This is a genomic window from Pandoraea sp. E26 (assembly GCF_000681415.1).
Taxonomy (GTDB): domain Bacteria; phylum Pseudomonadota; class Gammaproteobacteria; order Burkholderiales; family Burkholderiaceae; genus Pandoraea; species Pandoraea pnomenusa.
On record NZ_AYXJ01000032.1, the window covers coordinates 57672 to 113838 of the forward strand.

Consider the following 56167-nt stretch of genomic DNA (forward strand, 5'->3'; position numbering starts at 1 on the left):
GGGCATGGCGACCGACTTCCTGACGCAGATCGGCGAGCTGGCCGGCGCGGCGCTGGGCAAGCTGCGCGCGCACGACTGATGTCAGCCCGGCAGGCCGCGTCCGGCAAGGCGAAAGCCCGCACGCCGGCCGGCGCCGGCGACGGTGGACCCGACGGCAACACGCCACCGCTGGAACCCGGCATTCGCGCCTATCTCACCTCGCTGGCCAGCGAGCGCAAGCTCGCCGGCCTCACCCTGGAAAACTACACGCGCGACCTGCGTCAGTTGCAGCGTCTGGCGGGCGGACGTGCGCTCGAGTCACTGCAGCACGGCGATATTCGACGGTTCGTGATGCAACTGCACGGCGAGGGCCTCGTCGGCCGCTCCATCGCACGCAAGCTCTCGGCGTGGCGCGGATACTTCGCATGGCTCGCGCAGCGCACCGCGCTCGTGGCCAATCCCGTCGAAGGCGTGCGTGCGCCGAAGCAGCCCAAGCCCTTGCCCAAGGCGCTCTCACCCGATCAGGCTTCGGCGCTCGTCGAGTTCGAATCCGGCACGTCGGCCGAGGCCGTGCGCAACCGCGCGATGTTCGAGTTGCTGTATTCGTCGGGGCTGCGGCTCTCCGAGCTCACGAGCCTGGACCATCGCTACGTCGACGCCGATGGATACCGCTCGATCAGTTGGCTCGACCTGCCGGAGCGCGAAGTGGTTGTCACCGGCAAGGGGAACAAGCGTCGACGGGTGCCCGTGGGCGAGAAAGCCGCGCAGGCGCTGGCCCAGTGGCTCGACAAGCGTGCACCGCTTGCCACCGCCGAGCCGCATGCGCTGTTCCTGTCGGCACGCGGCAAACGCATCGGGTCGCGCGCGGTGCAGCAGGGGCTCGCGCATCACGCGCAGGCGGCCGGACTGCCCACGCACGTGCATCCGCACATGCTGCGCCACTCGTTCGCCACGCATGTGTTGCAGTCCTCGGGCGATCTGCGCGCAGTGCAGGAAATGCTCGGCCACAGCAACATTTCCACGACACAGATCTACACGAAGCTCGACTTCCAGCATCTCGCCAAGGTCTACGATCAGGCGCATCCGCGCTCGCGCAAGAAGCCCTGAGGCTTTCCGGCCGACGGCGCGACTCGGTGTAGAATCGCGTCCTTCCCCAGCAAGTCCGGCAGGTGACCCGCGTCGTGCGCGTCGGCATCGTTCCGTTGGTCGATTCACGCGCGCGAGACCGCCCAGCCATGCCCCGCGACTTGCCGCCACTCCGAATGCAACCGTTGGTCCGTCCCGCATGAATACCTTGACCCTCAAGCCCGGCAAAGAAAAGTCCTTGCTGCGCCGTCACCCCTGGATTTACGCCACCGCCGTGGCGCGCGTGGACGGCAAGCCGACTTCCGGCGCAACGGTCGTGGTGCGCGCGGCGGACGGCCGCTTCCTCGCCCGCGCCGCCTTCAGTCCGGTCTCGGCCATTCGCGCCCGCGTGTGGACGTTCGACGAGGGCGAGCCGGTCGACCACGCATTCTTCAAGCGTCGTGTGAGTGCCGCGCTCGCCTATCGGCAGCAGATGGTGCGCGACACGGGCGCCACGCGCCTGATCTTCGGCGAGGCCGACGGGCTCCCCGGACTGATCGTCGACCGCTACCAATCGGCGCCCGGCGCTCCGGTGTCCGATCAGCTCGTGTGCCAGTTCATGGCCGCGGGCGTGGAAGCCTGGAAGGACGCCATCGTGAACGCCCTCGTCGGCGCAACCGGCTGCCCCAATGTCTATGAGCGCTCCGACGCCGCCGTGCGCGAGCGCGAAGGCCTGCCGAGCCTCACCGGCGTGCTGGCCGGCGCCGAGCCGCCGCAGGCGCCTGACCTGCTCACCACCCACGAGTGCGGCGTGAAGTATTACGTCGACGTGCGCAACGGCCACAAGACCGGCTTCTACGTCGACCAGCGCGACAACCGTCTGCTCGTGCAGCAACAGGCCAGGGGCCGCGACGTACTGAACTGCTTCTGCTACACGGGCGGGTTTTCGCTGGCGGCGCTGGCCGGCGGCGCCCAAAGCGTGCTGTCGATCGATTCGTCGGGCGAAGCGCTGGCGATCGGCGCGCGCAACGTCGAACTCAACGGCTTCGACGCCGCTCGCGCCGAGTGGCGCGATGCCGATGTGTTCAAGACGTTGCGCGCGTTGCGCGACGAGGGCCGCACGTTCGACATGATCGTGCTCGATCCGCCCAAATTCGCGCCGTCGGCGCATCACGTGGAGCGTGCCGCACGCGCGTACAAGGACATCAACATGGCCGGCTTCAGGCTGCTGCGCCAGGGCGGCCAGTTGCTCACGTACTCATGCTCGGGCGCCATCGACGCCGACCTGTTCCAGAAGATCGTGGCCGGCGCGGCCGTCGATGCCGGTGTCGACGCGCGCATTCTGCGCCGTCTCTCAGCCGGCATGGATCACCCGATGCTGACCCAGTTTCCCGAAGGTGAATACCTCAAGGGACTTTGGTTGCAGCGCATGTAAGCAATCACTTCGTGGTCGATGGTGGGTCGTCAGCCGAGCGTCAGCGCCACCACACCGAGCGCAATGAGGACGGCGCCGCCGATACGGCGGTGCACTTCGCCCTCTCGCAGCACGCGCACCCCGAGCAGCGCGGCGATCATCATCGACATCTCCCGGGCCGGGGCCACGTGCGAGACCGGGGCGTACTTCAGCGCCGTGAGGATCAGAAAGTACGACATGGGCGAGATCAGGGAGATCAGCACGATCTTGCGCCAGTTCGCCCGCCATAGCATGACCATGCGGGCCGGCCGCGCGCAGGCCGCCGGCGCGGAGAGCGCGACGCGCAGCACGTTTTCCAGGTAGTAATAGACGAGCGGAGCCAGCAGCAGGGAGCGCATGGCGTAGGCGTCGGCGAGCGTGTAGGCCGCGATGAAACCGCCCGTCAGCACGCCCCAGCCGGCGCCCGCGTGCATGCTGCCGCGCCGGAACAGGCGCTCGCCGCCCGCAATGATCAGCACGCCGCCCACCACCAGGGCGATGCCGCTCAGCGCGAGCCAGCCCGGACGCTCCCCGAGCAGCACGATGGCCCCCAGCGACGACAGCAGCGGGCCGGTGCCGCGCGCAAGCGGATACACCACCGACAGGTCGCCCACCCGGTAACCTCGCTGGAGCACCAGCGTGTAGCCGTAGTGCAGAAAGGCGCTCAGCGCGATGACGCCCCAGCCGAGTGCGTTCGGCCAGTCGGCATGCGAGCCGATCAGGAAATACAGGGCGAGCGGCGTATAGAGCACGACCGTGGACAGCGCGTACATGAAGACGAGCTGCGGGCCACCTCCTTCACGCGTGTCGATGCGCTTGGCGAGGAAATTCCAGGTGGCGTGCAGGAATGCGGCGGTGACGACGAGGGCGAGAGCGGTGGGCGACATGGTGGCGGGTATTTTTGTGTCAATTGTATGACGCGTCGCGCACCCGCTTTCGGTCAAGTTGGCGCCTTTTTCCTCGCGACTGCCCCGGCATCGACAGTTTTTGCAACTCGGTTGCAGCGCTCACGGGGGTGTGCTTAAATCGATTCATGAGCCTTACTCAACTACAACCGTATCTGGAAGCCGCCCGCGCGAGCTTGCAGGAGCAATCGGGCCGCGTGACTTCGGGGCGTGTACGTGTGCTGGCGCTGCTGCTCAAGGCAGGCCGCCCGCTCACCCATCAGGAAGTGCTGGCCGACCTGGCGACCGACGCCGATCCGCTCGACCGCGTGACGGCCTATCGCGTGCTCGACTGGCTGGTCGCGCAGGGCTGGGCCATCAAGCAGGCCGGCGACGACCGCATTTTCCGCTTCGTCATGGCGGAGCACGTCGACCCCCAGCGCGGGGCTTCGCCCCGGCCGCATACGCAGCACGGTCATTTCCGCTGTGTACGCTGCCATCGCACTTTCTGCCTTGACGATTGGCCCCAGCATCCCCAATTGAGTGAGCGCGAACTCAAGCGCCTGCCCAGGGGGTTCGTGGGCGAACAGGTCGAGCTGCTGATTCACGGCACCTGCGCGCAGTGCGCGGGCGCCCCCAACTGACGCGTCCCATGCCGCTTTTCGTCACCTCGGGTACAGTAAGTGACATTCCGGCGGCACCGGGTACGCCGCTTCACAACAGGACATTGCATTCATGACCCCCGTCACCATCCTGACCGGTTTTCTCGGCAGTGGGAAAACCACGCTGCTCAAGCGCATCCTGACCGAAGCGCACGGCATGAAGATCGCCGTCATCGAAAATGAGTTCGGCGAAGAGAACATCGACAATGACATCCTCGTGCAGGACAACGCCGAGCAAATCGTGCAAATGAGCAACGGCTGCATCTGCTGCACGATCCGGGGCGACCTGGTGCAGGCGCTGTCGGACCTGAACAGCCAGCGCGACGCCGGCACGATCCAGTTCGACCGGGTTGTGATCGAGACCACGGGATTGGCCAACCCGGGCCCGGTGGCCCAGACGTTCTTCATCGACGACGAGGTGGCCGACACCTACCGGCTCGACGCGATCATCACGCTGGTCGACGCCAAGCACGGCCAGCAGCAACTCGACCAGCACGAAGTGGTGCAGCGTCAGGTCGGCTTCGCCGACCGGTTGTTCATCACCAAGGCCGATCTGGTCACGCCCGAGGCGCTCGACGACCTGAAGCACCGCCTCGCGCACATGAACCCACGGGCGCCGCAGCAGGTGGTCGATTTCGGGCAGGCCGACCTCAAGGAAATCTTCGATATCCACGGCTTCAACCTGAACGACAAGCTCGACATCGATCCCGAATTCCTCGCAGCCGACGAGCATTCGCACGACCACGATCACCACGACCATGACCATGACCACGATCACGCGAATTGCGATCACGATCATGGCCAGTGCGCCCACGAAGGGCACGACCACGGGCACCACCACCATCACCACGCCCACCACGACGACGCCATCAAGTCGTTCGTGTTCCGTAGCGACAAGGCATTCGATCCGGCCAAGCTCGAGGATTTCCTCGGGAGCATCCTGCAGGTGTACGGCGAACGCTTATTGCGTTATAAAGGCGTATTAAACATGCGTGGCATCGACCGCCGGGTCGTGTTCCAGGGCGTGCACCAGATGATGGGCAGCGACGTGGGCGCGAAATGGCAACCCGGTGAGACGCCGAACACCAAGATGGTGTTCATTGGTGCCGAGCTGCCGAAAGACATCATCCTGCAAGGGCTGGAGCGCTGTCTGGTCTGAACGGGACTGCCGAGCCGTGCAACGGGAAACCCCTTAACCGGGGCCGTCGAACGATTCGGTTACAATACCTGCCCACTGGGCTGCCGCCAGCGAGTTGACGCGGCATTCCGGAGGGTAGGCAGGGGAGCACCGCCATGGCCACCGCCTCTCGCAAGACTGCCACCGCACGCCCCACGCGCCGGTCAGAACCGGCGCCGGACGCGGGCGCCAAGCGTGCTCCAGCAGGCAATTCGAAGACGGGCGAAAAGGCCGCCGCCAAAAAGGGGGCGCCCAAATCGTCCGGCAGGAACGTAACCCAAGAAGCCGCCCGCGGCATCGCCGGTAAGCAAGACGTCCCACCCGCTGCAGGGGCGTCGCCGGACTATCCGAAAGAGACGCCACAAAAACCCATGAGCAAGAAAAGACTTTTGACCGAGGCCGAAATTCTGAAGATGGGCGAGAAGGACTACATGAATGAAGAACAACTCGCCTTCTTCAAGGATCGTCTGGAAAATCTGCAAGCTGAAATTCTGCGCAACGCCGGTCAGACGACCGAAAACCTTCGCGAAACCGTCGTCGTGCCGGATCCCGCCGATCGCGCCACGATCGAGGAAGAGCACGCTCTGGAGCTTCGCACCCGCGATCGCGAACGCAAGCTGCTGAAGAAGGTCCAGCAGTCGCTCGCCCGCATCGAGTCCGGCGAATACGGCTGGTGCGAGGAAACCGGCGAGCCGATCGGCGTGCCGCGTCTGCTTGCCCGTCCGACGGCCACGCTGTCGCTCGAAGCGCAGGAGCGCCGCGAACTGCGCCAGAAGCTGTTCGGCGACTGATCCGCACGCGCTATCCGGTCCGATGCCGCGCGGTGGCGGCTGCCGCAAGGTCGTCGGACCCCTCGGTTTGCCAAAGGCATGTCTGCACGACATGCCTTTTTTATTTCGCCATCGCCGCCGACCGGCCGTCGGCCCGCCCGCGACTGTGGCTTGCGTGCAACGCGCAGTAAGCCTCCCGGGACGTCCCACTTTATGGCAGAATTGCAACTCAGTTGCAAATTCATCCTCCCATGCTGTCCATCGATCCCGCCTCCCGACGCCGGCGCGCTTGTCTTCGCGCGGCGCGCGGCCGTGCCTGCGGCGGCTGGACGGCGTGGCTCATCGTTGCGCTGGTTTGCGTGCAGATTTGGGGGCTGCAACACGAGATCGTGCATGCGCGGGGGCTGACGCAGGTCGTCGCGCACGGCTCCGGGGCGGCAGCCCAGGCGACGTCTCGTGCGCTCACCCAACGCGCCGTGCCGGGCGCCGATGTGCCGCCTGGCGCGCCGGACACCGTGGCGGCCATCGCTGCCGACGACGATGACGACGATGCGGCGATCCTGCCGGAGCAATCCTCGTACGCCAGCCGGATTGGCTTGGGCGGCCACCAACATCATTGCCATCTGTTCGAGGGCGCCACGCTCGCCGTGGCCTTCGCCGTCGCGATACTCGTGTGGAAGCACGCGGGCGCCGATGCGACGGTGCCGACCCGCACCACTGGCCGGCGGCACGTCAGTGCGTCACAACGACCATTCGATTCCCGCGCGCCGCCGGCCGCAGTCTGATTTCACGCGCACGTTCCGCGCGAATCCCTGCCGACTTCCCGACTGACCGTCGTGGCCTCCGGAGCCGCGAGGCAGGCGTGCGACCGCGCGATCTGCGCGGGGCAGGCGTTCGTTCGCGTCGATTCACGGGGTATTCGGACGCCGCACGACAGCGTCCCGACCCAACTCGAAGAAAACAGACCGACATGGCCAACCTAGTTTCCAACGCCGCGGAAGCCTCCGCGGTGTCTTCGCTCGCCTCTGCCTTCGCGGCCGTTTCCCTGGCCGTTCCTTTCGTTGCCGGCCACCCGCCCGCGCGCCGCGCACGCCGTCGGGTGAAGCCGCTACCGCTGGCCGCCGCGCTGAGCGTCGGTGCGCTCGCGCTGGCGAGCCCGTCCACCCGCGCCGCCGATGCCACGCCCGCGCCGAGCGCCGTACCGGAAGCCGTACTGCCCGCCACTTTCGTGACCGGGAACCCGCTCGGGCGCGCGGTCGCGGAGCTGACCGTGCCGGTGACCGAGCTCGACGGCAAATCGCTGGCGCTGCGTCGCGCCGGCACGCTCGGCGAGACACTGGACGGCCTGCCGGGCATCTCGGCCACATCCTACGGCCCGAACGTCAGCCGTCCGATCATCCGCGGCCTCGACGGCGATCGCATTCGCGTGCTGCAAAACGGCACCGCCTCGCTCGATGCCTCGTCGCTGTCCTACGACCATGCCGTGGCGCAGGATCCGCTGTCGATCGAGCGCGTCGAAATCGTGCGCGGCCCCGCCGCGCTGCTTTACGGAGGCAATGCGGTCGGTGGTGTGGTCAACACCATCGACAACCGAATTCCTCGCGAGTCGCTCACAGGGATTTCCGGTGCAACGGACTTCAGCTACGGCGGGGCCAACCGCGAGCGCGCGGGCGCTGCGCAACTCGAATTCGGCAACGGCCAGTTCGCCTTCCATGTCGACGGCTTCGCGCGCAAGAGCGCCGACCTGCGCATTCCCGGCTTCGCCCACTCGACACAGCGTCGCGCACTCGACGGCGAGGAGGCACCGCAAGCGTCCGGCACGCTGCCCAACAGCGACGGGCAGGTCAGCGGGGCGGCTGCCGGGGCGTCGTGGACGTGGGCCGACGGCTACGCCGGGCTGTCGTACTCCGGTTACGACTCCGACTACGGCACCGTTGCCGAGGAAGACACGCGCATTCGCCTGCGTCAGCAGCGCGTGGCGCTGGCAAGCGAGGTGCGCAATCTGAGCGGTCCGTTCACGGCGTTCAAGTTCGACTTCGGTTACACCGACTACGAGCACAAGGAAATCGAAAACGGCGAGACGGGCACGACGTTCAAGAACCATGGCTACGAGGGACGCATCGAAGCGCGTCACGCGAAGATCGGGCCGGTGGAGGGTGCCGTCGGCGTGCAGTTTTCGCAGAACACCTTCTCGGCGCTCGGGGAGGAGGCCTTCGTGCCGAAGAGCGATACGAATACCGTGGCGCTCTTCGCGCTCGAGGAGTGGGCCGTCGATCCGGCGGTGAAGCTTTCGTTCGGCGCACGCGTCGAGCATTCGAGCGTGAAACCGACCGCCGGGGGCAACGCCCGCTTCGACAACCTGCCGTCGCGCAATTTCACGCCGGGCAGCGTATCCGCCGGCGCCGTGTTCGGCCTCGCATCGGCATGGTCGTTGGCGGTGAACACGTCCTACACGGAGCGTGCGCCCACCTTTTACGAGCTCTATGCCAACGGTCCGCATCTGGCGACCGGCGTGTGGGAGATCGGCAGCCCGCAGGCGTCATTGGAAAAGGCTGTGTCGACAGACGTCTCGCTGCGCTACGCAAACGGCCCGAACAAGGGCAGCGTGGGCGTCTTCTACAGCCGCTTCTCGAACTTCATTGCGCTGAACAATACCGGCCGCACGCAGGCGCTCGACGACGACACGATTCCCGTCTACCAATATGCTGGCGTGCCCGCCGACCTCTATGGTGTGGAAGCCGAAGGCCGGGCGCGTGTCTGGCAGGGCCATGGCAACCTCGACGTCGAACTGCGCGGCGACTACACCGTGGGCCGCAATCGCGATACGGGCGAACCTCTGCCGCGCATCGCGCCGTTGCGTCTGACGGGAGCGATTGTGTACGGGTTGGGGCGTTGGGGCGCCCGGCTCGAAGTGGTGCACGCGAGCGCGCAGGGCCGTGTGCCGGCCAACGACCTCACGACGAGCGGCTACACCACGCTCGGCGCGTCGCTCACGTACCAGTTCAAGGCGGGCGGTGCGCAGTGGCTGGCCTACCTCAAGGGCGAAAACCTGACCAACCAGGAAGTGCGTCTGGCGAGTTCGGTGCTGCGCGACATTGCGCCGCAGGGCGGTCGCGCGGTGCGGGTGGGGCTGCGCACCACATTCTGAGTGGAAACCTGCCGCAAAAACGAAGCAAATTCCGAGAATTCGCTTCACCTCCATCAATTCGCGCGGTGTAACGCCGCGCGAATTTCCCGATCCATGCCGCGCTGCGCGGTGTCGGCAGGCGCCCGGCAGCGAGGCTCGCGCTTCGCCGTCGACGCCTCTTGATATTCGTTCGATTGCCCTAAACTACAGTGACGTCTCGCCCGGTCCGGGTGCGTCGTCACGGTCGTGAGACGCGCCGGTCGTCCGGGCCAATCGTTACGGGGCGCGTGTCGCCCCTCGAAAAGGAACAGGCATGGAGCAATATCACGGCACCACCATCGTCTCCGTTCGACGCGGCGATCAGGTCGCGCTTGGCGGCGACGGACAGGTCACGCTCGGCAATATCGTGATGAAGGGCACGGCGCGCAAGGTGCGCACGATTTACGACGGCAAGGTCATGGTCGGTTTCGCCGGCGCGACGGCTGACGCATTCTCGCTGCTCGACCGCTTCGAAGCGAAGCTGCAGAAACACCAGGGGCACCTGACGCGCTCGGCGGTGGAACTCGCCAAGGACTGGCGCACCGACCGTATGCTGCGCCGACTCGAAGCCATGATGATCGTCGCCGACGCCGAGACCACGCTGGTCATCACCGGCAACGGCGACGTGCTCGATCCCGAGGGCGGTGTGGCGGCGATCGGTTCGGGCGGCTCGTACGCGCAGGCCGCGGCCCGCGCGCTGGTCGAGAACACGGAGCTCACGCCCGCCGAGATCGTCAAGAAAGCGCTGACGATCGCGGGTGAAATGTGCATCTACACCAACGGCAATCACATCATCGAATCGCTGCCGCCGAAGGCAGCGAAGTAACGACGGACGACGCGCGCGCCGCAGCAGGTGGACTCCTGCGGCGCGATTGGCCGGTCGACGGCACAACGACTGTCGGCCGGCCGCGCGTCACCTTCTGAGCGAACCCCTAATCTGGCGAACGTCATGACCCATATGACCCCCTCCGAGATCGTTTCCGAACTCGACAAACACATCATCGGCCAGCACAAGGCCAAGAAGGCTGTCGCGGTGGCGTTGCGCAACCGCTGGCGCCGTCAGCAGGTGGCCGAGCCCCTGCGCCAGGAAATCACGCCGAAGAACATTCTCATGATCGGCCCGACCGGTGTCGGCAAGACCGAGATCGCCCGTCGTCTGGCCAAGCTGGCGGACGCACCGTTCATCAAGGTCGAGGCGACCAAGTTCACCGAAGTCGGCTACGTGGGCCGCGACGTGGACAGCATCGTGCGCGATCTGGCGGAAATCGCGATCAAGCAAACGCGCGAAGCCGAAATGAAGAAGGTGCGCACCAAGGCCGAGGATCGCGCCGAGGACCGCATTCTCGATCTGCTGCTGCCGACGGGGCGCGAGTCGTCGCGCGACATTCGCTTCGGTTCGGCCGCGCACGACACCGAGCCGAGCGGCGAGGATAACGCCACGCGCCAGACGTTCCGCAAGCGTCTGCGCGAAGGTGCGCTCGACGACAAGGAAATCGAGCTCGAAGTCGAGATTCCGGCGCAGGGCATGGAAATCATGGGCCCGCCCGGCATGGAAGAGATGACCGAGCAGATCAAGGGCATGTTCGCGAATCTGGGCAACCAGAAGAAAAAGCGTCAGAAGCTCAAGATCAAGGACGCGCTCAAGATCCTGACCGACGAGGAAGCGTCGAAGATGCTCAACGACGAAGAGGTCAAGCAACTGGCCCTGCGCAACGTCGAGCAGAACGGCATTGTGTTCCTCGACGAAATCGACAAGATCGCCACGCGCAGCGAAGTGGGCGGCGGCGACGTGTCGCGTCAGGGGGTGCAGCGCGACCTGCTGCCTCTGGTCGAAGGCACGACCGTGAGCACGAAGTTCGGCATGATCAAGACGGACCACATCCTGTTCATCGCGAGCGGGGCGTTCCATCTGGCCAAGCCGAGCGACCTGATTCCGGAACTGCAGGGGCGCTTCCCGATTCGCGTGGAGCTCGAATCACTGTCGGTCGAGGACTTCGAAGCCATTCTCACGCAGACGGACGCAAGCCTCGTCAAGCAGTATCAGGCCTTGCTCGCCACGGAAGACGTGACGCTCGAGTTCGCGCCGGACGGCATCAAGCGTCTCGCCGAGATCGCGTTCTCGGTCAACGAGAAGACGGAGAACATCGGCGCGCGGCGTCTGTACACCGTCATCGAGAAGCTGCTTGAAGACATTTCGTACACCGCCGGCAAGCAGGCGAACGAGGTAGTGACGATCAACGCCGAGTACGTCAACCGCTTCCTCGAGGAAGTGGCGCAGAACGAGGACCTGTCGCGCTACGTGCTGTAACCGGCGTCGCCGGCATACGCCGAACCCCAAAGGTTGGAGTGACCTCCGGCCTTTGGGGTTTTTTCATGGCCGTCGCCGTCGCCGTCGCTGGCGATGGGCGCGATGCGTGCCAGGCGTGTGATGTGGACAGGGAGCGGCGCGTCGATGTCGGAATCGCGCGCCCGCTGACGGCGAACGTTACTGTTTGACCGGCCGCTTGAGCAGCTTGCGTTGCAATGTACGCCGATGCATGTTCAGGGCGCGCGCCGTGGCGGAGATGTTGCCGTGGTGCTCGGCGAGCACGCGCTGGATGTGTTCCCACTCGAGGCGAGCCACCGACAGCGGCGACGGGTTCTCGATGGCTTCGTCGGCCTGCGCTTCGCTGGCGTCGCTGCGCAGCGAGGCGAGAATCGTGTCGGCGTTGGCGGGCTTGGCGAGGTAGTTGTCCGCGCCGTCCTTGACGGCCTGCACGGCGGTCGCAATGCTCGCGTAGCCGGTGAGAACCAGCATGCGGGCCTTGGGTTGCAAGGCGCGCAGCGGCGCGATGAGCGGCAGCCCCGAGTCATGCCCCAGATGCAGGTCGACCGAGATCAGATCGAACTGACGCGTGCGTGCCGCGAGCAGGGCGGCGGCGCTGTCGGCGGCGATCTGCACGTCGTAGCCGCGGCGCGTGAGCGCACGGGCGAGCGTCTCGGCGAAGACCACGTCGTCGTCGATAAGGAGGAAGTGGGAGGCGTTCATGTCTGACTCCGCGAGCCGAAGAAGAAGGTGGCCATCGGCAGGCGCAGCTCGGCGCGCGTGCCTTGCGGCGTGTTGGGGGTAAGGGTGATGTCGCCGCCGAGGCGCTGCGCGCTGGCGAAGGCGAGATACAGCCCCATGCCGTGCCCGCCGTGCGTGCTCATGACCGGCGAATTGCCCAGGCGCGCTCGCAGGTCGGCGCTCATGCCGGGACCTTCGTCGCAAACGGTGAAGCGCACATCTTCGGCGGTGACCGACACGTCGAGCGCGACCGATGACGGGCTGAAGTAGGCGGCGTTGTCGAGCAGGATCGTCAGGATCTGCCCGACCTGCACCGTGTCTTCGATGCGCGCCGTCAGGTTGGACGGCACGTGCAGCTGGAACTGAACCTGCGGGTGTCGCAGGCGCCACTGGGTGGTGAACGCGGGCAACCACTCGGCCATGGCCTGACGCACCGGGGCCGCCGCCCGCGTTTGCACGTGGCCGATGGCGCTCTTGCACAGCGCGATCTGTTGCTCGAGGGTCTGAAGATCGGGTTCGAACGGCTTCAAGGCGTCGTTGCCGCGGCTCTCGCTGCGCAACTCGCCGACGACCACGGCCATCGTCGAGAGCGGCGTGCCCAGCTCGTGGGCGACACTCGCGGCCTGCGCACCGAGGGCCGCCATGCGCTCGTCGCGCAGCAGGCGTTGCTCGGCGCGCGCGAGTTGGGCGTCGCGTGCGCGCAGGGCTCGCGACATGCGCGACACGAACCAGGCGATCACGAGCACGCTCACCACGAAGTTGACCCACATGCCGGCCAGATGCAGGCGCAGCAGATTGCCGGGGTCCGCCAGATCGAGCGGCACGTACTGGAAATTCAGCGCGCCGTAGGCGACCAGCGAGAGCAGTGCCAGTTGCGACGCATTGCGCCACGGCAGCACGGCCGCCGCGATGGCGAGCCCCGGCAGGAAGAGCGACACGAACGGGTTGGTTGCCCCGCCCGAGAAGAACAGCAGGGCGGTCAGCGCGGCCAGGTCGACGAGCAACTGGCTCATCAGGTCGAGATCGGTGCGGCGCTTGGCGCGCTCGACGCCGCGCCGCGCGCGCACCCACGTGAGCACGTTGAACAGGACTTCGAGCGCGATGATCGTGAGCATCGGCTCGAGCGGCAGACGTACGCCGAGCCAGAGTTGCGCCACGCCGATGGTCGCGAGCTGGCCGACGATGGCCAGGCAACGCAGCCAGAAGAGCTGCACGACGTTGGTTCGCTCGATGGGAAAATGAGTCATACAGGAAGTGTACCAAGTCCGCGTGTCCGCCCCTGTTGCCGCACCGACCGCTGCGACACTCTGCCGCACGGGCGCGTGTACCGCGTAATGCCAGACATAATGCGGCCACCATGCGCATGCTTCGGCGCGCGACTACAATGGTTCGCCACGGCTTTCGCGACACGGTGTCGCGCCGTGCGAACTGGCGGCACATCGCCAACGACGACGGGTCTCCGTCCGGTCCAGGGATCACGAAAAGGAGTTTGCATGAAGCACAAGCTATGGGCGGCTGCCGCCCTGAGCCTCGGCATGGCCTCGGCGTTCGCCCAGACGGCGTCGGTGGACGTCTCGGACGCGTGGGTGCGCGGCACCGTTCCCGGCCAGAGCGCCACGGGGCTGTTCATGACGTTGCAAGCGCATCGGGCGACCACGCTCGTCGGCGTCAGCACGCCGGCGGCCGCCAATGCGGAGGTGCACGAGATGAAGCTCGAAGGCACGCTCATGAAAATGCGGGCGCTCAAGGACGGCCTGCCGCTGCCGCCCAATCAGCCTGTGCAACTCAAGCCCGGTAGCTACCACATCATGCTCAACGACCTGAAGGCGCCGCTCAAGAAGGGCGACACCGTACCGGTGACGTTGCGCTTCGAGACGGCCGACCACAAGACGTCCGAACAGCAGGTCCAGGTGACGGTACGCGACCTGACCGCGGGCCCACCGAACGGCGGCGGCATGGCGGGTATGGCCGGCATGGCGCATGGCGCGCACAGCCAGTAATCGCGCGGCCATGGCCAACAAATCCCTGGGTACCCGGCAAAAGCTGATGTTTCGCGGCATCGCCGGAACCCGATCGGGGGGACGACCCGGCCTGGGCGGCGCTCGGCCGCCGGTGGTGCAGGGGCGGCAACAGCGCTCAGTCGGTGGCGTCGGCGGCGTCGATGGCGCTGCCCGCCAGACCGGCCACACCGGCTTCCCGCAGCGCCGCACGAAGGCAGGCGGGGCATAAGCAGGCGTTGGCGCCCAGCCGTGCGGAAGCCGGCAGGCGAGGCCAGTCCATGCACCAGCAGCGCACCGCCGCGCCGGGGGCTGCTTCGGAAGCCTCGAATGCCGCTGCCCCACAGGCGACCTCGACACCACACTTCGGGCAGCGCGATAAGGGGGCCGCGCTATGCATCCGCACCCTCTCGTGGCGCAGACGAGGGCCCCGATTTCCATGCGATGAGAGAGGCGCCCGGCCGGGCGCGAAGCCGCCGCGCGCCTGCGGGGGGTGACGAGTTGCGCAACTGCAACACTGCGCGCGCACCCGTGGCGCCGCCGCGCTCGGCCGCACGCGCGGCGCAATTCGGGCAAGAGAAGACGACAGGGGAAATTTCGGGCACTGACGGGCGTCCGTTAACAAGTGAAAGGGGTGATACGCACCCATCGCGGTGTGCCGCTCACGGGGCGAAAATCGCCGCTTTCGCGGATGCCGCGCGGTACGTGACAAAGGGTAGTCACGCGAGCTCGCCGATGCAAGCGACAGCCCCTTCCGAATCCCATCGGAGCCCCGCACGGCCGGGCTTCTTGGCTGTACAATGCGCCGTGTTTACCGGTCCACCTGCTCTATTTGCGAAAGCACTTTCCTGCCATGTCCGATCAGCAACTGTCTTCCATCGACGACATCGCTCCCGCACTCAAGGCCGAAATCCTGGCCGAGGCGATGCCGTACATCCGCAAGTATCACGGCAAGACCGTGGTGATCAAATACGGCGGCAATGCCATGACCGAAGAGCGACTGAAGCGGGGCTTCGCGCGCGACGTCATTCTGCTCAAGCTCGTGGGCATCAACCCGGTGGTGGTGCATGGCGGCGGCCCGCAGATCGATCAGGCGCTCAAGAAGATCGGCAAGCAGGGCACGTTCATCCAGGGCATGCGCGTGACCGATGAAGAGACGATGGAAGTGGTCGAATGGGTGCTCGGCGGCGAAGTCCAGCAGGACATCGTCATGCTGATCAACGAGTACGGCGGCCAGGCGGTCGGTCTCACCGGCAAGGACGGTGGTCTCATCAACGCCCGCAAGATGATGCTGCCCGATCGCGAGAACGCCGGTCAGTTCATCGACATCGGCTTCGTCGGCGAAGTCGACTCGATCAACCCGGCCGTGGTGCGCGCGTTGCAGGACGATGCCTTCATTCCCGTGATCTCGCCGATCGGCGTGGGCGAAGACGGTCAGGCCTACAACATCAATGCCGACCTCGTGGCCGGCAAGCTGGCGACGGTGCTCGGCGCCGAAAAGCTCGTGATGATGACCAACATTCCGGGCGTGATGGACAAGGACGGCAACCTGCTGACCGATCTGTCGGCGCGCGAAATCGACGATCTGTTCGCGGACGGCACGATCTCGGGCGGCATGCTGCCGAAGATCTCGTCGGCGCTCGATGCGGCAAAGAGCGGCGTGAAGTCGGTGCACATCGTCGACGGCCGTATCGAACATTCGGTGCTGCTTGAGATTCTGACCGAGCAGCCGTTCGGCACGATGATCCGCTCGCACTGAGCCTGATGCGGTGCGGGCCATGCCGATGTCGGCCGGCCCCGCAGCGAGTCGAGAAGCGGACCCCGTGGGGTCCGCTTTGCATTGGTGGCATCCATTCTGACGGTAGTGCGGGACCCCATGACCTCATTGGCCTTTTTCTCGTGGAGCGGCGGCAAGGATTCCTGCCTTGCCCTGCACCACGCGCTTTCATGCAATGCGAGTGGCGAGCCGCACTTCGAGGTGCGACGTCTGCTGGCGATGTTCGACGAGTCGGGCGACAGCTCGCGCTCGCATGGTCTGCCGCGCGATCTGATGCAGGCCCAGGCCGACGCCCTGGGCATCGCGCTCGACATCGGACATGCGGGCTGGCGCGATTACGAAGCGACGTTCATCGCGCGTTTGCACGCCATGCGCGCGCAGGGCATCACGCATGGCCTGTTCGGCGACATCGATCTTCAGGCGCATCGCGTCTGGGAGGAGAAGGTGTGTGCGGCGGCAGACATGACAGCGGTGTTGCCGCTGTGGCAGCGCGAGCGCCTGTCTCTCGCGCACGAGTTCATCGCGCTGGGGTACCGGGCGGTCCTCGTTTGCGTGGACGGGCGGCATCTGGGGCCTGAGTTCGTGGGCCGCGAGTACGACACGTCGCTGCTGGCCGATCTGCCGCCGACGGTGGATGCCTGCGGGGAAAACGGCGAATTTCACACGTTCGCCTATGACGGTCCGCGCTTTGCTCGGCCGGTTCCCTGGCGCATCGAACGCGTCGAAACAATTCATGCTCCTAAGGAATACGGCGGCACGCCCTATCATCGTGCGCACATCGTGGCCGCCGGGGATTGAATCGCCGGGACCGCACATCGGTTTCCCCACGCGACGGCCGTCGTCATTCCGGCGACGTGAGCCGGCGGAGTTCGTCGAGCAGCTTGGCGGCGGGGCTGGGCAGAATGCCCTGCCGTCGGCGAAAGGCCGTGAGCGTGCGTGTGGCGCGCACCGTCTCGATCGGTAGCGTGTCCATCACCTTCGCCTGTGCCTCGACGTCATACATTGGCTCCGGCATCCAGGTCAGGAAGCCGCAGCGCGCGACCATGCTCTTGAGCACCGGCACGGAACGTGTCTCCACCACGATGTTCGGCAGTCCGAGTCCGTGCGCGGCAAATACCCCCTGCATGTGCGCGTATGGCGCGGTGCCGCGCGGCGGAATCGCCCAGCGCTCGCCGAGCGTGTCCGCCAGTGTGAGGGGCTTGCGCCGGCGCAGCGGATGGTCGCAGCGGGCCACCACGAAACTCTCGTCCTCCCAATGGCAATCGGTGATGGCGACGATGTCGTCGGTGTCCGGGGCGACGGTCGAGAGCGCCAGATCGATTTCGTGACGCATGAGCCCCTGTGCGAGCCGGTCCCAGACGCCCTCGATGATTTCCACGCGCAGATTTGGCCAGCGGTTGAGCACTTGATCGACGGCGAGCGGCAGGACGTGGCTCGCGATGGCACCGACTGCGCCGACCTTGATCGTGCCCCTGGCCAGCCCGCGCAAGGCATCGATCTCTTCTCGCGCATGCTCCGCCTCTCGCTCGAGCAGCATCGCATGCGGCAACAGCGCATGCCCGAACGCCGTGAGTTCCATGCCCTTGCTGTGACGCTCGAACAGCGGCGCTCCCAGGTCGGTCTCCAGACGCTTGATCGTGCGACTGAGCGCGGGCTGCGTGAGATGCAGTTCCGCGGCGGCGCGCCCGAGACTTCCGGTGGCCACGATGGTCGTGAAGGCGCGCAGTTGTTGGAGATTGAGGCTCATGGAGGACGCTGGTCCCGCGAGGAGAGGGGCGGCGGTGCCGGCATGGCGCGCGCCGAAGTCATGCAAAAGCGTAATGACTTTGGCACGCAAAAGCAATTCCTGTGCATATATCGGCTGCCTATACTCAGCCCATCGCCATGGGAGCCTTCATGAAAGACAGCCGAGAAGTCCGCGCCGGTCAGCCGACCGGTGCGCCGCAGACCCTCACCGTTCGCGAAGTCGTGATCGACCTGATGCGCCGTCACGGCATGACCAAGGTCTTTGCCAATCCCGGCTCGACCGAGTTGCCGCTGTTCCGCGATTTTCCGCCCGACTTCGAATACGTGCTGGGTTTGCAGGAGGCGGTCGTCGTCGGCATGGCCGACGGCTACGCGCAAGCGAGCGGCAATGCCGCGTTCATCAACCTGCATTCGGCGGCGGGCGTCGGTAACGCGATGGGCAACATTTTCACCGCCTACAAGAATCAGACACCGCTGATCGTGACCGCAGGGCAGCAGGCGCGTGCCATTCTGCCGTTCGATCCGTTCCTCGCGTCCGTGCGTGCCACGGAGCTGCCGCAGCCCTACGTCAAGCTCAGCCTGGAGCCGGCGCGCGCCGAGGACGTGCCGCTGGCGCTTGCGCGCGCATATCACGTCGCCATGCAGGAGCCCAGAGGGCCGGTCTTTGTGTCGATTCCGGTGGACGACTGGGATCGTGCGGCCCAGCCGCTGCCGCCGCGCCAGGTGAGCACACGCGTGCAGCCGGATCCAGCGGCGCTCGTGCAGTTGGCGTCGGCGCTCGACACATGCGAGCGCCCGGCATTCGTCGTCGGTTCGTCGATCGATCGCGCGGGCGCCTTCGACGCGGTCGTCGCGCTGGCCGAGCGGCACCACGCCCGGGTGTTCACCGCGCCGATGTGCGCGCGTTGCGCTTTCCCCGAGGATCATCGCCTCTTCGCGGGCTTCCTGCCGCCGATGCGCGAGAAGATCGTCGGCCTGCTGGGTGGGCACGATCTGATTCTCGTGATCGGGGCGCCGGCATTCACCTATCACGTGGAGGGCGAGGGACCGCACGTGCCCGAGGGCGCGTCGTTGTTCCAGCTGATCGAAGACCCGGGCGTGGCCGCCTGGACGCCGGTTGGCGCCTCCGTCGTGGGCAACGTGCGCCTGGGCGTCGAAGCGTTGCTTGCGCGTGCCGTGCCGGGCGAGCGCGCCCTGCCTCCGGCGCGCGCCTTGCCGCCGGAGGCAACGCCCAATGCGCCCGGCCAACCGATGTCGACGGCCTTCGCGCTGCAAACGCTCGCGCAGGTGCGCGACCCAAGCGACATCGTGGTGGAAGAGGCACCGAGTGCGCGTCCGGTAATGCAGCAGTACCTGCCGTTCACTCGGCCGGGCACGTTCTACACCATGAACAGCGGCGGTCTCGGCTATTCGATGCCTGCCGCGGTCGGTGTGGCGATGGCCAATCCGGCGCGGCGCGTGATCGGCCTCATTGGCGACGGATCGGCCATGTACTCGATCCAGGGCTTGTGGAGCGCGGCGCAGGCGAAGCTGCCGATAACATTCGTTATCCTTAACAATCGCCGTTACGCGGCCTTGCAGGATTTCGCACCGTCGTTCGGCTTCGGCCCGACAGACCCGGTGCAGGGCACCGATCTGCCCGATCTCGATTTCGTGCGTCTGGCCGAGGGCATGGGGGTCGGTGCCGAGCGCGTCGAACGGGGGGAGGCGTTGCGCGACGTTCTGTCGCGGGCGCTGGCCAGTGGCGAGACCCGCCTGATCGAAATCGTGGTGGCATGATGCACGGCACCGCGCCATGCGCCGATGCCACGGCGTGCGGCGCGGTGCGCGCCCAACAACCGAGCAAGGAGACGAAAACCGATGCAATCGCAGCAAGACCCCCAAGCCCTCACCCTGCTGATCGCGGGCAAGCGCGTGAGCGCAGCTGACGGTGCCACGTTCGAGCGGCGCAATCCTCTCGACGGTGAAATCGCGTCGCGCGCGCCTGCCGCCACGCCCGACGACGCCCGCGCCGCCGTGCGCGCCGCATGGGCCGCATTTCCGGCATGGTCGAACACCGGCCCGGGAGAGCGCCGGGCGTTGTTGACGAAGGCCGCCGAGAGGCTCGAAGCGAAGATCGAGCAATTTCAGGCGACCATGGCCGCGGAGACGGGGGCGTCCGGACTGTGGGCCGGCTTCAACGTGCATCTGGCCGCGCAGGGGCTGCGCGAAGCGGCCGCGATGACCACGCAGATCGCAGGCGAAATCATCCCGTCGGACGTGCCGGGCAGCCTGGCGATGGGCGTGCGTCAGGCGGCGGGCGTGGTGCTGGGCATCGCGCCGTGGAACGCGCCGGTCATTCTTGGGGTGCGCGCTCTCGCCCTGCCGCTTGCGTGCGGCAATACGGTCGTATTCAAGGGCTCGGAGCTGTGCCCGGCCACGCATGGACTCATCGCCGATGCGCTCCACGAAGCGGGGCTGCCGGACGGCGTCGTGAATTTCATCACCAATGCGCCGAAGGACGCCGGCGCCATCGTCGAAGCGCTGATCGCGGAGCCCGCCGTACGCCGCGTGAACTTCACGGGTTCCACACGCGTGGGACGCATCATCGCCGGGCTGTGCGCCGAGCATCTCAAGCCCGCGGTGCTGGAGCTTGGCGGCAAGGCGCCGTGCCTCGTGCTCGACGACGCCGATCTCGACGATGCGGTCGACGGCGTGACATTCGGCGCCTTTGCCAACTCCGGCCAGATCTGCATGTCCACGGAGCGCATCGTGGTGGCGGAATCCGTTGCCGACGCCTTTGTCGCGAAGCTTGCCGCGAGGGCCAGCGCGCTGCCGCTGGGAGACCCGCGCCAGGGGCCGGTCGTGCTCGGCGCCGTGATCGACATGGCGACCGTGCAACGCTGCAACGCGCTGATCGACGATGCGCTGGCCAAGGGCGCGACGCTGCTGTGCGGCGGCCGTGCCGAGTCCACGCTCATGCCCGCGACGCTGCTCGACCACGTCACGCCGGACATGCTGATTTACCGCGAAGAGTCGTTCGGTCCGGTCAAGGGCATCGTGCGCGTGAAAGACGACGACGCGGCGGTCGCCTGTGCCAACGACAACGCTTACGGTCTGTCGTCGGCCGTGTTCAGTCGCGACATCGCGCGCGCGATGGGCGTGGCCAAACGCATCGAATCGGGCATCTGCCACATCAATGGCCCGACGGTGCATGACGAAGCGCAGATGCCGTTCGGTGGCGTGAAGTCGAGCGGCTGGGGGCGCTTCGGCGGCAAGGCCGGCGTTCACGAGTTCACCGACCTGCGCTGGATGACGGTGCAGACCACCCCGCGTCATTACCCGTTCTGAGCCAGCTTAGCGCGGCTCGGACGCCATGACGTAACGCAATACCACCATACCGCCGCAGCCGGGACACCGGAACAGACGGCCGGAGGAGACAATCGTGTCACAACAGTTCGAAACCGCTCCTGTGGGGGCGGGTGCAGCATCGGGTCATGCCGGCAATACCGGCGACGGGCATCGCAACGACGTGCCGGCCGCGGCCCGTGCGGCGGCGCCTGGCTACGGCCGCGTGGTGGCGGCCAGTTGTTTTGGCACCGCCATCGAGTGGTACGACTTCTTCGTCTACGGATTTCTTGCGCCCATCGTGTTCGACCGGCTGTTCTTTCCGCAGCTCGATCCGATGGCGGGCATGATCGCGGTGTTCGCCACCTTCGCCGTCGGCTTCATCGCACGGCCCATTGGCGGCATCGTCTTCGGTCACTATGGCGACCGCATCGGGCGCAAGTCGATCCTGCTGTTCACGCTCATCCTGATGGGCGTGGCCACGACCCTGATCGGCCTGCTGCCGACCTACGACAAGGTCGGCATGTGGGCGCCGGTCATGCTTGTCACGTTGCGTTTCATTCAGGGCTTCGCGCTGGGTGGTGAGTCGGTCGGCGGCCTGCTGATGACCGTCGAGGGCGCTCCCGCGCATCTGCGCGGCCTCTTCGGTGGTCTGATTCAGGCGGCGGGGCCGACGTCGATCGTCGGCGCGTCGCTTGCCATCGTGCTGATCACACGCCTGCCGGAAGACGACCTGCTCGCGTGGGGCTGGCGCCTGCCGTTCCTCGTGAGCCTGTTGCTCGTGGCACTCGGCACATATGTGCGTCTCAAGGTGGAGGAATCGCCGAGCTTCAAGGCGGCCGAGCAGCATCGCGACATCGCGAAGGTGCCGGTGGCGGAAGTCATCACGCAATACTGGCGCCCGACGCTCGTCACGTTTTTCATCTGTCTGGCCGAGACGAGCTTCTTTTATCTGGTGGCGATCTTCTCGCTCTCGTACGGCACCAAGACGCTCGGCCTGCCGCGCAGCGTCATGGCCGACGGCGTGCTTTACGCGAACATCCTCGCCATGCTCACCATTCCGGCGTTCGGCATGCTCTCCGACAAGCTCGGGCGTCGTCCGATGTTCCTGATGGGGCTGGCGGCCACGGCGATCTTCATTTACCCGTTCTTCCTGATGATGGGCAGCAAGGAGGCTGCACTGGTCATGCTCGCCATCGTGATCGGTGCGGGGGTGATTCACCCGATGATGTTCGGCCCCGAGGGCAGTTTCTTCTCCGAACTCTTCGACACGCGTGTGCGCTTCTCGGGCGTGTCGCTGGGCAAGCAGATCGGCACCGTGCTCGGCGGCGGTCTCGCGCCGATGATCGCGGCGAGCCTGCTCGCATGGAGTCACGGTCACATCTGGCCCGTCATCGCCTACTTCCTGGTGCTCGCCGCGATGGCGCTGATCTCGACGCTGCTGGTACGCGAGACGCGGCACAGAGCGCTGTAACCGACGCGGCAGATGCGATCCGAGCGGGCATCGACCCCGTTGCACCGCGGTCGATGCCCGCAAAAAAAGCCCCGCTTCGCGATGCGAGCGGGGCTTTTTCATGGCGAGCTCCGAGGGTTCGGTGTGCCGGTCACTCCGGCACGCCCTGCGGTGGCGTCACAGATCGAGCACCAGCATGGCCGACTTGCTGCGCGAGCAGCACGGCAGCATCTGATCGTTGGCGGCGCGCTCTTCGTCGGTCAGGTAGACGTCGCGATGATCGGGAATGCCATCGATCACGCGGGTCAGGCAGGTGCCGCACACGCCTTGCTCGCACGACATCTGCACTTCCACGCCTTGTGCCGCGAGGGCGGCGACGATGGTTTCGCCCGCCTTCACGTCGATCACCCGACCGCTCGAATGCAGCTTTACCTGGAAGGGCCGGTCGCCCTCGCCATTGGCATCGGCCTGCACCGGCGCGGCGAAGTATTCGCGATGCACATTGCCCTCGGGCCACTGTTTGGCTTCGGCGCGCGCGAGCACGGCTTCGATGAACCCGGCCGGCCCGCACACGTAGAGATGCTTGCCACCCGACGGCTGAGCGAGGATCGCATCCAGATCGGCGCGCGCGCCTTCGCTGTCGAAGTAGAAATGCGTTCTCGACGCGAGCCCTTCGCGGGAGAAGCGATCGCGAAACGCCGTGCGCGCCGGTTCGCGCGTGCAGTAGTGCACTTCGAACGAAGCGTTGCGCGCCGCGAGCGATTCGGCCATGCACAGGATCGGCGTCACACCGATGCCCCCGGCGAGCAGAATGCTGTGCTGAGCGTCGTCGGCGAGCGGGAAGTGATTGCGCGGTGCGCTGATTTCCAGCTCGGCGCCGGGCGCGAGCGCATGCATGCCGACGGAGCCGCCGCGCGACGCCGGATCGCGCAACACTCCCACGCAATAGCGATGCGTCTCGCCGGGCGGGTTGCACAGCGAGTACTGACGCACCAGACCATTGGCCACGTGCACGTCGATGTGCGCGCCGGCGGTAAAGGCCGGCAGCGCGCTGCCGTCGACACTCACCAGTTCGAATTCGCAGATGTCGGTGGCGACATCGCGTTTGTTCGCCAGCCGGACTTTCATGCCGCGTTCTCCACGCCACGCCCGGCGCGTTCGGCCTCGATCAGGCGGTCGAGCACCTTGCGCGACTGCACGCCGCCGGCGTCGATGTTGAGCTTGAGAATCTTCTTCTCCGGATACGCCGAGAGATTGCGTTGCTGGGCTTCGAGCACTTCCTGGTCTTCGGCGAAGATGCCGCCCTGGCCGCGCTTGATCTGCGCGGTCAGTTCGGCGTCCTGCGGCTTGAAGTTGCGCGCCATGCCCCAGAAGTACCAGATCGATTCGTCGGTCTCGGGCGTGATGAAATCGACCACGATGCTGCCTGCCTTCTTGTCGGCCGGGGCGTGGTAGCCGCCATGCCCCGCGTGCGCGACCCCGACTTCGATCATCACGTGGCTCGGCGGCGTGAAGCGGCAGATCTGCCAGCGGTCGCATGGCATTTGATCGTCGAGGCCGTTCGCGCGCAATGCACTTGCCCAGAACGGCGGCGCCTTGATGTTCTCCATATGGCGCGCCGTGATGACCATGTCGCCTTCGACGGTGGTCTTGGGGGGCGCTTCCTCGATCTCTTCCTGACCGATGCTCGTGGCGTGCACGTAGGTCTCGTGGGTAAGGTCCATCAGGTTGTCGATCATCAGGCGGTAGTCGCACTTGATGTGATACAGACCGCCGCCATACGCCCACTGGTCGCTCACGGCCCATTCCAGGTGCGGGATCTCGTCGGCATTGGCGAGCGCTTCGTCGCCCGGCCAGACCCACACGAAGCCATAGCGCTCGACGCAAGGGTACGAGCGCGTCTTCGGGAAGCCCCCCACGCGCTGACCGACCATCTTCGTGCACTTGCCGCCGCCGTCGACCGTCAGGCCGTGATAGCCGCACACCAGATGACCGTCCTTCACGAAGCCCAGCGACAGCGCGGCGCCGCGATGCGGACAAAAGTCCTCGAGCGCCGCGACCTTGCCGTTGCCGTCGCGAAAGAACACCATCGCTTCGTTGCAGATCTTGCGGCCCAGCGGCTTTTCGGCGAATTCGTCCGGCGTGCAGGCGACGTACCAGGTGTTTTTGAGGAACATGTTCGTTTGTCTCCTAGGCGTGCCTTCGTCCGGCGCGCTCTCGTTTCGATTGGGGGTGAAGTGGGGGATATCGGGGCCGGGCGCGAGTCAGAGCACGTGCGCCCCCATGCTGTGCTCCTGTGTGACGATGTGCTCGCGACACATGAATTCGGCGCGATCGGGCTGGCGCGCGGCAATGGCTTCGACGATCGCGTGATGCTGACGGTGCGCGTACGCGATGATGTCGGCGTACTGGCGTCGGTCCTCGTGACCGAACGCGACCGTACGCGGCGCGACGAACGGCACCAGGTTGCAGCGCGCGATGAAGCCCTCGAGCAGCGGATTGCGTGCGCCCGTGACGAGCAGATCGTGAAAGCGCGCATTGAGCGATGCGTAACCGATCTGCACTTCCGGGGTCATGGTGTGCTCGGCAAGCAGGGCGTCGCCCTCGGCAAGCAGCTCGCGCAATTGCGCGAGCAGTTCCGCGCTCGCGCCCTTTTCGGCGAGCAAGCGGGCGGCGTAGCCTTCGAGCGCGCCACGCAGATGCAGCGCCTCGACGCTCTCGTCGCGCGTATGCGCGCGCACCGCGTATCCGCGCTGTCCGGCGCGCACCACCAGACCTTCTTCCGCGAGCACCGGCAACGCCTGGCGAATCGGCATGCGCGACACGCCGAGCTGCTCCGCGAGCTTGGCCTCGGCCAGACGCTCGCCCGGGGCCAGTTCGCCCTTGAGGATCATCTCGCGCAATTGAACCGTGGTCGGCGTGGGATGCAGCATGCGTCTCCTTTCGTTTTCTGGAATGCCTGCCGGACACACGGGATACCGTCCGATCCGGCTTTTTTTCATTATGGGATCCCATAATGACGAATCGCATCAGTACATACCCTTGTTTATGCAGATATGGGATCCCGTATAGACTCGGCGCTGCATAAATGCGGGGGCCGTCATTCGCCGCCCGCGCAATACAAGACACAAGACGGAGACGAAAGCGTGGCAAAGATCATTGGCGGGATCGGGACGTCGCACGTGCCGACCATCGGTGTGGCGTACGACAAGGGCAAGCAGCAGGACCCCGCGTGGGCGCCGCTGTTCCGGGGTTACGAGCCGGTGGCGAAGTGGCTGGCCGAGAAGCAGGCCGACGTGCTGGTGTTCTTCTACAACGATCACGCCACCACCTTCTTCTTCGACATGTACCCGACGTTCGCGCTTGGCGTGGGCGAGTCGTTCCCGATCGCCGACGAGGGGGCCGGTTTGCGTCCGCTGCCGCCGATTCGCGGCGATGTGGCCTTGCAGGCGCATATTGCCGAGTCGCTCGTGAACGACGAATTCGACATCACGGTGTTCCAGGACAAGCCGATCGATCATGGCTGTGCGTCGCCGCTGCCGCTGCTCTGGCCGCACAAGCCGGACTGGCCGGGCACGGTCGTGCCGATTGCCATCAACGTGTTGCAGTATCCGCTGCCCACGGGCCGCCGCTGCTATCGGCTCGGTCAGGCGGTGCGCCGCGCGATCGAGTCGTATCCGGAAGACCTGCGTGTGGTGGTCGTCGGCACCGGCGGGTTGTCTCACCAGATTCACGGCGAGCGCACGGGCTACAACGACGAGGCGTGGGATCGCGAATTCCTGGAGCTGCTGGAGCACCAGCCGGAGAGGCTGACCGAACTCAAGCACGTCGACTACGTGGAGCGTGGCGGCGCGGAAAGCGTGGAGCAGATCATGTGGCTGTCGATGCGTGGCGCGATGGGGCCGCGCATCAAGCGCCTTCATCTGAACTACTACCTGGCGACGACCACCGCCATGACCGTGGCGCTTTACGAAGAGGAGGCCGCATGAATCCCCAACTCGAAGGGATCGAGGCGATCACCGGCACGTATGCGTTCGACCTGCGCGTGAGCAACCGCACGCTCAAGCTCAATCGGTTCTTCTGGCACATGATCCGCGCCGAGCATCGCGACACGTACCTGAGCGACCCGGTCGCCGCGATGACGGCCGCCGGGCTCACACCCGAGGAACAGACGATGGTGCAGGCACAGGACTGGCTGGGGCTCGTGCGGCATGGCGTGAACTTCTTCGTGCTGGAGAAATTCGCGCGCGTGGTGCGCAGGACCAACCTCGAAGTGTATGCCCTCATGCGGGGTGAGACGCTCGACGAGTTCATGGCCACGCGTCGCGTGCCGACCATGCGCTGAGCCGACATTTCCTCGCGTCACAAGGCACTGCGCATGTCCGTCGACACCGTCATCAGTCTGTCCAATGTGCCGGCCGGGTCGCCGCTGGCCTGTCACGAGCGTGGCACCTGGAGCCGTGCGCCGCAGAGCAGCGAGGCGACACTGCTGTGTCGCAAGCTGCGCGGCCTGCGCGCCATGGTGGCCGTGCTCGAGTGCGATTCGGTCGCGCGCGCCGCGCGCGTGCTGCATCTCTCGCAGTCGGCCGTCGCGCGCTCGATCTCCGACATCGAGGCGGAACTGGGCTTCCCGCTGTTTCATCGCAGCGGCCGTGGCCTGATTCCGAATGCGGCCGGGCAGCGCCTCGGGGTTCGCGCCACGCGCGCGCTCGCCGAGTTGGCCAACGGCTACCGCGAAGCCTTCGCGGCCACGGCCTCGCAGGCCGACGGCGGGGCCCGCGCGGCGAGCCGCTTCGCGGCGGTCGTCGCGCCGCAGCAGCTCACCAGCTTCATCGCGGTCGCCGAACTCGGCAGCGGGCCGCTCGCGGCCAGCCGGCTGCAATGTTCGCAGCCGACCATCCAGCGCAATCTCGATCAGCTCGAAGATCTCATCGGCATCAAGTTGTTCCGCCGCACGCCGCGCGGCACGCGTCTGACCGACGAGGCGCAGGCCCTGCTCGGACCGGTCAAGCGCGCGCTGGCCGAACTCGCGATTGCGGAAGACGAACTGGCGCCCTTTGGCGGTCGTCAGCAGGGGACCGTGATCGTGGCCGCGCTGCCGCTCTCGAGCGGCTTTCTGCTGCCCAAGGCAATCGACAGCCTCCTTCACAAGTCGCCGTATCTGAGCGTGACGGTCGTCGATGGCACGTATGAAGCGCTGGTTCGCCAACTGCGCCAGGCGGACGTCGACATGATCGTCGGCGCATTGCGCGCCAGCGACGTGCCGCCGGACATTCGTCAGGAAGCGCTGTTCGAGGACCATCTGTCGGTCGTCGCCCGCGCCGGCCACCCGTGTCTTGCCACCGGCGCTGCGCCGACGCTGGCCGAACTGGCCGAGTACGGCTGGGTGAGTCCGCTGCCGTGTACGCCGGCGCGCGGCGTGTTCGAGCGTGTGTTCCACGCGGCGGACCTGCCGTTGCCGAAGACGCAGGTCCATGCGAGCAGTTCGCCGGTGGTTCGCGGACTGCTCGCGGCGAGCGATCGACTGGCGCTGCTCTCTCCCGTGCAGATCACGTCCGAGCTGCGCACGGGGGAACTCTCGGTGGTGCCGGTGGCGTTGCAACACGCCAGCCGCGCCATCGGTGTGGCGACACGGCGCGACGGGTTGCTCTCGCCGGCTGCCGAACAACTGCTCGACGAACTGCGCGCGCTTGCGCCGACGATGCAGCATCCCACCTGATTCGAAGGCGTCGCCACGTCACGGCGGCCATGCGTGCGCGCGCCGCTTGTCGCGGCGTGCGCCAGCGCGGCGAAAATCGCCGGATTCACCATGAGTTGCATGTGTCCCCGTATGGGCACGCGTGCGACTTTTTCCACTCGTCCCCCGGATCGACGACGCCTCGCCGCGCCTTGCACGGCGGGCGTTCCACCGTCGGAACGTGTCGCGTCCCGCTGCGCGAAATTCGATCCGAACAAAAGGTCACATTACGTAGGGGAAAGCTCGGGGATATACGAAAAACGCAACGCTCGACGCGGGAGTTTCATTCGACGTCGCCATTTCGGTTGCCTAAGCTGTTCCGGATACCTTGAAAAGGCGCGCCAACCCCCGGCGCGCCACATCAAAAAACGGAGCGGCGCCCGACGCCGACGAGGAGACGACACCATGATGAAGCGCCATCTTTGGCTCGCTGTGGCAATGGCGAGTGTTTGCCAATTCACCGCTGTTTCGGCCCACGCGGAAGACATCAAAGTCGGCATGCTGGGCCTGTTCTCGGGCTCGGCGTCGTGGTGGGGCACGGAATATCGCCGTGGCGTGAATCTGTGGCTCGAACAGAACAAGAGCAAGGTCGGCAACGACACGATCGTGATCCTCGAGCGTGACGAAGGCGGCGTGAATCCGCAGCGTACGCGTCAGCTCGCGCAGGAACTCGTGGTGCGCGACCAGGTGCAATACCTGTTCGGCGGCTCGTTCACGCCGAACGTGCTGGCCATGGCCGACGTGGTCAACCAGACCAAGACGCCGCTGGTCATCGGCAACTCCGGTACGTCGAGCGTGACGCTGAAGTCGCCGTATTTCGTGCGCACTGGCTTCACGCAGTGGACGGTGAGCGTGCCGCTCGTCGAGTACGCCGCGAGCAAGGGCGTGAAGAATGCCGCCATCGTGGTGGCCGACTTCGCCACGGGTTACGACGCCATCGACGCCTACAGCGAGACGTTCAAGAAGGCCGGCGGCAAGATCGCCACCGAAGTGAAGGTGCCGCTGGGGACGACCGATTTCTCGAGCTACCTGCAGCGCGTGAAGGACGCCAAGCCGGACGCCGTTTTCCTGTTCATGCCGGTGGGCCCGATGTCGGCCGGTTTCGTGAAGGCCTTCAAGGAGCGCGAGCTCGACAAGGCCGGCATCCAGTTGTTCGCCACGACCGAGACGATGGAGTCCGATCTGCCCGCCATCGGCGACAGCGCGCTCGGGACCATCACCGCGCTGCACTACTCGCCGTTCCTGACGACGCCGGAGAACACGGCGTTCGTGAAGGCCTACAAGGCCAAATACGGCCCGGGCGCGCTGCCCTCGATCGCATCCGTGTCGGCTTATGACTCGATGACGCTCATCGCGCAGATGATCAAGGCGACCAAGGGCAAGAAGGACGCCGACAAGGCGATCGCCGCAGTGAAGGGCTTCGCCTGGACCAGCCCGCGCGGCCCGGTGTCGATCGATCCGAAGACGCGTGAAATCGTGCAGAACGTGTACATCCGCCGCGTGGAGACCATCGACGGCAAGCTCGGCAACAAGCCGATCGAAACGTTCAAGGCGGTGGTCGAGCCGTGGCATGTGAGCCACCCCCAGGTAGCTGCCAAGTAAGTCAGGCGACGTCGTTCAGTTCGTTCGGTTCCGGTAATTCCTCATGACGCAATCGCTTGCCACTTTCCTGTCGTTGTCGATCGACGGTGTGGCCTACGGGATGCTGCTGTTCCTCATCTCCGTGGGCCTCACGGTCACGCTCGGCGTGATGCGCGTGGTCAACCTCGCACATTCCGCTTTCGCGATGATCGGCGGTTATTTCACCCTATGGGCCATGCAGCGCGCCGGGCTCGACTTCTTCGTCGCCCTGCTCGTGGGCGTGGCCGGCACGATGGTGCTCGGCGCGGTGCTCGAGCGCACGCTGTATCGCTGGGTCTACACGGCCAATGGCCTGGGGCAGTTGCTCATGACGATCGGGCTCGCGTTCATCATCTGCGCGATCGCCAAACACCTCGCGGGCACCGAGCTGCAATCGATTCCGGTGCCGCAGGGCCTGCGCGGCACGTGGGACTTCGGCGCGTTCTCGGTCTCGGTGTACCGCATCTTCGCGCTGGTGTGCAGTGCCGTGGTCGCACTGGGCATCTGGTGGGGACTCGAGCGCACGTCGTTCGGCGCGAAGTTGCGCGCCGCCGTCGACAATCCGCGCATGGCGCGTTGCGTCGGCATCGACGTGCCGGTCGTGTTCTCGATCACGTTCGCCATCGGGTGTGGCCTGTCGGGCCTTGGCGGCGCTCTCTCCAGCCAGATCCTGCCGCTCGAACCGTACTACGGCCTGAAGTACCTGGTGCTGGTGCTGATCGTGGTGGCCGCGGGCGGATTGGGCAGCCTGCGCGGTTCGCTCTACGCCGGTCTGCTGCTTGGCCTGATCGACACGCTCGGCCGTTACTACGTGCCGGCGCTCGGCGCCTTCATGATCTACCTGGCCGTGCTGGCCATCCTGCTGATCCGCCCGCAAGGGTTGGTCGGCCGCGCCTGAGCGGAGGTAACGATGTCCCGGATGATGCCTTCCCAAATGCCGGCCGGCGCCGCGCAGGTCTCGCCGGCACTGCGCCGAAAGCGGCTCGGCCCGCTCGACGCCGTGCTGCTGCTCGCCGCGATTGCCACTTATTTCTTCGCCGATCTGTATCTCGCGCTCGCCACGAGCGTGCTGATCATGATCATCTTCGCGCTCTCGCTCGATCTCGTGCAGGGCTACGGCGGCATCGAGACGCTGGGACATGCGGCGTTCTTCGGCAGCGGCGCCTACGCGGCCGGTCTGTTCGCGCTGCACGTGTCGCCCGACCCGTTGCTCGGGCTGATCGCCGGCGCCGTGGTCGCCGCGCTGGTGGGGCTCGTCACGGGCGTTGTCGTGCTGCGCGTGAGCGGTCTCACGCAGATCATGCTCACGCTCGTCTGCGCCACGCTCCTGTATGAAGCGGGCAACGTCGCGAAGTCGATCACGATGGGCGACGACGGCCTGACCGGTTACACCATCGCGCCCCTGCTCGGTCGCTTCGAGTTCGACATCTACGGTCACACCGCGTATCTGTACACGCTGGCGGTGTTGCTGGTGGTCTACCTGTTCACGCAGTTTCTGGTGAATTCCCCGTTCGGCCTGACGGTGCAGGGCATTCGCGAGAACGCGATGCGCATGTCGCTGCTCGGCGTGCGCGTGGGACTGCGCCGCCTGATGCTGTACACGCTGGCCGCCGCGTTGGCCGGCGTGGCTGGCGCGCTCTCCGCGCAGGTCAACAATATCGTGGCGCTCGACACGCTGTCGTTCACGCTCTCGGCCAACGTGCTCGTGATGCTCGCACTCGGCGGCACCGGGCGCCTCTACGGCGCCGTGCTCGGCGCAGTCGTGTTCATGGTGCTGTCCGACCGCATCGCGGCCATCGATCCCACGAACTGGCTGGCCGCGCTTGGCGTGCTGCTGATCGTCGTCGTGCGCTTCGCTCCCGACGGCCTCATCGGTCTGGTGGACCGCCTGACGGCGCGCTTGCGCCGCCGCACGACGGTCACGCCCGACGCGTCTCACGCAAGCGGCATCCAGGGCGCGTCCGCGACGTCGAAGGAAGGGGAGGTGACGCCATGAGCGCCGCACTCGAAATTCAGGGATTGTCCAAGCGCTTCGGTCAGCTGGACGTGACCCGCAACGTCAACCTGTCGCTCCCGGTCGGCGCGCGACACGCGCTCATCGGCCCGAACGGGGCGGGCAAAAGCACCTTGATGAACCTGCTCACGGGGGTGCTCAGACCGAATGCCGGCGTGGTGCGCGTGGGCGGCACGGACGTGACGTCGATGCCTTCGCACAAGCGCGTGAAGCTCGGCCTGGCCCGCACGTTCCAGCTCAACACGCTGTTCGACTCGCTCACCGTGGCCGAGAACGTGGCGCTTGCGCTGTCCTCGCGTCGCGGGCTTGACGGGCGCATCGGCAGGCCGCTCGCGAGCCGTTCGGCGGTCGTCGACGAAGCGGCCGAACGCCTGCGCGATCTCGGCATGCTCGATCTGGCCGGCAAGCGCATCAGCGAACTGGCTTACGGGCAGCGTCGCCAGGTCGAGATCGCTCTGGGTCTCGCCCTGGACCCGAAGGTGTTGCTGCTCGACGAACCGGTGGCCGGCGTGCCGTCGGGACAGGGTCGCAAATTGTTCGAGCTGCTCGAACGCCTGCCGTCGGACGTGGCGGTGATGGTCATCGAGCACGACATGGATCTGGTCTTCCGCTTCGCGCGACGCATCACCGTGCTCGTCGAAGGCGCGGTGCTCATGGAAGGCGAAAAAGACGAAGTGCGCAGCGATCCGCGCGTGCGCGACATCTATCTGGGGCGTCGCCATCATGACTGACATGCTGCTCGAAGCCGGCGGGCTGAGCGCCGGTTACGGCGAAACCATCGTGCTCGAAGACCTGAGCCTGCGCGTGGCGGCGGGTGAGGCCGTGGCTATTCTCGGGCGCAACGGCGTGGGCAAGAGCACGCTGCTCCTCAGCCTGCTCGGACTGACGACGCGCCACGGCGGCGTGGTGCGCTATCGCGGCGACGACATTTCCTCGTGGCCCGCCTACAGGCGCGCCCGGGCCGGGCTCGCGCTGGTGCCTCAGGAGCGCGAGATCTTCAAGTCGCTCTCTGTCGAGGAGAACCTGCAAGTGTCGGCCATGGGCGGCGACACGCGCGCGACGTCCGACTGGTCGCTCGAGCGTGTGTACGACCTGTTCCCGCGTTTGCACGAGCGTCGCCGCAATCTGGGCAATCAGCTCTCGGGCGGTGAGCAACAGATGCTCGCGATCGGCCGGGCGTTGATCGGCAACCCGCGCGTGATCCTGTTCGACGAACCGTTCGAAGGCCTCGCGCCGGTGATCGTCGACCAGTTGGTCGATGCGTTCTGGAAGCTGCGCGCCGACGGCGGCATGGGCGTGGTGCTCGTGGAGCAGCACGCGGAGCTCGGGCTGGAACTCACCGATCGGGCGTTGGTGCTGGACCGCGGCCGCGAAGTCTGGTCCGGGCGCAGCAGCGAACTCGCGGCCGCGCCGGAACTGCTCGGCGCGCTGGTGGGACTGGAGAGCGTCTGATCGCACGATGCGCCGCGCGGCATGTATCGGCGCGGCGGCAATTCGGTAATTCGGTAATGCGGCGATACCGCGATACCGCGATACACGCAGCAAGCAAAGAGACAAAGGCGTCAAACACATGAGCACATCACAGAACACTCAAGCCCAGGGGCTGGCAGGCCTGGTGGTCAGCGCCCACTCGGCGGACTTCGTCTGGCGCGCGGCCGGCACGATCGCCGCGCACGTCGCGCAGGGCTATCGCATGAAGATCGTCTGCCTGTCGTTTGGCGAGCGCGGCGAATCGGCCAAGCTCTGGCGCAAAGGCGCCGAGATGACCGAGGCGAAGGTCAAGGCGGCGCGTCGCGAAGAAGCGCAGCGCGCGGCCGACATTCTCGGCGCGGAGATCGAGTTCCTCGATATCGGCGACTATCCGATGCGCGTGTCCGACGAAACGTTGTTCCGGCTCGTCGACATCTATCGCGAAGTGCAGCCGTCCTTTGTGCTGAGCCACTCCGAGAAGGACCCGTACAACTTCGATCACCCGCTGGCGATGCACGTCACGCAGGAGGCGCGCGTGATCGCGCAGGCCGAAGGGCACAACCCGGGGCAGAAGATCATCGGTGCGCCGGCCGTGCTCGCATTCGAGCCGCACCAGACCGAACAGTGCGAGTGGATTCCGAACACGTTCGTGGACATCACGCCGGTGTGGGACAAGAAGCGCGCGGCCATCGAATGCATGGCCGGCCAGGAGCATCTTTGGGACTACTACACGCGCGTGGCATTGCAGCGCGGCGTGCAGGCCAAACGCAACATCGGCATCACGGCCGCGCGCGACATCAAGTACGCGGAAGGACTCATGCGTCTTACGCCGGTCGTGACCGAGCAACTCTCCTGATACATGAAGCCATTCTCACCATTCACGGGGCAACCGTCATGATTCGCGGCGTCGTCGTTCGTCAGATTCCCCGTGTCGATGCCGCAACGCTCGACACGCTTCGCAATGCGGGCAGCGCCACGGTGCACGAGGCGCAAAGCCGTCTTGGTCTCATGGCCACCTACCTGCGTCCGATCTATCGCGGCGCGTCGGTCGCCGGCAGTGCCGTGACCGTGCTCGCGCCGCCGTCCGACAACTGGATGCTCCACGTGGCGGTGGAACAGGCCCGACCGGGAGACATCGTGGTGGTGGGCGTGACGTCGCCGTGCGACGACGGCTACTTCGGCGATCTGCTCGCCACGTCGATGAAGGCGCGCGGCGTGGCCGGGCTGATCATCGATGCCGGCTGTCGCGATATCGGCACGCTGACCGAGATGCAGTTTCCCGTGTGGTCGAAAGCCGTCTCCTCGCAGGGCACGGTCAAGGAGACGCTCGGCTCGGTGAATGTGCCGGTCGTGTGCGCGAACCAGATCGTGAACCCCGGCGACGTGATCGTGGCCGACGACGACGGCGTGGTGGTGGTGCCGTTCGCCACCGCGCGGGCGGTGGCCAGGGCGGCCGAGGCGCGCGGCGCTGACGAAGCCTACAAGCGCGGCGTGCTCGCCGGCGGCACGCTCGGACTCGACTATTACAAGATGCGTGAGCGTCTCGCGGCAAAGGGCCTGCGCTATGTCGACTCACTCGACGAGCTGCAAGGCGAGTGAGGGGCGCGACTTGGCCGACATGAAGCATTCCCAGACGCGCATTCGTGCAGCCGTCATGCGCGGCGGTACCTCGAAGGGGCTGTACTTCCTCGCCGAGGATCTGCCCGCGGATCCCGCCGCGCGCGACGCTGTGCTGCTCGCGGCGATGGGCTCGCCCGACGCACGCCAGATCGACGGTATGGGCGGCGCGCACTCGCTCACGAGCAAGGTGGCCATCGTCTCGCATGCGACGCGGTCCGATGCCGACGTCGATTATCTGTTCGCGCAGGTCGTGGTCGACGAAGCGCGGGTCGACTACGGACAAAACTGCGGCAACATCCTCGCCGGCGTGGGGCCGTTCGCGATCGAGCGCGGGCTCGTGGCCGTCGGTGGAGACGTGACGGAGGTCGGCATTCACATGGTCAATACCGGGCAGGTGGCGGTCGCCACGGTCCAGACCCCGGACGGCGTGGTGAAGTACGAGGGCGACGTGGCCATCGATGGCGTGCCGGGCACGTCCGCGCCGATTCCGCTGATGTTCCGTGACACCGCGGGCTCGTCGTGCGGTGCACTGTTTCCGACCGGCGCGCGTCAGGACACGGTCGAGGGCGTCGCGGTGACCTGCATCGACAACGGCATGCCGCTGGTGCTCATGCGCGCGGCGGACCTGGGCGCGACCGGTGCCGAGCCGTGTGAGGCGCTGGAGTCGGGGGCCGATTTCCAGACGCTGCGCGAGCGTATCGAGGCCATTCGTCTCGCGCTCGGGCCGCGCATGAACCTGGGCGACGTGCGCTCGCGCACGGTGCCGAAAATGTGTCTCGTGGCGCCGCCGCAAGCCGGTGGCGCGCTCGCGACACGCTGTTTCATTCCGCATCGCTGTCACACGTCCATCGGCGTGCTCGCGGCCGTAAGCGTGGCGACGGCCGCCGCGCTGCCGGGCACCGTCTGCCACGACATGGCGGTGGTGCCCGAGGGCGACGCGCCGTTGCTCGCCATCGAACATCCGACTGGCGAGTTCACGGTCCGTCTGGCGCTCGACCGCGACGCCGATGGCGCGCCCGAGGGTGCCGGCGCCGGACTGCTGCGCACGGCGCGCTGGCTCTTCGACGGCGAGGTGAGCATTCCGTTTCACGTCTGGGCGCAGGGAGGGAAGTCATGAGCAACGAACGTCCCCCGCTGCTCATGCTTCCCGGCTTGCTCTGCGACCAGGTGGCGTGGGCCGCGACCGCGGCACTGCTGCCGCAATACGATTGCCGCGTTCCCGCGTGGGGCATGCTCGACACCATCGCGGCGATGGCCGATCACGTGCTGGCGAGCACGGCCGAGCCGCAATTCGCGCTGGCGGGACACTCCATGGGCGGACGCGTGGCGCTCGAAGTCGTGCGCCGCGCCCCGCATCGCGTAACGCATCTCGCGTTGCTCGACACCGGCTATCAGGCCCTGCCCGAGGGCGAGGCCGGCGAGAAGGAGCGGGCCGGCCGCGGCACCTTGCTCGCGCGCGCGCGTGAGCAAGGCATGCGCGCGATGGGGCAGGTGTGGGCGACCGGTATGGTGCACCCGGACCAGATCGGCACACCGTTGTTCGCCGCGATTCTCGACATGATCGAGCGCAGCCATCCGGATCAGTTCGCGGCGCAGATTCGCGCGCTGCTCGGGCGCCCGGACGCGACATCGCTGCTTGCCGATGTGCGGTGTCCCACGCTCGTGTTGTGCGGGCGTCAGGACACATGGAGCCCGCTGGCCCGCCACGCAACCATGGCCGGCGCCATTCCCGGCGCGGTGTTGTGCGTGGTCGAGCACAGCGGGCACATGAGTCCGATGGAGCGGCCGGAGGATGTCGCCGGCGCGATGCGCGCATGGCTCTCGCAGGCGGAGGCGCGCGCCCTATGACCGAAAGCGTTTCGAACCTCGCCTCTCAATCGGCCAACGCGCTCGACGGCCCCGATGGCCTCGATGGTCTCGAGCTGTGCCTTGCGAAGCAGGCCTGTCACGACCTCGTGATGCGTTTCGCCGCGTGCAATGACCATCGCGACCCGAAGGGGCTCGGGGCCCTGTTCGCCGAGCAGGGTGTGCTCGTGCGCCCGGGCGGCGACACCCTCGTGGGGCCTGCGGCAATCGCCGAGGCGTATGCGGCGCGTCCGGCCGACCGGATCACACGGCATCTCGTAGGCAATGTCCTGATCGACGTCACTTCGCCGACGCAGGCGCGCGGCAGCAGCATGGTGCTGCTGTGGAGCGCCTCGGCGCAGGATGCGCCGGGACCGTTCGGCCGTGCGGTGCATGGCCGCCAGGTGATGGGCGAGTTCGACGATACGTTCGTGCGCACCGCGCAAGGCTGGCGCATCGCCCGGCGCGAAGCACGTTTCACTTTCGTACGCGAGGCGTGAGGAAAAAACAGCAACTCACGTCGCGCCGAAAAACGGCGGGTACCGGTGCCGAATGGTGCATCCAGGAGGCGGCACCGGTTGCCCGGCAGCGCAGGAAGGCAGTTGAGAAGGGCAGTACCCGAGACGGCCGCAGTGCCGTTCCACAAAAGGCTGGACCGGCTTCGCGCCAGTTCGGAGGTTGTAGTTGAGGGGCGACCCTCGTAGCTGTGTATTTCAAAAACAAGGGGACAGAAGTGAAAGTGAAACATGCATTGGCCGCAGGCCTGATGCTGGGTGCAGGCCTGGCGCAGGCGCAAAGCAACGTGACGCTGTACGGAATCGTCGATACCGGCGTTGCCTATTACAACAACGCCGCCAATGGCGGCAGCTTCATCGGCGAGCCGACCCTCACCGGCAAGGTGCCGTCGCGCTTCGGCCTGAAGGGCGTGGAAGATCTGGGCGGCGGTCTGAAGGCCGTCTTCACGTTGGAGAACGGCTTCCAGCCGGGTACCGGCAACCTGAACTACGGTGGACGCCTGTTCGGCCGTCAGGCCAACGTCGGTCTGTCGGGTTCATGGGGTACGTTCCTCATTGGCCGTCAGAACAACATGACGTTCTACGTCACGGGCAATGCCGATGTGATCGGGCCGTCGATCTTCTCGCTCGCGAGTATCGATCCGTACATCGCCAATGCCCGCAGCGACAGCGCGGTGGGCTACATGGGCAAGTTCGATGGCGTGACCGTCGGTGCGACCTACAGCTTCGGGCGCGACGGGTCGAGCGCGGGCGGGCCGTCGGCCACGAATTGCGCGGGTAACGTTGCCGGCAACTACCAGGCGTGCAAGCAGTTCACCGGCCTGCTCGGCTACGACTACCAGAACTTCGGCATTTCGGCGTCGTACGACCAGATGCGCGGCAACACGGGCGCCGCGGCGCCGCTGACCAGCTCGAACTACACGGACTCGCACTCGGTCATCAATGCCTACTACAAGTGGTCGACGGGACGCGTGGGCGGCGGCTGGATTCACCGCAACGTGAGCGCCGACGCGGCATCGCTGCGCTCGGACATCTACTTCCTCGGCGTGACCTACATGCCGACGATCACCTGGACGTTCGACGCACAGGCCATTCGCTATCAGCTCAAGAGCAAGGCCAACGCCACGATGCTCATCGGCCGCGCCACGTACTCGCTGTCGAAACGCACGTCGCTGTATGGCATGGCCGGCTGGGTGGCGAACAGCCAGAACGGCGCGGTGGCAATCGCGGCGGGCGGCTCGGTCGTGACGGGCGGCAACCAGTTCGGTACGATGCTGGGCATTCAGCACACGTTCTGATCGGGCGTTGCCAGTAGCGTCGGAAATCGCGGCATCGCGTGCGTCAAGCGCGTGCGGCACGTCCGGGGGGGGCGAGTCGCACGTGACGCGGTGCTGCGTCACTCCCAGTTGCGCGGCATGCGACGTGGTGGCGGTGTCGCGCACAACGAAAGAGTGATCCGGCAGACGTCGTGCGGCATGACCGTGTGCAGCCGAACATTCCCCGAGCTGCGCCATTGCGTGCGATTTTCCTGCCCGGCCTGGGCAACGGCGACTGTGTTCCCGGGCCGCATTTTTTCTCCCGTGCGTTTCACCCCGTATCCCGTATGACCCGACCCACGCCCCCTGGCACACCGCTCGCCGACGGACTGAGCGCGAACGCGCGGCGCATCGCCGTGCCGTCCATCCTGCTGGGCACCTTTCTGGGCAATCTCGATGCCTCGATCGCCAACGTGGCGCTGCCGACCATCGCGCACGATCTGGCATCCGATCCGGCCTCGACGGTCTGGGTCGTCAACGCCTATCAGCTGATCTTCGCCATGGCCGTGCTGCCGCTGGCCGCGCTCGGCGAGAAGCTCGGCTACCGGCGTGTGTTTCTCTTCGGCGTGGCGGGCTTCACGCTGGCCTCGGCGGGCTGCGCGCTCGCGCCCAGTCTCGCCTGGCTCGTCGTCGCGCGCGTTGCGCAGGGACTGTGCGGGGCGTGCATGTCGACGATCGTGCCCGCGTTGTTGCGTATGGTGTTCCCGCCGAATCTGGGCGGACGCGCCATCTCCCTGCTCGCGCTCACGGTCGCGCTGTCCACCGCCGCGGGGCCCAGTGTCGCGGCTGCGATTCTCTCGTTGGGCGACTGGCGGTGGCTGTTCGCCATCAATCTGCCGATCGGTGCGGTGGCTTTCGCGGCGTCGTTCCGGTGCCTGCCGCGCACGCCGGGCGCCGCGCGACGCATCGACGTGCCCGGCGCCCTGCTCAATGCGGCGGCGCTCGCGCTCGTCATCATCGGTGTGGGGCATCTCGGCGAGACGGGACGCCGCGGTATGGCGACGTTGCAGATCGTGTTGGGGATCGTCGTGGCCGTGATGCTCGTGCGTCATCAGCGCAGGCGCGAAACACCGCTGCTGCCACTCGACCTCATGCGCGTGCCGGTGCTGGCGCTGTCGTCGCTCACGTCGGTGGCCTGCTACATGTCGCAGACGCTGTCGTATGTCGGCATGCCGTTCCTGTTGCAGCACACACTCGCGCGCAGCGAGGCCGTGACCGGTCTGCTCATCACGCCATGGCCACTGGTCATCGTTTTCGTTGCGCCGCTTGCCGGGCGTCTGTCGGACCGCTTCGACAGCGCTCGCCTGAGCGCGCTCGGCCTCGGCGTCTTCGCACTGGGGCTGGCCTCGCTCGTGTGGCTGCCGCCGCGCGCCGGCGATTGGGACATCGCCTTGCGCATGGCGCTGTGCGGTGTGGGCTTCGGCTTCTTTCAGACACCCAACAACCGCATCATCATGATGGGCGCACCGCGTGAGCGCAGCGGGGCGGCGAGTGGGCTGATGACGATCGCGCGCACCGTCGGCATGACGCTGGGCGCCGCCGTCGTGGCGCTGCTCTTCGATGCGTACGGTGACGACGGCGCGCGTGCGGCCATGGTCGCCGCCACCGCACTCGCGATACTGGGCGGGGTCGTGAGTCTGGTGCGCACGCGCGTGAAGCCCGCCGGGGCGTAAGCGCGGCGCGCCGCGCGATCGTTGCCAGGCTGCGCGGGCGGATTTGTCAAAGCGGGCATCGCGCGCTAGCATCGTGCCTTGCCGAAGCCGCATTGTCTTGCCCGGGGATCGAGAGGCTGTCGATGCGGCGGCGTCATCTTCTTCCATCTGCTCGCATGATTGCGCTATCTCCGTGCCTTCTTCCCATGTTCTGAGCCGACGCCGGCGCGCGTCACGCGCACGCAGCGAATATGGCTCGCGCGGTCCGGTCTGGCTGTTCGATCTGGACAACACGCTGCATCGCGCGTCGCACGCGATCTTCCCGCAGATCAATCGTGCGATGACCGCCTATATCGTCGAGAAGCTGGGACTGTCGCACGACGAGGCCAACCGGCTGCGCACGGATTACACGTCGCGCTACGGTGCGGTGCTGCTCGGACTGATCCGGCATCACGCGATCGATCCGCACGAGTTCCTGGCGCGCGTGCACGCGCTGCCGCCGCTGGCGGAGGTGTTGCGCGCGGAGCGCGGCGTCGCTCGCCTGATGGCCGGGCTCCCGGGGCGCAAGATACTGCTCACGAACGCACCGGCGCACTACGCGCTGCCGATCGTCGAAGCGTTGGGCATCCGCCGCCATTTCGAGCGCTGTGTGAGCATCGAAGACATGGCCGACCGGCGTGCCTGGCGCGCCAAGCCAGACGCCATCATGCTGCGCCGTCTGTTGGCGAGAGAGGGCCTCTCGCCGCATCGCACCTGGCTGGTCGAAGACACACGCTCGCACCTCAAGCACTTGCGGCATTTCGGCATCAGGACGGTATGGATCACAGGGCATCTGCCGGCGAGAAACAGTGTGGGTGACGCAATGCCGCGCAGTGGGCGCCCACACTACGTGGATATCAAAGTACAATCTCTGCGCGAGTTACGGGCTCGCCTTGCGACCGGGGCCATGGCCCATGCCGCCCGACAATCAAATCCCTACCGATAACGACCAGACGATGCAGCAGGAAAATTCTTCGACCGGCGCCGGGTACGGCGTCGCCGATGCGCTGGAGGCCGCGCCCGCGCCGGTGAAGGCAACCCGTCCCAAACCGGGTGAGCGCCGTGTGCAGGTCTTGCAGACCCTCGCCGCCATGCTCGAGACCCCCAAGGGCGAGAAGATCACCACGGCCGCGCTTGCCGCGCGCCTCGATGTCTCCGAAGCGGCGCTCTATCGCCACTTCGCGAGTAAGGCCCAGATGTTCGAAGGCCTCATCGAGTTCATCGAACAAACCATCTTCGGCCTGATCAACCAGATCTCCGCGCAAGACCAGGACGGCGTGACGCAAGCCCGCGCCATCGTGCTGATGCTGCTCGGTTTCGCGGAAAAGAACCCGGGCATGACCCGCGTGCTGACCGGCGAAGCGCTGGTCGGCGAGCACGAGCGTTTGCAGGAGCGCATGAACCAGCTGCTCGATCGCATCGAGGCGTCGCTGCGCCAGGTCTTGCGCCTGGCAAGCGCGCAGGGCACGTTGCCCGAGACGTTCGACGCCAATTCGCGGGCCAACCTGCTCGTGTCCTACGTGCTCGGCCGCTGGCACCGCTTCGCCAAGAGCGGGTTCAAACGCTCGCCGGCCGAAGGGGCCGAACCTCAGGTCTCGGCGCTGCTGCGCTAAGGCCGCTCGTCTGCGCCCCCGGCGCGGATTACGTTATACTTTTGCAACCCGCGACGGGACTGCCGGATCATCGACTGGCCTTGTCGCGACGATTGGCGCGCCGATTTGGTGACTCGCTTGCGGGCGCGCGAATGACCTGGCCAGGGTTTCACCGGGCCGGGACATTCACTAAAAATGCGGCTAAAGAGGTCGTTCGCGTACCCCGCCGTTTTTCCGTCGACCCCTTTTCCCGCACAGAACACTTCAGGACGCCGTCCGTCGATCAATGTCGTCTCGTTGATCCGGGTGCCGGCGCCGGCATGTTTCGGACAGGGATTTATGGAATCTTCAATCGGAATCGTCACGCCGCAGCGGATGCATTTCGCTGAGCCGCTGGCCCTGCAAAACGGCAGCACGCTCGCCGGGTACGACCTCATGGTCGAGACCTACGGCGAGCTCAATGCCGATCGCAGCAACGCCGTGCTCGTGTGCCACGCGCTCAATGCGTCGCATCACGTGGCGGGTATCGCCGCCGACAATCCCAAGGATGTGGGCTGGTGGGACAACATGGTCGGCCCCGGCAAGCCGCTCGATACCGATCGCTTCTTCGTCATCGGGGTGAACAACCTCGGCTCGTGCTTCGGCTCGACCGGACCGATGAGCCTCGACGAAGCCACGGGTACGCCGTACGGCGCACGCTTTCCGGTCGTGACCGTCGAAGACTGGGTCAACGCACAGGCGCGCGTGGCCGATGTCTTCGGCATTCACAAGTTCGCGGCCGTGATGGGCGGCAGCCTGGGCGGCATGCAGGCGCTCGCGTGGAGCATCATGTACCCGGAGCGCGTGGGACATTGTCTGGTCATCGCGTCCACGCCGAAACTCTCGGCGCAGAATATTGCATTCAACGAAGTGGCCCGCTCGGCCATCCTCTCCGATCCCGACTTTCACGGCGGCGACTACTACGCCCACGGCGTGGTCCCGCGCCGCGGGCTGCGCGTGGCGCGCATGATCGGTCACATCACCTATCTGTCCGACGAGGACATGGCGACGAAGTTCGGTCGCGCGCTGCGGCGCGCCGAAGCGCTCGTCGACGGGGTGAAGGATGCGGGTAAGGGGGGCGGGAGCGCAGGCGCGAGCCCACAGGACGACGGTTACCGCTTCAGTTTCGACGTGGAGTTCGAGGTCGAGTCGTATCTTCGGTACCAGGGCGACAAGTTCGCCGAGTATTTCGATGCGAACACCTATCTGCTGATCACGCGCGCGCTCGATTACTTCGACCCCGCCAGGACGGTGGGCGGCGATCTGGCCAGGGCGCTGGCGCACACCACCGCCAAGTACCTGATCGTTTCGTTCACGACCGACTGGCGCTTCGCACCGGCGCGCTCGCGTGAAATCGTCAAGGCGCTGCTCGACACGCGCCGCACGGTGAGCTACGCGGAAATCGACGCGCCACATGGTCACGACGCCTTCCTGCTCACCGACTCGCGCTATCACAATCTGGTGCGCGCCTACTACGAACGTATCGCCCGGGAGATTGGGGTATGAGTCAGTCCACCGCACCGGTCACCAGCGCGCAGGCGGCGCAACTGGCCGCATCGCGCGGTCGCATTTCGGCCTCGCTGTCGGACCGTCCCGACTTTCGCGTCATTGCCCGATGGATCGAGCCGTCGTCGCAGGTGCTCGATCTCGGTTGCAGCGACGGCTCGCTGCTGCGCCTGCTCATGGACGAGCTCGACGTGAGCGGCTACGGCGTGGAGATCGACGACGCCGGCGTGCTTGCCTCCGCGCAGCGCGGCATCAATGTCATCCAGCAGAACATGGAAGACGGCCTGAGGCTGTTCGAAGATCAGAGCTTCGATACCGTGATCCTGTCGCAGACGTTGCAGACCATCCATCGCACGGCAGACATCCTGCGCGAGACGGTGCGCGTGGGGCGCGAGGCCATCGTCTCGTTTCCGAACTTCGGCTACTGGCCGCATCGATTGTCCGTCCTGCGGGGGCGCATGCCGGTGTCGAAGAGCCTGCCCTTCCAGTGGCACAACACGCCGAACGTGCGCGTACTGACGATCAAGGATTTCGAGGCGCTCGCGCCGGATGTCGGCGTGAAGATCCTCGATCGGGCGGTGCTGCACAACGGCCGGCTCGTATCGGTGGGCGCGAACTGGCGTGGTAGTCTTGCGGTCTATCGCGTCAAGCGTTCCTGAACCGACGGCAACCGGCGGGACAGCGAAGCGCCTGGCCCCTGACAGTGAGGACAATCAGGGCCGGGCGCCGCGCACCGTCGTCGGCCGGCCCCTATTGCCTTTCCCATGACCGATTCGCTGCCGCCCGACGACGGGCGTGTCTTCCACCCCACGCGGATGCTCATCTGCGTGATTCTCGGCTTTACCTCCGGTCTGCCGCTTTTCATCCTGCTCAATCTCGTGCAGGCGTGGCTGCGCAGCGAACATGTGGATCTCAAGGCGATCGGCCTGTTTGCACTGATCCAGTTTCCCTACACCTGGAAGTTCCTGTGGGCGCCGCTCATGGATCGCTTCGCGCCCAATATCTTCGGCTGGAAGCCGGGGCGGCGGCGCGGCTGGATGTTCGTCACGCAGTTGCTCGTGGCCGGTGCGGTGGCGCTCATGGGCACCTATTCGCCGCAGCGCGACCTGATGACGATCGCGGCGCTCGCGGCGGCGCTCGCGTTCTTCAGCGCCAGTCTCGACATTTGTCTGGACGCCTACCGACGCGAACTCCTGTCGGATCGCGAGCAGGGCCTCGGCACGGCGATGCACGTGAATGCCTACAAGGTCGCGGGGCTGGTGCCGGGCTCGCTCGCGCTCATCATGGCCGATCATCTGCCCTGGGCGCAGGTGTTCTTCGCAACGGCCGCGTTCATGCTGCCGGGTATCGTCATGACGCTCGTGGTGAAAGAGCCGGAAATTCGCGGCACGCCGCCGAAGACCCTGCGCGAGGCGGTGATCGAGCCGTTCCATGAGTTCGTCTCGCGCGGCGGCTGGTCGCAGGCGCTACTCGTGCTGGCGTTCATTTTCCTGTACAAGCTGGGCGATTCGATGGCGACGTCGCTGGCGACGTCGTTCTATCTCGACCTGGGTTTCACCAAGACGCAGATCGGCGTGGTGGCCAAGGCCACCAGCCTGTGGGCTAGCGTGGCGGGCGGCATCATCGGCGGGATCTGGCTGATCAAGCTGGGCATCAACCGCGGGTTGTGGGTGTTCGGCGTGCTGCAACTCGTCTCGGTGCTGGGCTTCGCGTGGCTGGCGGAAGCCGGCCCCGTCATCTCGGGCCTGGGCGCGGTCATCGCGTTCGAGGCATTTACCGCCGGGCTCGGCACGGCCGCGTTCACGGCCTATATCGCTCGCACGACCGATCCGCGCTACACCGCGACGCAGTTCGCACTGTTCACGAGCCTGGCGTCGGTGCCGCGGACATTCGCCAACGCCGGTACCGGCTACATCGTGGACGGCGTGGGATGGCTGACGTTCTTTCTCATCTGTACCGTGCTGGCGCTGCCCGGCATGCTGTTGCTGCCCAAGGTCGCCCCGTGGGGCGCGGACGACGGCGACGGCAACGGTGAGCTGGCGCCGAGCGCGCCGCACTGAAAGGCATCGAGCGGAATCCGGCGGCGCCAGACAGCGCGAAGCGGTGCTGAACGATGCAAAGGGGCGGTCAATCCGCCCCTTTGTCGTGACGCCGCCTCGTGGCGCACAAGGTCCACGGGTGCCGCGTCAGTCGCGGCGGAAGGCCACCTGCTGACGCTCCACCACCTGGGTGGCGAAGTCCGCGTCGGCGGGAATCGGTTCCCAGAAGAAATCCCACTGAAAGATCGGCAGGAAGTTGAACTTGCGCGACCGGAAGATGCCCCGGTTGCGTTTGAATTCGCTGTACCGATCGCCCTTAAAGCTGCGGTTCACCGACGTGAATGGCAGGATGCGCTCCGCGATGTCGGGGAAGTTCAGGTCGGGATGCGAATCGCGGAAGGCTTCCATCGCGTCGAACTGGTCCCGGCAGATCACCTGAATGGCGGTCTCCGGCATGGCGTACCGCTGCGCCCACAGGACATGCCAGCCCGAGCGCGTTTCGTTGATGAAGTCCGCGAGTGGCCGGCTCATGGTGAACGCGTCGGATTCGATGTGCACGATCTTGTCCGCGCCCATGGCCTTCGCCACCGTGAGCGAATGCAGGAAACTGCGCCACCAGCCGGGATAGGCGCTCATGCTCTGGCGTCCGAGATTGGTCTCGAAGCGCAGTATGCAGTGCTTCGCACCGAGGGCATCGAGTGCGCCGGGATCGCGCTCAGCGGACACGGTCGGCAAGACGTCCGGCTCGGGCAGCCATGGCGAGCCGTCGTCGATCATGATCATCCGGTCGGCCGCGATCGGGCCGTCGCGGTAGAAATCGAGCCAGCGTCGATATCGCGTCCGCCAGGCGTCGGCATCCTTGATATAACTGGTGCAGAACAAAAGGGTCGTCATGGGAAGTCACGTTCGGCCGCGCGGCATGCGCGCGGCGGTTTGCGCGAGTCCGCGATGGGGTAGCGACTCGGCGTGTAAAGCAGACCCGGGTGCATTCGCGCCCGGCGCCGTACTGTCTTACAAGGCGTGGTCGTAGTCGACGATCAGGGGCGCATGATCGCTGAACTTGATGTCGCGAAAGACCGAGGTGGTCTTCGCCTTGCCCGCGATGCCAGGCGTGGCGATCTGGTAATCGATGCGCCACCCCACGTTCTTCGCATACGCTTGGCCGCGGTTGCTCCACCACGTGTACTGTTCCGCGCGCGGGTCGAGCGTGCGGAACACGTCGACATAGCCATGTTCGTCAAACAACTGCGTGAGCCACGCGCGCTCTTCTGGCAGGAAACCGGAATTCTTCAGGTTGCCCTTCCAGTTCTTGATGTCGATTTCCTTGTGCGCGATGTTCACGTCGCCGCACAGCACGACTTCCCGGCCAGCGGACTTCAGTTCGAGCAGATGCGGCATGAAGTCGGCCATGAAGCGAAACTTGGCCGCCTGACGTTCCTCGCCGCTCGAACCCGACGGAATGTACACGGAGATGACCGACAACGAACCGTAGCGCACTTCGACATAACGGCCCTCGGCGTCGAACTCGGCGTTGCCCCAGCCGATGAGGATGTCGTCGGGCTCCCGGCGCACGTACACGCCAGCGCCGCTGTAGCCCTTCTTTTCGGCGAAGTGGAAGTAGCCCTGATAGTCGTGCGGCTTGAGGAAATCCGGCGTCATGTCGGGCAGTTGTGCCTTGATCTCCTGAACGCACAGGATGTCGGCCTGCTGGTTGCCGAACCACTCGAAAAAGCCCTTCTTGGCGGCCGATCGCACGCCGTTCAGATTCGCGGTAATGATGCGCATGAGTGTCGATGCGCCGCGCTCGCGCGGCTGGGGGGGAATTGGTCAGCGGCAAGGATACCGCAATCGCCGCACCGTGTCGGATGGCGAGGGCGCCGCCGACCGGGTTGGGCCGTACCTCGCGAGGGCGACGACATTGGAACGTCGTCCGCCCCGGTGGCGTCGGCAGGCGGCGACGGCGCGGCCGTATCAATTGCGGCGCGCCGCGCCGGCGATGGCGGCCTTGGCTTCGCCGTCGCCACCCGGGCCGAGGATGTCGCGCGCGAGTGCGAGCCAGCGCCGCGCGGCGTGCGACAAATAGGAATCGCGCCGCCATGCCATGGCCAGATCCCATGGAATTTCCGGATCGCGCACGTCGACGATCACGAAGCGTTTGGGATCGAGTCGCGCGCAGAACGGTTCGGGCAGCAGCGCCACCCCCACGCCGTTGTCGACCATCGAGGCGATGAAGTCCCACTGGCTCGAGCGACCCGCGATCTTTGGCGTGAACCCCGCGCGGCGGCACGCGGCAATCACCAGTTCTGAAAGGGCGAAACCCTCCCCATAGAAGACGAAGGGCTCGTCGCGCAGTTCACCTAGCCCGACGGAGGCTCGCCCGTCCCAGCGCGACTCGCGCGGCGCAACGAGGCGCAACTGGTAATGGCACACGGGCAGCACGTCGAGAATCGTCGGATCGACCGGCAGCAGCACCGCGCCCAGTTCGATGTCTCCCGCCAGCAGCGCCTGCTCGATGGCGCGCGAGCCGGTCTCGAAGAGCTTCATCTCGATGTCCGGGTAGTGCTGGTGAAACGCACCGATGACCGGGATGAACAGGTCGCCGCCCAGCGGCGGAATCCCGATCGACAACTCGCCGCGCGCCACCGTTTCGAGGTCGGCCAGCTCCTGCTGCAACCTCGCGTAGGCGGCCAGCACGTCCTGGCCCCGCTCGAACACGACGCGCCCCGCATCGGTCAACTGGAGCCGGCGGCCCATGCCACGCTCTTCGCGCAGCATCAGCGGCGTGCCCAGCTCGTCTTCCAGCGCCTTGACCATCTTGCTGACCGTGGGCTGGGTCACGAACAGGGCCTCGGCGGCCGCCGTGAAGCTCTGCTGTCGCACAACTTCCACAAATCCTCGCAACGCACGCAGTTCCATGTTGGTTCACTCGCTTGCACCGCATCGGTGCAGTTTGCCGAAGCGGCCCGTCCTGCCGGCCTCTTGCATGCACTATAAGGGTTAATACCTAAATTATTCCATATTGGAATCAATTTCATGAGACTAATTCATTATATTTATGTTGCACCGCTTCCTATACTGCTATCCATGTTGATGTAAACCCTAGGGAGTCCACCATGACCAAGATGATCGCCAGCCGTCTGTACAGCCGTAGCAAGCGCATTGTGGACGTGGTGTGGCAGGCCGCGCTCCTCACGGGCATTTACCTGGTGGCCGATGCTGCATCGCGTCATTTTCATTTGCCGCTGCCCGGCGGCGTGCTCGGCCTGCTCGCCGTGGTGGCGCTGCTCATGAGCGGCGTGCTCAAGACCGAGAAGATCAAGCGTGGCGCCGACTGGTTTCTGGCCGAGATGATCCTGTTCTTCGTGCCGATGGTCGCCGCCGTCATGCAATACACCGACCTGCTGCGTCATGAGGGACTGCAATTGCTTGCCGTGATCGGCGTGGGCACGGTGCTCGTGATGGTTTCGACTGCCCTGGCCGTCGACTTCGCATGTCGCGCCGAGCGCCATCTCAAGCGCGCGCTGGTGCGCATCCCGGCCCGCCGCGCCCACGTCCACGACGTGCGCTGAGGCATCGCGCAACCATCGCTTCCGCCGAGTCCTGCCATGAATCATACGGCGCTGCTGCTGCTCGTTCTGACCGTCGTCTTCTATTACGTGTCGAAGCGCCTCCACGCGCGTTTCGGCAAGGTGTGGCTCGGCCCGGCGATTCTCGCGCCGGTGCTGCTCATCATCGTCATGGTCGGCGGCGACATTTCCTACAAGACGTACATCTCCGACTCGCGCTGGCTCGTGTGGCTGCTCGGGCCCACGACCATCGCGTTCGCCGTGCCGATCTATGAGCATCGCGACATCATCCGCCGTCATGCCTTCGCGCTGATCGTGGGCGTGCTCGTTGCCATGGTCGTGGCCGTGGGCAGCTCGTTCGTGCTGGCGCGGCTGTTCGAACTGCCGCCGGAGATGGCGCGAAGCCTGCTCGCCCGCTCGATCTCCACGCCGTTTGCGCTGGCGGTCTCGGATCAGGTCGGTGGCTCGCGCGACCTGGTTGGCCTCTTCGTGATCATTACGGGCTTCATCGGTATGCTGCTCGGCGAGGCGCTGCTGTCGTGGCTGCCGCTGCGCACCCGCATGGCGCGCGGCGCGCCGTTCGGCGCGGGGGCTCACGGCTTCGGCACCGCCAAGGCACGCCAGATCGGCAACGAGGAGGGCGTGGTGGCCAGCCTCGTCATGATGATCAACGGCATCGTGATGGTGTTCGCCGCACCGTTGCTCACGCATCTGCCGCTCTGAACGGCGGGCGGCCCGGCCGCCATCGCCCTTGCCCTTTCCCTTTCCCTTCCCCATCGAAGACGTCAAAAATAACCCTTCGCGCGTCGCCGCGGCGCCGACGCCGTGCCTCAGTTTTGCTACAATGCCGGGGTCTTGAGGAGCGTTGCGACAGCGAATCCGCTGCCAGGCTCAAGATCCTTCCCATTGGCCCCGCCGGCCGCCGGTTTCCCCCGGATCGTTGGCGTGTGGGCCCCAAGAACGGCGCTCACGTCCCAACTATCTAGACTTTAGAGAAAGGAGGCGTGATGAACGCCGTAGTCGATTCGAAATTCTCCGATTTCCACGTTGCCGATATCAAGCTGGCCGACTGGGGCCGCAAAGAGCTGACCATCGCCGAGAGCGAAATGCCGGGTCTGATGGCCACGCGCGAAGAGTTCAAGGCCAGCCAGCCGCTCAAGGGCGCGCGCATTGCCGGCTCGCTGCACATGACGATCCAGACCGGCGTGCTCATCGAGACGCTCGTCGCGCTTGGCGCTGAAGTGCGCTGGGCCTCGTGCAACATCTTCTCGACGCAGGACCACGCCGCCGCCGCGATTGCCGCCGCCGGTATTCCCGTGTTCGCGTTCAAGGGCGAATCGCTCGACGAGTACTGGGAATACAGCCACCGCATTTTCGAATGGCCGAATGGCGAGTTCGCCAACATGATTCTCGATGACGGCGGCGACGCCACGCTGCTGCTGATTCTGGGCAGCAAGGCCGAGAAGGACATCTCGGTCGTGGGCAACCCGACCAACGAGGAAGAAGTCGCGCTGTACGCGTCGATCAAGCGTCATCTGGCCATCGATCCGCAGTGGTACAGCAAGCGCCTGTCGCAGATCAAGGGCGTGACCGAAGAGACCACCACCGGTGTGCATCGTCTGTACCAGATGGAAAAGGACGGCGTGCTGCCGTTCCCCGCCATCAACGTGAACGACTCGGTCACCAAGTCGAAGTTCGACAACCTGTACGGCTGCCGCGAGTCGCTGGTCGACGGCATCAAGCGTGCCACCGACGTGATGATCGCCGGCAAGATCGCCCTCGTGGCGGGCTACGGCGACGTGGGCAAGGGCTGTGCGCAGAGCCTGCGCGGCCTGGGCGCCACCGTGTGGGTCACGGAAATCGATCCGATCTGCGCACTGCAGGCCGCCATGGAAGGCTACCGTGTGGTGACGATGGAGTATGCCGCCGACAAGGCCGACATCTTCGTGACGGCAACGGGCAACTTCCACGTGATCGACCACGACCACATGCTCGCGATGAAGCATCAGGCCATCGTGTGCAACATCGGTCACTTCGACTCGGAAATCAACGTGGCGTCGACCCGCAAGTACCAGTGGGAAAACATCAAGCCGCAGGTCGATCACATCATCTTCCCGGACGGCAAGCGCATCATCCTGCTGGCCGAGGGGCGCCTGGTGAACCTGGGTTGCGCCACCGGCCACCCGTCGTTCGTGATGAGCAACTCGTTTACGAACCAGACGCTCGCGCAGATCGAACTGTTCGTGCACGGCGCGAAGTACAAGAACAGCGTGTACGTGCTGCCCAAGCACCTCGACGAAAAGGTCGCACGCCTGCACCTGGGCCGTATCGGCGCCGAGCTGACCGTGCTGTCCGACGATCAGGCGAAGTACATCAGCGTCGACAAGAACGGCCCGTTCAAGCCGGCGCACTATCGCTACTGATCGACACGCGCCCGGCGGCCGGCGTTGACGCGCGAGCGTCGGCGTGCGGGCCGCCCGGCGCTGTCGGACGCGGTTTCACCACTGCCGGTGCCGGGAGTCCGCTCCCGCCCCGGCCTGTTCTTCGGAGCTTGCCATGCGTTTGCTGCTGATTTGGCTCATCAATGCCATCGCGCTTCTCGTTCTGCCCTACGTCGTCTCGGGCATCCAGCTCAAGGGCATCGGTACGGCCCTGATCGTTGCGGTCGTGCTCGGCCTGATCAACGCGTTCCTGCGTCCACTGCTCGTCATCCTGACGTTGCCGGTCACGGTGCTGACGCTGGGGCTGTTCATTTTCGTGATCAACGCGTTGCTGTTCTGGCTGGCCTCGCATGTCGTGAAGGGTTTCGAAGTCTCGGGCTTCTGGGCGGCGCTCTTCGGCTCGCTGCTGTACAGCCTGATCTCGTGGATTCTGTCGGCGCTGGTGTTCGGCGGCGAGCGAGCCACCAACGTGTAATGGCGGCGCATCGCCGTCGCTCGCTTCTTGCAGGAAACCCGTAGTCATGTCGCAAGCGCTTCGGGCCGATCAGGCCCTCGTCTGCCGGGGGCTGGCCGCATCCCGCACCGCCGCTCAACGCCTCATCGATGCCGGACGCGTGTATTACGCCGGCACCGAAACGGCGTTGAAGAAGGCCAGCCAGATCGTGGCGGACGATGAGCACATCGAAGTGCGGGCGGCGCCCGACGGACTGCCCGACGAAGATCGCTACGTGTCGCGCGGCGGCCTGAAACTTGCCGGTGCGCTCGCGCAGACGGGGCTTGGCGTCGGTGGCCGTGTGGCCCTCGACGTCGGCTTGTCGACCGGCGGTTTCGCGGACTGTCTGCTGCAGGCGGGCGTGGCGCGTGTCGTCGGGGTGGATGTCGGGCATGGACAGTTGCATCCGCGTCTCGCGAGCGAGCCGAGGCTGGTGTCGCTCGAGGGCATCAACGCGCGGCACCTGTCGCGCGAGTTGCTCGACGCGCGTCTCGCAACGGCGAGCGCACCGGACGCCATGCCGGAAGCCGGGTTCGACCTGATCGTGGGCGACGTGTCGTTCATCTCGCTCACGCTGGTCCTGCCCGCGCTCGCGCCGTTGCTGGCCCCGGCCGGCGACCTGCTGATGCTGGTCAAGCCGCAATTCGAGGTCGGACGCGAGCATGTCGGCCGCGGCGGGCTTGTGAAGGACGCTGCGCAGTATGCGCAAGTGGAGACAAAAATCCGCACTGCCTGTGAATCGCTCGGACTGACGGTCGCCGCATGGCTCGACAGTCCCATCGCGGGCGGCGACGGCAACCGGGAGTTCTTCGTGCACGCCAGGCGCGCGTGATGCGGCTCTCAAGATGACAAGACGATCATGACGCAACCTTCCTTCAGTTTCGAATTCTTCCCGCCCAAGACGGCCGATGGCGCGGAGAAGCTGCGCGCCACGCGTCAGCAGCTGTTCCCGCTCGGGCCCAAGTTCGTCTCCGTGACGTTCGGCGCCGGCGGTTCGACCCAGCAGGGCACGCTCGACACCGTCGTTGAAATCCAGCGCGAAGGCGTGGAGGCCGCGCCGCACCTGTCGTGCGTGGGTTCGACCCGCGAGAACATCCGCGAGATCCTGCAGACGTATCGTCAGCACGGCATCCGCCACATCGTGGCGCTGCGCGGCGACCTGCCCTCGGGCATGGGCGAGATCGGCGAATTTCGTTATGCGTCGGAGCTCGTGGAGTTTATCCGCGCCGAGACCGGCGACTGGTTCCACGTCGAGGTGGCTGCCTACCCGGAATACCATCCGCAGGCGCGCTCGCCCCGTCTGGACCTGGAGCATTTCGCCAACAAGGTGAAAGCCGGGGCCAACGCCGCGATCACGCAGTACTTCTTCAATGCGGATGCGTATTTCCGGTTCGTCGACGACGTGGCGCGCCTGGGCGTGCAGGTGCCGATCGTGCCGGGCATCATGCCCATCACGAACTACTCGCAGATGATGCGTTTCTCGGAAATGTGCGGCGCCGAAGTGCCGCGCTGGATCGCCAAGCGCCTGGAGGGCTTCGGCGATGATCGCGAGGCGATCCGCGCCTTCGGGCTCGACGTGGTGACCGGACTTTGCGAGCGTCTGCTCGCCGGCGGGGCGCCCGGGTTGCACTTCTATACGCTCAACGCGGCATCGGCGACCAAGGCGATGTGGCAGCGTCTCGGCCTCTAAGGCGCACGCAATCGTTTGCCAACGCAGGGGTGTCCAGGAAGTCAATTCTAATCATAAATGGGTGATTTCCTATCCAAAAACACCACAAATAGGCGGTTTGCTAGGGATTTGGCGTGTTGTGACGCACGGGAAGCTTCAGTAATATCCCCGTGAACCCGGCGACGGATCGTCGTCGGGCGTCATAACAGATCAAATTTCGAGGAGCCTATGAAACAGACTCACACCCTGCGTTTGCTTTTGGCTGCGACCTTGCTTGCCGGTGCGGCCGTGATCCCGCCCGCCGCGGCGGTCGAGCTCCCGAACAAGACCCTCGTCTATTGCTCCGAGGGCAGCCCCGCCGGTTTCGATCCGGGGCAACTGACTACCGGCACCGACTTCGATCCCGCCGACGCCATCTACAACCGTCTCATCGCTTTCGTGCCCGGGGAAACCGGTGTCATGCCGTCGCTCGCGGAGAAATGGGATATCTCGCCGGACAACAAGGTCTATACGTTCCATCTGCGCAAGGGTGTCAAATTCCACAAGACGGATTACTTCACGCCCACCCGCGACTTCAACGCCGAAGACGTGAAGTTCACTTTCGACCGCATGGCCGATCGCGAGATGCCGTTCCGCAAGGCATACCCGGCGGAATTCCCGTATTTCGTTGACATGGGCCTGCAGGCGGACATCGATCGCATCGAGGTCGTCGATCCGTACACCGTGCGCTTCGTGCTCAAGAAGGTCGACGCACCGTTCATCCAGAACCTGGCCATGTCGTTCGCGTCGATCCTCTCCAAGGAATACGCGGACAAGCTGCTCGCCGCCAATAACGCGCGCGACATCGCGCTCAAGCCCGTTGGCACCGGTCCGTTCATCTTCCGCAGCTACACGAAGGACGCCACGCTGCGCCTGGACGGCAACAAGGACTACTGGAACACGAGCCTGCCGCCAAAGGTCAGCAAGCTGATCTTCGCGATCACGACCGACGCGAACGTTCGCATCCAGAAGCTCAAGCGCAACGAGTGCCAGGTGGCGACGTATCCGCGTCCGGCGGACGTCGATGCGCTCAAGGCGGAGATTCAGTCGCAAGGCAAGGCGTCGAAACTGAAGATGCCGGACCAGGTCGGCTTCAACCTCGGCTACGTGGCGTACAACGTGCAGAAGAAGCCGCTCGATCGCGTGGAAGTGCGTCAGGCGCTCGACATGGCAATCAACAAGAAGGCGATTCTCCAGTCCGTCTACGGCTCGGCCGGTCAGTTGTCGAACGGCGCCCCGATGCCGCCGACGCAGTGGTCTTACGACAAGAACATCAAGCAGGCGAGCTACGATCCCGAGAAAGCGAAGGCTCTGCTCGACAAGGCGGGCGTGAAGGGCATGGAGATCACGCTGTGGGCCATGCCGGTGCAACGGCCGTACAACCCGAACGGCAAACTCATGGCCGAGATGATCCAGGCCGACTGGGCGAAAATCGGCGTGAAGGCCAACATCGTCACGTACGAATGGGGTGAGTACATCAAACGCGCCAAGGCCGGAGAACACGATGCGCTGCTCATCGGCTGGACCGGCGACAACGGCGATCCGGACAACTGGCTCGGCGTGCTGCTCGGCTGCGATTCGATCAACGGCAACAACTTCTCGAAGTGGTGCTACAAGCCTTTCGACGACCTCATCAAGCAGGCGCGTCAGACGACCGATCAGGCCACGCGCACCAAGCTCTACACGCAGGCGCAGGAGATCTTCGCGCAGCAACTGCCGTTCTCGCCCATCGCGCACTCCACGCAGTACAAGCCGATGTCCACGAGCGTGCAGGGCTTCAAGCTGAGCCCGTTCAGCCGCAACAGCTTTGCGGGCGTCTCGTTGAACTGAGTCCGCGACACGATCGACCGGTCCCGCGCCCCGCGCGCCGACCGGCGTCGAACCGCTGCCCGGGCCGCCGCGCCCGGGGGCGGCGGTCGCACCACGTCGGCAACGCGCCGACGATTGATTAACGCGGCACAGCACCGCTCGTCCCTGCGCCGGGGGCGGGCGATGCGCCAAGCCCCCACGGAACCCTCCTATGCTGAGATTCGTCCTGAGACGACTGGGCATGGTGATCCCGACCTTCATCGGGATCACCGTGCTCGCGTTCGCGCTCATTCACCTCATCCCCGGCGATCCGATCGAAGTCCTCGTGGGCGAGCGCAATCTCGACCCCGTCATGCACGCCGAGGCGATGAAGCGGCTCGGGCTCGACCAGCCGCTCACCACCCAGTACTTCGTCTACCTGAAGCACGCCGCGCAAGGCGACCTCGGACGCTCCATCGTCACCAACGAAGGCGTGCTGCACGAGTTCTTCGCCCGCTTCCCCGCCACATTGGAGCTCGCGCTGTGCGCGATGATCTTCGCACTGGTCGTGGGCCTGCCCGCCGGCGTGGCCGCATCGCTCAGACGCGGCAAGACGCTCGACCACGCGACCATGGGCGCGGCACTCACCGGCTACTCCATGCCGA

The 56167-nt window shown here is 65.9% G+C and carries 55 protein-coding genes and 1 riboswitch (2 of these 56 only partly in view); of the genes, 44 read left to right on the top strand and 11 right to left on the bottom strand.

Annotated elements, in window-relative coordinates; translation table 11 throughout:
- The 3 genes from W930_RS0120340 to W930_RS0120350 form a co-directional block, all read left to right on the top strand.
- A protein-coding gene (locus W930_RS0120340) for a DUF484 family protein (protein ID WP_023598085.1) crosses the window boundary here: on the top strand, positions 1-79 show its end. Its footprint begins 590 nt before the window's first position; the window shows 79 of its 669 coding nt (coding positions 591-669); its start codon lies beyond the left edge, outside the window; its stop codon occupies positions 77-79.
- Positions 79-1086, top strand: coding sequence for a tyrosine recombinase XerC (gene xerC / locus W930_RS0120345; protein WP_023598084.1), 1008 nt, complete (start codon positions 79-81; stop codon positions 1084-1086). Before W930_RS0120340 ends, xerC begins: the two co-directional genes overlap by 1 nt.
- Positions 1087-1264: 178 nt before the next feature.
- Complete coding sequence (locus W930_RS0120350) at positions 1265-2479, top strand: class I SAM-dependent rRNA methyltransferase (RefSeq protein WP_023872802.1); 1215 nt, start codon at positions 1265-1267, stop codon at positions 2477-2479.
- 29 nt (positions 2480-2508) lie between these two features.
- Here W930_RS0120350 and W930_RS0120355 read toward each other — a convergent pair whose 3' ends face one another.
- Positions 2509-3384 carry a DMT family transporter gene (locus tag W930_RS0120355; RefSeq protein WP_023598082.1) on the bottom strand — a complete coding sequence of 292 codons (876 nt, stop codon included), beginning with the start codon at positions 3382-3384 and terminating at the stop codon, positions 2509-2511.
- A 146-nt stretch (positions 3385-3530) separates the two neighbouring features.
- On the opposite strand from W930_RS0120355, the gene W930_RS0120360 reads away from it, so the two are divergent.
- The 7 genes from W930_RS0120360 to hslU all read left to right on the top strand — a co-directional run bounded on the left by W930_RS0120360 (position 3531) and on the right by hslU (position 11464).
- The gene (locus W930_RS0120360; protein ID WP_023598081.1) at positions 3531-4025 is read left to right on the top strand and encodes a Fur family transcriptional regulator; all 495 of its coding nucleotides are present in this window, start codon (positions 3531-3533) and stop codon (positions 4023-4025) included.
- Positions 4026-4116: 91 nt separating this feature from the next.
- On the top strand, positions 4117-5202 hold the full coding sequence (locus W930_RS0120365; protein WP_023598080.1) for a GTP-binding protein: 1086 nt from the start codon (positions 4117-4119) through the stop codon (positions 5200-5202).
- Positions 5203-5591: 389 nt separating this feature from the next.
- The gene (gene dksA, locus W930_RS0120370; protein WP_023598079.1) at positions 5592-6011 is read left to right on the top strand and encodes an RNA polymerase-binding protein DksA; all 420 of its coding nucleotides are present in this window, start codon (positions 5592-5594) and stop codon (positions 6009-6011) included.
- Positions 6012-6241: 230 nt separating this feature from the next.
- Positions 6242-6775, top strand: coding sequence for a hypothetical protein (locus W930_RS0120375; protein ID WP_023598078.1), 534 nt, complete (start codon positions 6242-6244; stop codon positions 6773-6775).
- 185 nt (positions 6776-6960) lie between these two features.
- Positions 6961-9138, top strand: coding sequence for a TonB-dependent receptor (locus W930_RS0120380; protein ID WP_023872804.1), 2178 nt, complete (start codon positions 6961-6963; stop codon positions 9136-9138).
- A gap of 292 nt (positions 9139-9430) precedes the next feature.
- On the top strand, positions 9431-9982 hold the full coding sequence (hslV, locus tag W930_RS0120385) for an ATP-dependent protease subunit HslV (protein ID WP_023598076.1): 552 nt from the start codon (positions 9431-9433) through the stop codon (positions 9980-9982).
- Between the two features lie 123 nt (positions 9983-10105).
- Entirely contained in the window at positions 10106-11464 is a 1359-nt protein-coding gene (hslU, locus tag W930_RS0120390) for an ATP-dependent protease ATPase subunit HslU (protein ID WP_023598075.1), read from the top strand.
- 177 nt (positions 11465-11641) lie between these two features.
- Here hslU and W930_RS0120395 read toward each other — a convergent pair whose 3' ends face one another.
- Together W930_RS0120395 and W930_RS0120400 are read right to left on the bottom strand one after the other, a co-directional pair.
- Positions 11642-12184: a response regulator transcription factor gene (locus W930_RS0120395; protein ID WP_023598074.1), complete on the bottom strand. Its 543-nt coding sequence runs from the start codon at positions 12182-12184 to the stop codon at positions 11642-11644.
- A complete protein-coding gene (locus W930_RS0120400; RefSeq protein WP_023598073.1) occupies positions 12181-13449 on the bottom strand; it encodes an ATP-binding protein in 1269 nt (422 codons plus the stop codon). Before W930_RS0120400 ends, W930_RS0120395 begins: the two co-directional genes overlap by 4 nt.
- A 246-nt stretch (positions 13450-13695) precedes the next feature.
- On the opposite strand from W930_RS0120400, the gene W930_RS0120405 reads away from it, so the two are divergent.
- Positions 13696-14202, top strand: a complete 507-nt coding sequence (locus W930_RS0120405; protein ID WP_023598072.1) for a copper chaperone PCu(A)C — start codon at positions 13696-13698, stop codon at positions 14200-14202.
- 136 nt (positions 14203-14338) lie between these two features.
- Here the strand turns inward: W930_RS0120405 and W930_RS30505 are convergent, their stop codons facing one another.
- A complete protein-coding gene (locus tag W930_RS30505) occupies positions 14339-14482 on the bottom strand; it encodes a hypothetical protein (RefSeq protein ID WP_155252873.1) in 144 nt (47 codons plus the stop codon).
- Positions 14483-15052: 570 nt separating this feature from the next.
- Here W930_RS30505 and argB point away from each other — a divergent pair.
- On the top strand, positions 15053-15958 hold the full coding sequence (gene argB, locus W930_RS0120410; RefSeq protein WP_023598070.1) for an acetylglutamate kinase: 906 nt from the start codon (positions 15053-15055) through the stop codon (positions 15956-15958).
- A 117-nt stretch (positions 15959-16075) separates the two neighbouring features.
- The gene (locus W930_RS0120415; RefSeq protein ID WP_023598069.1) at positions 16076-16774 is read left to right on the top strand and encodes an ATP-binding protein; all 699 of its coding nucleotides are present in this window, start codon (positions 16076-16078) and stop codon (positions 16772-16774) included.
- Between the two features lie 43 nt (positions 16775-16817).
- Here W930_RS0120415 and W930_RS0120420 read toward each other — a convergent pair whose 3' ends face one another.
- The gene (locus W930_RS0120420; RefSeq protein WP_023872805.1) at positions 16818-17723 is read right to left on the bottom strand and encodes a LysR family transcriptional regulator; all 906 of its coding nucleotides are present in this window, start codon (positions 17721-17723) and stop codon (positions 16818-16820) included.
- Between the two features lie 149 nt (positions 17724-17872).
- Here W930_RS0120420 and mdlC point away from each other — a divergent pair, with 149 nt between their 5' ends.
- The 3 genes from mdlC (at position 17873) to W930_RS0120435 (ending at position 22523) form a co-directional block, all read left to right on the top strand.
- A complete protein-coding gene (gene mdlC, locus W930_RS0120425) occupies positions 17873-19501 on the top strand; it encodes a benzoylformate decarboxylase (protein ID WP_023598067.1) in 1629 nt (542 codons plus the stop codon).
- 81 nt (positions 19502-19582) lie between these two features.
- Positions 19583-21052 (top strand): aldehyde dehydrogenase, encoded by a 1470-nt coding sequence (locus W930_RS0120430; RefSeq protein ID WP_023598066.1) that lies wholly within the window; start codon positions 19583-19585, stop codon positions 21050-21052.
- A 94-nt stretch (positions 21053-21146) separates the two neighbouring features.
- A complete protein-coding gene (locus W930_RS0120435; protein ID WP_028731266.1) occupies positions 21147-22523 on the top strand; it encodes an MFS transporter in 1377 nt (458 codons plus the stop codon).
- 156 nt (positions 22524-22679) lie between these two features.
- Here W930_RS0120435 and W930_RS0120440 read toward each other — a convergent pair whose 3' ends face one another.
- The 3 genes from W930_RS0120440 to W930_RS0120450 all read right to left on the bottom strand — a co-directional run bounded on the left by W930_RS0120440 (position 22680) and on the right by W930_RS0120450 (position 25435).
- On the bottom strand, positions 22680-23630 hold the full coding sequence (locus W930_RS0120440) for a PDR/VanB family oxidoreductase (RefSeq protein ID WP_023598064.1): 951 nt from the start codon (positions 23628-23630) through the stop codon (positions 22680-22682).
- Positions 23627-24679: an aromatic ring-hydroxylating dioxygenase subunit alpha gene (locus W930_RS0120445; protein WP_023872807.1), complete on the bottom strand. Its 1053-nt coding sequence runs from the start codon at positions 24677-24679 to the stop codon at positions 23627-23629. The genes W930_RS0120440 and W930_RS0120445 overlap by 4 nt, the downstream gene beginning before the upstream one ends.
- Positions 24680-24766: 87 nt before the next feature.
- Entirely contained in the window at positions 24767-25435 is a 669-nt protein-coding gene (locus W930_RS0120450) for a GntR family transcriptional regulator (protein ID WP_023598062.1), read from the bottom strand.
- 213 nt (positions 25436-25648) lie between these two features.
- Between W930_RS0120450 and W930_RS0120455 the strand changes: the two genes are divergently transcribed.
- The 20 genes from W930_RS0120455 (at position 25649) to W930_RS0120550 (ending at position 45527) form a co-directional block, all read left to right on the top strand.
- Positions 25649-26491: a gallate dioxygenase gene (locus W930_RS0120455; protein ID WP_023598061.1), complete on the top strand. Its 843-nt coding sequence runs from the start codon at positions 25649-25651 to the stop codon at positions 26489-26491.
- Entirely contained in the window at positions 26488-26847 is a 360-nt protein-coding gene (locus W930_RS0120460; protein ID WP_023598060.1) for a protocatechuate 3,4-dioxygenase subunit alpha, read from the top strand. The genes W930_RS0120455 and W930_RS0120460 overlap by 4 nt, the downstream gene beginning before the upstream one ends.
- Before the next feature lie 33 nt (positions 26848-26880).
- Entirely contained in the window at positions 26881-28221 is a 1341-nt protein-coding gene (locus tag W930_RS0120465) for a LysR family transcriptional regulator (RefSeq protein ID WP_023598059.1), read from the top strand.
- Between the two features lie 423 nt (positions 28222-28644).
- Positions 28645-29841: an ABC transporter substrate-binding protein gene (locus tag W930_RS0120470; RefSeq protein ID WP_023598058.1), complete on the top strand. Its 1197-nt coding sequence runs from the start codon at positions 28645-28647 to the stop codon at positions 29839-29841.
- A 43-nt stretch (positions 29842-29884) separates the two neighbouring features.
- Positions 29885-30757, top strand: a complete 873-nt coding sequence (locus tag W930_RS0120475; protein ID WP_023598057.1) for a branched-chain amino acid ABC transporter permease — start codon at positions 29885-29887, stop codon at positions 30755-30757.
- Between the two features lie 21 nt (positions 30758-30778).
- The gene (locus tag W930_RS28285) at positions 30779-31855 is read left to right on the top strand and encodes a branched-chain amino acid ABC transporter permease (RefSeq protein ID WP_223272064.1); all 1077 of its coding nucleotides are present in this window, start codon (positions 30779-30781) and stop codon (positions 31853-31855) included.
- Positions 31852-32604, top strand: a complete 753-nt coding sequence (locus tag W930_RS0120485; protein WP_023598055.1) for an ABC transporter ATP-binding protein — start codon at positions 31852-31854, stop codon at positions 32602-32604. Before W930_RS28285 ends, W930_RS0120485 begins: the two co-directional genes overlap by 4 nt.
- On the top strand, positions 32597-33325 hold the full coding sequence (locus tag W930_RS0120490; protein WP_023598054.1) for an ABC transporter ATP-binding protein: 729 nt from the start codon (positions 32597-32599) through the stop codon (positions 33323-33325). The genes W930_RS0120485 and W930_RS0120490 overlap by 8 nt, the downstream gene beginning before the upstream one ends.
- A 118-nt stretch (positions 33326-33443) precedes the next feature.
- Positions 33444-34199, top strand: coding sequence for a PIG-L deacetylase family protein (locus W930_RS0120495; protein ID WP_023598053.1), 756 nt, complete (start codon positions 33444-33446; stop codon positions 34197-34199).
- Between the two features lie 38 nt (positions 34200-34237).
- Complete coding sequence (locus W930_RS0120500; RefSeq protein ID WP_023598052.1) at positions 34238-34942, top strand: 4-carboxy-4-hydroxy-2-oxoadipate aldolase/oxaloacetate decarboxylase; 705 nt, start codon at positions 34238-34240, stop codon at positions 34940-34942.
- A 19-nt stretch (positions 34943-34961) separates the two neighbouring features.
- Complete coding sequence (locus tag W930_RS0120505) at positions 34962-36080, top strand: 4-oxalomesaconate tautomerase (RefSeq protein ID WP_023598051.1); 1119 nt, start codon at positions 34962-34964, stop codon at positions 36078-36080.
- On the top strand, positions 36077-36811 hold the full coding sequence (locus W930_RS0120510) for an alpha/beta fold hydrolase (protein WP_023598050.1): 735 nt from the start codon (positions 36077-36079) through the stop codon (positions 36809-36811). The genes W930_RS0120505 and W930_RS0120510 overlap by 4 nt, the downstream gene beginning before the upstream one ends.
- Complete coding sequence (locus W930_RS0120515; protein WP_023598049.1) at positions 36808-37308, top strand: nuclear transport factor 2 family protein; 501 nt, start codon at positions 36808-36810, stop codon at positions 37306-37308. Before W930_RS0120510 ends, W930_RS0120515 begins: the two co-directional genes overlap by 4 nt.
- 233 nt (positions 37309-37541) lie before the next feature.
- Entirely contained in the window at positions 37542-38621 is a 1080-nt protein-coding gene (locus W930_RS0120520) for a porin (protein ID WP_369798684.1), read from the top strand.
- 305 nt (positions 38622-38926) lie between these two features.
- A complete protein-coding gene (locus W930_RS0120525) occupies positions 38927-40312 on the top strand; it encodes an MFS transporter (RefSeq protein WP_023872812.1) in 1386 nt (461 codons plus the stop codon).
- Between the two features lie 172 nt (positions 40313-40484).
- A complete protein-coding gene (locus W930_RS28290; RefSeq protein WP_023598045.1) occupies positions 40485-41276 on the top strand; it encodes a pyrimidine 5'-nucleotidase in 792 nt (263 codons plus the stop codon).
- A 10-nt stretch (positions 41277-41286) separates the two neighbouring features.
- The gene (gene slmA / locus W930_RS0120535) at positions 41287-41943 is read left to right on the top strand and encodes a nucleoid occlusion factor SlmA (protein ID WP_023598044.1); all 657 of its coding nucleotides are present in this window, start codon (positions 41287-41289) and stop codon (positions 41941-41943) included.
- Positions 41944-42261: 318 nt separating this feature from the next.
- Positions 42262-43467, top strand: a complete 1206-nt coding sequence (locus W930_RS0120540; RefSeq protein WP_023598043.1) for a homoserine O-acetyltransferase — start codon at positions 42262-42264, stop codon at positions 43465-43467.
- On the top strand, positions 43464-44126 hold the full coding sequence (gene metW / locus W930_RS0120545; RefSeq protein WP_023598042.1) for a methionine biosynthesis protein MetW: 663 nt from the start codon (positions 43464-43466) through the stop codon (positions 44124-44126). The genes W930_RS0120540 and metW overlap by 4 nt, the downstream gene beginning before the upstream one ends.
- A 105-nt stretch (positions 44127-44231) precedes the next feature.
- Positions 44232-45527 (top strand): AmpG family muropeptide MFS transporter, encoded by a 1296-nt coding sequence (locus tag W930_RS0120550; RefSeq protein ID WP_023598041.1) that lies wholly within the window; start codon positions 44232-44234, stop codon positions 45525-45527.
- Between the two features lie 126 nt (positions 45528-45653).
- On the opposite strand, the gene W930_RS0120555 is transcribed toward W930_RS0120550, so the two are convergent.
- The 3 genes from W930_RS0120555 to W930_RS0120565 all read right to left on the bottom strand — a co-directional run bounded on the left by W930_RS0120555 (position 45654) and on the right by W930_RS0120565 (position 48422).
- Entirely contained in the window at positions 45654-46400 is a 747-nt protein-coding gene (locus W930_RS0120555) for a hypothetical protein (RefSeq protein ID WP_023872814.1), read from the bottom strand.
- A 117-nt stretch (positions 46401-46517) separates the two neighbouring features.
- Complete coding sequence (locus tag W930_RS0120560; RefSeq protein ID WP_023872815.1) at positions 46518-47291, bottom strand: exodeoxyribonuclease III; 774 nt, start codon at positions 47289-47291, stop codon at positions 46518-46520.
- A 186-nt stretch (positions 47292-47477) separates the two neighbouring features.
- Complete coding sequence (locus W930_RS0120565) at positions 47478-48422, bottom strand: LysR family transcriptional regulator (protein WP_023598038.1); 945 nt, start codon at positions 48420-48422, stop codon at positions 47478-47480.
- A 197-nt stretch (positions 48423-48619) separates the two neighbouring features.
- On the opposite strand from W930_RS0120565, the gene W930_RS0120570 reads away from it, so the two are divergent.
- The 8 genes from W930_RS0120570 to W930_RS0120605 form a co-directional block, all read left to right on the top strand.
- Entirely contained in the window at positions 48620-49075 is a 456-nt protein-coding gene (locus W930_RS0120570) for a CidA/LrgA family protein (RefSeq protein WP_023598037.1), read from the top strand.
- A gap of 36 nt (positions 49076-49111) precedes the next feature.
- Positions 49112-49795, top strand: coding sequence for an LrgB family protein (locus tag W930_RS0120575; protein WP_023598036.1), 684 nt, complete (start codon positions 49112-49114; stop codon positions 49793-49795).
- Positions 49796-49923: 128 nt separating this feature from the next.
- Positions 49924-50048, top strand: a riboswitch (S-adenosyl-L-homocysteine riboswitch).
- A gap of 31 nt (positions 50049-50079) precedes the next feature.
- A complete protein-coding gene (gene ahcY, locus W930_RS0120580; RefSeq protein WP_023598035.1) occupies positions 50080-51495 on the top strand; it encodes an adenosylhomocysteinase in 1416 nt (471 codons plus the stop codon).
- A 133-nt stretch (positions 51496-51628) separates the two neighbouring features.
- A complete protein-coding gene (locus W930_RS0120585; RefSeq protein ID WP_023598034.1) occupies positions 51629-51988 on the top strand; it encodes a phage holin family protein in 360 nt (119 codons plus the stop codon).
- Between the two features lie 46 nt (positions 51989-52034).
- A complete protein-coding gene (locus W930_RS0120590; RefSeq protein ID WP_023872818.1) occupies positions 52035-52838 on the top strand; it encodes a TlyA family RNA methyltransferase in 804 nt (267 codons plus the stop codon).
- 27 nt (positions 52839-52865) lie between these two features.
- A complete protein-coding gene (metF, locus tag W930_RS0120595; protein WP_023598032.1) occupies positions 52866-53696 on the top strand; it encodes a methylenetetrahydrofolate reductase [NAD(P)H] in 831 nt (276 codons plus the stop codon).
- Between the two features lie 207 nt (positions 53697-53903).
- On the top strand, positions 53904-55544 hold the full coding sequence (locus W930_RS0120600) for an ABC transporter substrate-binding protein (protein WP_023872819.1): 1641 nt from the start codon (positions 53904-53906) through the stop codon (positions 55542-55544).
- 190 nt (positions 55545-55734) lie between these two features.
- Positions 55735-56167, top strand: the 5' portion of a protein-coding gene (locus W930_RS0120605; protein WP_023598030.1) for an ABC transporter permease subunit. Its footprint extends 572 nt past the window's final position; 433 of the gene's 1005 nt are visible here — the first part of the coding sequence; it begins with the start codon at positions 55735-55737; the stop codon falls past the right edge of the window.

What these genes read in the sequence shown, in the direction of transcription:
- W930_RS0120420 (WP_023872805.1), bottom strand. Translation starts at nt 17,723, where the DNA reads ATGAGCCTCAATCTCCAACAACTGCGCGCCTTCACGACCATCGTGGCC.
- argB (WP_023598070.1), top strand. Translation starts at nt 15,053, where the DNA reads ATGTCCGATCAGCAACTGTCTTCCATCGACGACATCGCTCCCGCACTC.
- W930_RS0120555 (WP_023872814.1), bottom strand. Translation starts at nt 46,400, where the DNA reads ATGACGACCCTTTTGTTCTGCACCAGTTATATCAAGGATGCCGACGCC.
- W930_RS0120505 (WP_023598051.1), top strand. Translation starts at nt 34,962, where the DNA reads ATGAAGCATTCCCAGACGCGCATTCGTGCAGCCGTCATGCGCGGCGGT.
- W930_RS0120560 (WP_023872815.1), bottom strand. Translation starts at nt 47,291, where the DNA reads ATGCGCATCATTACCGCGAATCTGAACGGCGTGCGATCGGCCGCCAAG.
- W930_RS0120465 (WP_023598059.1), top strand. Translation starts at nt 26,881, where the DNA reads ATGTCCGTCGACACCGTCATCAGTCTGTCCAATGTGCCGGCCGGGTCG.
- W930_RS0120600 (WP_023872819.1), top strand. Translation starts at nt 53,904, where the DNA reads ATGAAACAGACTCACACCCTGCGTTTGCTTTTGGCTGCGACCTTGCTT.
- W930_RS0120540 (WP_023598043.1), top strand. Translation starts at nt 42,262, where the DNA reads ATGGAATCTTCAATCGGAATCGTCACGCCGCAGCGGATGCATTTCGCT.
- W930_RS0120550 (WP_023598041.1), top strand. Translation starts at nt 44,232, where the DNA reads ATGACCGATTCGCTGCCGCCCGACGACGGGCGTGTCTTCCACCCCACG.
- W930_RS0120445 (WP_023872807.1), bottom strand. Translation starts at nt 24,679, where the DNA reads ATGTTCCTCAAAAACACCTGGTACGTCGCCTGCACGCCGGACGAATTC.
- W930_RS0120395 (WP_023598074.1), bottom strand. Translation starts at nt 12,184, where the DNA reads ATGAACGCCTCCCACTTCCTCCTTATCGACGACGACGTGGTCTTCGCC.
- W930_RS0120495 (WP_023598053.1), top strand. Translation starts at nt 33,444, where the DNA reads ATGAGCACATCACAGAACACTCAAGCCCAGGGGCTGGCAGGCCTGGTG.
- W930_RS0120355 (WP_023598082.1), bottom strand. Translation starts at nt 3,384, where the DNA reads ATGTCGCCCACCGCTCTCGCCCTCGTCGTCACCGCCGCATTCCTGCAC.
- dksA (WP_023598079.1), top strand. Translation starts at nt 5,592, where the DNA reads ATGAGCAAGAAAAGACTTTTGACCGAGGCCGAAATTCTGAAGATGGGC.
- W930_RS28285 (WP_223272064.1), top strand. Translation starts at nt 30,779, where the DNA reads ATGATGCCTTCCCAAATGCCGGCCGGCGCCGCGCAGGTCTCGCCGGCA.
- mdlC (WP_023598067.1), top strand. Translation starts at nt 17,873, where the DNA reads ATGAAAGACAGCCGAGAAGTCCGCGCCGGTCAGCCGACCGGTGCGCCG.
- W930_RS0120365 (WP_023598080.1), top strand. Translation starts at nt 4,117, where the DNA reads ATGACCCCCGTCACCATCCTGACCGGTTTTCTCGGCAGTGGGAAAACC.
- ahcY (WP_023598035.1), top strand. Translation starts at nt 50,080, where the DNA reads ATGAACGCCGTAGTCGATTCGAAATTCTCCGATTTCCACGTTGCCGAT.
- W930_RS30505 (WP_155252873.1), bottom strand. Translation starts at nt 14,482, where the DNA reads ATGGACTGGCCTCGCCTGCCGGCTTCCGCACGGCTGGGCGCCAACGCC.
- W930_RS0120475 (WP_023598057.1), top strand. Translation starts at nt 29,885, where the DNA reads ATGACGCAATCGCTTGCCACTTTCCTGTCGTTGTCGATCGACGGTGTG.
- W930_RS0120590 (WP_023872818.1), top strand. Translation starts at nt 52,035, where the DNA reads ATGTCGCAAGCGCTTCGGGCCGATCAGGCCCTCGTCTGCCGGGGGCTG.
- W930_RS0120570 (WP_023598037.1), top strand. Translation starts at nt 48,620, where the DNA reads ATGACCAAGATGATCGCCAGCCGTCTGTACAGCCGTAGCAAGCGCATT.
- W930_RS0120430 (WP_023598066.1), top strand. Translation starts at nt 19,583, where the DNA reads ATGCAATCGCAGCAAGACCCCCAAGCCCTCACCCTGCTGATCGCGGGC.
- xerC (WP_023598084.1), top strand. Translation starts at nt 79, where the DNA reads ATGTCAGCCCGGCAGGCCGCGTCCGGCAAGGCGAAAGCCCGCACGCCG.
- metW (WP_023598042.1), top strand. Translation starts at nt 43,464, where the DNA reads ATGAGTCAGTCCACCGCACCGGTCACCAGCGCGCAGGCGGCGCAACTG.
- W930_RS0120500 (WP_023598052.1), top strand. Translation starts at nt 34,238, where the DNA reads ATGATTCGCGGCGTCGTCGTTCGTCAGATTCCCCGTGTCGATGCCGCA.
- hslU (WP_023598075.1), top strand. Translation starts at nt 10,106, where the DNA reads ATGACCCATATGACCCCCTCCGAGATCGTTTCCGAACTCGACAAACAC.
- hslV (WP_023598076.1), top strand. Translation starts at nt 9,431, where the DNA reads ATGGAGCAATATCACGGCACCACCATCGTCTCCGTTCGACGCGGCGAT.
- W930_RS0120510 (WP_023598050.1), top strand. Translation starts at nt 36,077, where the DNA reads ATGAGCAACGAACGTCCCCCGCTGCTCATGCTTCCCGGCTTGCTCTGC.
- W930_RS0120565 (WP_023598038.1), bottom strand. Translation starts at nt 48,422, where the DNA reads ATGGAACTGCGTGCGTTGCGAGGATTTGTGGAAGTTGTGCGACAGCAG.
- W930_RS0120400 (WP_023598073.1), bottom strand. Translation starts at nt 13,449, where the DNA reads ATGACTCATTTTCCCATCGAGCGAACCAACGTCGTGCAGCTCTTCTGG.
- W930_RS0120450 (WP_023598062.1), bottom strand. Translation starts at nt 25,435, where the DNA reads ATGCTGCATCCCACGCCGACCACGGTTCAATTGCGCGAGATGATCCTC.
- metF (WP_023598032.1), top strand. Translation starts at nt 52,866, where the DNA reads ATGACGCAACCTTCCTTCAGTTTCGAATTCTTCCCGCCCAAGACGGCC.
- W930_RS0120415 (WP_023598069.1), top strand. Translation starts at nt 16,076, where the DNA reads ATGACCTCATTGGCCTTTTTCTCGTGGAGCGGCGGCAAGGATTCCTGC.
- W930_RS0120350 (WP_023872802.1), top strand. Translation starts at nt 1,265, where the DNA reads ATGAATACCTTGACCCTCAAGCCCGGCAAAGAAAAGTCCTTGCTGCGC.
- W930_RS0120470 (WP_023598058.1), top strand. Translation starts at nt 28,645, where the DNA reads ATGATGAAGCGCCATCTTTGGCTCGCTGTGGCAATGGCGAGTGTTTGC.
- W930_RS0120380 (WP_023872804.1), top strand. Translation starts at nt 6,961, where the DNA reads ATGGCCAACCTAGTTTCCAACGCCGCGGAAGCCTCCGCGGTGTCTTCG.
- W930_RS0120460 (WP_023598060.1), top strand. Translation starts at nt 26,488, where the DNA reads ATGAATCCCCAACTCGAAGGGATCGAGGCGATCACCGGCACGTATGCG.
- W930_RS0120490 (WP_023598054.1), top strand. Translation starts at nt 32,597, where the DNA reads ATGACTGACATGCTGCTCGAAGCCGGCGGGCTGAGCGCCGGTTACGGC.
- W930_RS0120360 (WP_023598081.1), top strand. Translation starts at nt 3,531, where the DNA reads ATGAGCCTTACTCAACTACAACCGTATCTGGAAGCCGCCCGCGCGAGC.
- W930_RS0120440 (WP_023598064.1), bottom strand. Translation starts at nt 23,630, where the DNA reads ATGAAAGTCCGGCTGGCGAACAAACGCGATGTCGCCACCGACATCTGC.
- W930_RS0120515 (WP_023598049.1), top strand. Translation starts at nt 36,808, where the DNA reads ATGACCGAAAGCGTTTCGAACCTCGCCTCTCAATCGGCCAACGCGCTC.
- W930_RS0120485 (WP_023598055.1), top strand. Translation starts at nt 31,852, where the DNA reads ATGAGCGCCGCACTCGAAATTCAGGGATTGTCCAAGCGCTTCGGTCAG.
- W930_RS0120375 (WP_023598078.1), top strand. Translation starts at nt 6,242, where the DNA reads ATGCTGTCCATCGATCCCGCCTCCCGACGCCGGCGCGCTTGTCTTCGC.
- W930_RS0120405 (WP_023598072.1), top strand. Translation starts at nt 13,696, where the DNA reads ATGAAGCACAAGCTATGGGCGGCTGCCGCCCTGAGCCTCGGCATGGCC.
- W930_RS0120575 (WP_023598036.1), top strand. Translation starts at nt 49,112, where the DNA reads ATGAATCATACGGCGCTGCTGCTGCTCGTTCTGACCGTCGTCTTCTAT.
- W930_RS0120585 (WP_023598034.1), top strand. Translation starts at nt 51,629, where the DNA reads ATGCGTTTGCTGCTGATTTGGCTCATCAATGCCATCGCGCTTCTCGTT.
- slmA (WP_023598044.1), top strand. Translation starts at nt 41,287, where the DNA reads ATGCAGCAGGAAAATTCTTCGACCGGCGCCGGGTACGGCGTCGCCGAT.
- W930_RS0120525 (WP_023872812.1), top strand. Translation starts at nt 38,927, where the DNA reads ATGACCCGACCCACGCCCCCTGGCACACCGCTCGCCGACGGACTGAGC.